The organism is Sulfobacillus thermosulfidooxidans DSM 9293, assembly GCF_900176145.1.
Lineage (GTDB): Bacteria > Bacillota > Sulfobacillia > Sulfobacillales > Sulfobacillaceae > Sulfobacillus > Sulfobacillus thermosulfidooxidans.
This window is the reverse complement of the sequence record NZ_FWWY01000001.1, coordinates 1949448-2006564: the sequence shown is the minus strand read 5'-3', so window position 1 is coordinate 2006564 and position 57117 is coordinate 1949448. Positions and strand designations below refer to the sequence as shown.

The following is a 57117-nucleotide window of genomic DNA, read 5'->3' as shown; positions in this document are numbered from 1 at the left end:
TACAAGATGTATTTATTGCAACAGGGGCAAACATTGTAAAAGGTAACGGGTAAAAAGATATCTTCCCTTTGATTTCAGGGGACACGAAATGTCTTATTTCTATGATATTTCTCCCCTATTCCCTTGATACGGTTTCGATTATGATAGATACAGATTGACTGTCATTATTTTCTATAATCAGGCGTAATACCATCAAACGCTCAAATGCACAAGACAGGATGACGATCATGATTGTCAATCGCTTGCTCTTTATTATTGTCCAATCCCCAGACGCTCAAGCTGTAGCGAAAGCCTTAACCCAGAACCATATTCGCTTTACACAAATCACAAGCCGGGGCGCTTTTCTTAACCTGGGAAATACGACCTTCATGATTGGAACGGATCACACCACGATCCCTTCCATTTTGTCGATCGTTGAACAACATAGCCAAGAACGTGAGATCCTCGCACAAAGAGGTTACACAACCCTTCATCCCGATATTTATGCGTATCCCACAACTGTCTTGGTGGGTGGCGCCATTGTCTTCTCTCTGCCTGTGGAACGCTACATCCATCTCATTTAATCGTCTGATCATTCGAGCCATATGGATATCGCAGATGGATACCATAAATGGGTCGCGCGACATACCATCAAAATACCTCTGACGTCTCGTACTATAATCAAGACCGCAGTGTGTCGCATTTGGGGGAACGAACGATGAAGAAAAAATGGATTCTAGCAGTTTTTTTTACAATCGGTGTCCTAAGCAGTATCGTGGTGTGGGATCAACATCAACGCACCCCGCCGCAGGTTGAAGTTCATGCACATAAACAGGTTCTAGGCATCAGTGATCCCTATACCCCATGGACCCACCAGTGGATTCAACACGGAATTCCTAAGGTATTAGCTTCTTCGAAACCAGCCTGGCTCCCGTGGATTGTTGCTAACCCACAAGATCCCCAGCAAACATGGTGGATCTGGCCTGTCTTGATCCATGGGACGATGTATTTTGGTCAAAGCCAGGGAAAGCAGATCGTATGGCAACCCATTACCGCGTCATCACATTCTATGAGTTCACTACCCTTGCCATGGCGTATGATGCTGAGTTGGACAAGTAATTTCATACAACGTAAAGCCCCACCCGCCCATGTTAGTCTTTCGCCATCTGTCTCCTCATGGTATCAAAATCAAACCCCAAACGCTTTGGTGGCAGGGTTTATGATGGCCATGCAGACCCGTCCTCACACCATCGTTCTGGGGATTCTCGTGAAATCTCGCACATTAGGGTGGATACAGCTCGTAAGTCTTTGGCAGTGGCAGGGCAAATGGATTCCCACGTATCTCATCATTAATCCCGAGCCGTCTTTTTTAACACAAGGCAATCTCTTAATGCCTCCCAATAAAGGGCTTCCGCTTCCCCTGCCGTCATGGGCCCAGTCATAAGACAGACGTTCTTAGGAAACATCTCGTTCTTCGGAAGGTAGTGGTTTTTTGGAAGGGCGGACAAACCACGCCGCTTTACGGCGCCATCCCCCTGGTAATACAATCACCTGGTTTGAGGGATGAATTAAAGCCGTCCATACAAGATGTTTAACGAAGGACCATAGGCCAGGACCAAAAAGAGCAATGAAAATAGGTGTAAAAGCTACGGTGAGGACGACAACGAGAATGGCCATCATAACCCCCCCCAAGTCTGATAATAAAAAATGTTCGGGCATTGGATAATGATCATTCTATAATATCGCCATCACTTTTCATAGTGCTTATTAACTAGGTGAATAAAATTTTTATTTTATGCACCGATATTTATATCATCCCTTCTTCCTAAACACAAGGAATGCTAAGAAAGCTTTGAATAATGACTGTTCATGGTATCAGCCATTTTTCGAGTTCTATTTCATCGTGAATGGGAATTCCTTCATCGCCCCACAGGGGAATAGAAGGTTTTTGACGACGTGCGACATCAATCGCCCCCGGATATAGGCAACAAAGCCGGAATCCACGTTTTTGATAAAAGCGCAGCGCGTTTAAGTTATCGTTCGAGGTGATGAGCCACAACCGTTTAATATGATGTTGCCGGGCCCAATTTTCCCATGCCAAGACTAACGCGGTGCCAATCCCCTGATAACTGTATAAAGCATTTAGTGTTACACATTCCGATTCTCCGTCAGCGACCCGATAGGTCAATGCTCCAGCATATTCATCCTCTCGCTTTGCAACAAATGCAGACAAATCAGAGACATGATACTCTTTACCGCGCGAAACCATCACGTCACCACCCCAGTTTGTCCGCGAATTTCTCGCGAAGGAATTCGAGATCTTCAATGGTCGAAGCCGCAGCAACAAGCAAAGAATTTGGCATTAAAAATTTCACATCCCTTCTTGACAATAATCTCCAAGCGATTATTATAAAGATGAAAGGTCAACTAAAGTCAAAGACAGATATTGGAGGTGGTTGTTATGAGTCTGTTTCCGATTCGGAGAACTCAACAAACTATCGACGTTCGTGATCCGTTTATTCGCCTGCAAAATGATATGAACCAACTATTCGATAGTTTAACACGCACTTTCAATTGGGGGTTTCATGATGGCATGACCTATGATACGTTGCTCACCCCAGCAGCCGACTTGGTAGAAGATGACGCAAACTATTATGTGCGCTTTGATGTACCCGGTGTTGACGCTAAAGATATGAGCGTAAGCCTTGAGGATCACACCTTAATTTTAAGTGGAGAAAAACAGGAAGAACACCGTGTCAACCGCGCACGTATGTATGGAACCGAACGGATTTATGGAAAATTTTATCGCGAGATTCCCTTGCCTCAAGATGCCGATACAGAGCACATGCGCGCTTCCTTGAAACATGGAGTGTTAACGGTAACCGTTCCTAAGACAGCGATACGCACCAGCAAATCGATACCCATCGAAAACGAATAGGAGAATGTCATATTCAGCTCCCCGATTTAATTCGGAGAGCTGGACTATTATATTATCGCCTTTCGCCAATACCCGTGGTCCAAGCTAAACCTAATCCCGTGCCAAATGATCCCGCCATTCCGAGCAAAATCGCAGGCTGAAATCCCGACAATAACACATTAATCAGCAAGAGAAATAACGCCCATTGTACCGCAGCGCCATAGTTGTAACGGGACATGGCATAGACATAGGCGCCAGCCAAGCCAAACGCTGCCAACGCTCCTCCCAGCCCTCCCATAATGGTCATCACGGTGGAACCCACGATTCCCGAGCCGAAAAAGACCAAGAGATATTGCCATGGCCGTGCTACAATTTCTAATTGCGATCCAACAATCCAAATAAAGAACGCCGCAAAAATCAAACCTAAGAGACTTCCGGGCATGATGGTCGCCAGCACGATGAGGGCGATACGGCCCAAAGACTCAGATAGATGTAAAACCAAGCCGGGAAAAAACGACTCAAGTATCCATCCCACGGTTTCGATCGCAATCAACGCGATGGTCACGCGATGAGAGCTATTCCATCCGCTCGGGCCCAGTCGAGAACGGTTGCCCGCTAACATTTGGCGTTTTCGTTCTTGCCAAAACTTTTTGGTATCTCGATCCACCCGAAACGATCCCCCTTTTTGCGTCATCCATGAAGATCTCCATATTGTTACCCTAACAGATTTTTTAGAAATACGCATTATGAGCGCCACACTCATGTTCATGCTGTATTCCACAAATCTCAGGAATATCAGATCATCGTCCAATAATTCTTTATTATCTTGAACATTATCGGAATTCTATGGTATGATGGCGACCACGATTCTTGATAAAAGGATGATGACCACGAAGCGTTGTATGTTTGAATCTTGGCTATGGGGTAGCGTCACGGCCGCATTTACCATCGCGACTGTACTGGTGTTGGCCGACACGTTTTGGCTGTGGATTGTCAATGCCCATCATCTATTAACGGCTTTACATGCTAGCATCGACCCCTTAATGTTAGCCTTTCTCTTTGCTGAGCTCGCTCACACAGCTAGGGTCATGCAATCGACCCACCATATTCGCCCGGAATTGATCATCACGTTGGCTTCTTTAGCCTCGGTTCGTCACCTTTTGGTTCTCTTAACCGTGGAAGGCCACCCCAACTTTCAACAGATATGGGAAAGCGGTGTCTTAACAGCGGTTTTTGTTATCATTTGGATGATTGCCGCTTATGTTACAGCACGGTTGCCCCAATCCACATCCCATTCGTCCGGTACCCCAGAGCCATAGTGTTTCACGAAGTGTCAAGTGCCTTGGGAAACCTTGGGCAGGAATGAGCAATTCTTATTCTGCCCTTGTCGAGAAAGATCTGCTTGTGATTAACTAAATCCAATATCCATTATTGGATGAACCCACTTCGCTGACTTGAGGAGGATTTTCGTGCTGTCCTTTCATTTATCCAAATCACAAGCTCATCTTGTCTGGAATAATCATTTGGAACCCGTTCTTCATGTCCCCAATCATGCCACCATTGAGGTTGAGATCACAAATGCCTCGGGCGGTCAACTTAGCCCTACCTCACAAACTGAGGACGTCCGTCAACTCGATTTCTCCCGGGTTAATCCCGTGACAGGACCGATTTATATCGATGATGCCGAACCGGGGGATACCCTTGTCGTAGACATTTTAGCTGTCGATGTCGACAATTGGGGATGGACCGCCAATATTCCCGGCTTTGGATTATTACAGGACATGTTTCCTCATCCTCATTTACGCATTTCGCAAATCACGGACCAGTATGCGGAACTTTTACCGGGATTACGCATTCCTGTGCAGCCATTTATTGGCACTATCGGTGTGGCTCTTCCACAAGACGGTGACCATTCTTTAGTTCCCCCTCGCGCACAGGGCGGCAATATGGATATTCGGCACTTGGTCGCTGGATCGCGCCTGTATTTACCCGTGGCGGTGAAAGGTGCGCTCTTATCCCTAGGCGATACCCATGCGGCCCAGGGGGATGGGGAAGTGGCTGGTACAGCCATCGAAACTAACGCGATGGTTACAATTCGTGTTCATTTAGAAAAGAATTTTTCCGTCACGTTACCGCAACTCGAAACTCCTCCCCACTCTCAAAGACATGGCCACGCGTGGGTCACGACCGGTATAGGACCGGATTTATTTGAAGCCGCTCGCCAAGCCACACGCCATATGGTTTCTTTAATTTGTCACCGTACGGGATTACCAGCTATAGATGCCTATCTTCTCACCAGTGTAGCTGCTGATTTAAAGATTGCGGAAATCGTCGATGTGCCCAATTGGGTTGTAACAATGCATCTAGAAAAACAAATCATTGATGGTGGCATTTAAGCCATTGCAAGCATTTTGAACACGGGGATATCAGGTTGTTATAGGACTTCCTCACGTTTTTGGGGCACTTCGGTGCGCAATAGGGTCCAAATTTGACTAAAGAGCGCAGCAAATTTCGGGTGAGAACGCAACTCGGCAATCTGGCGAGGGCGGGGGAAATCTACAGAAAAAATTTGCTTTATTCGTCCGGGCCTGGCCGTTAATACCATGACTCGGTCTGCGAGAACGATGGCTTCGTCTATTGAATGGGTAATGAAAACCACGGTCTTTCGATTTGCTTCCCATAATTCAATCAGTTCTTGTTGCATGATTAATTTGGTTTGTTCATCCAGATTAGCAAACGGCTCATCCATCAGCAAAATTTCGGGATCGTTAGCAAAAGCGCGGGCAATGGCCACACGCTGTTTCATTCCTCCTGATAACTGGGAGGGATAATGATGCTCAAACCCTTCTAAGCCCACTTTCTTAATCCAGTGACGGGTTGTAGCTTGGCGTTCACTCTTGGGCACTTTACGAAGCTTCAGTCCATATTCCACATTTTGTTGAACGGTCATCCACGGAAATGCCGATGGTTCTTGGAAAACCATGGTGGTAAGAGGTCTTCCCCCCTCTTGCCAATGCAAGACAATTTCTCCAGCTGTTTGTGTTTCCAATCCCGCCAAAATCCTTAACAAGGTCGTTTTCCCACACCCGCTAGGACCTACCACACAAAAAAATTCACCCGCCATAACATTCACCGAAATATCCGTGATCGCCTCCATTTCCTGCTGTCGGCTTTTAAATCGTTTACTCACATGCTTGACTTCGATGCTTACGCGAGGCTCAGACATGATCATCCCTCCGGCTTTATCGTGACTTACCGCCATTTAACGACGAGATGCTCAATTTCGTTGATAATCAATGTTAAGAGATACCCCATTAACGATAAGAGGACAAACGCCACATACATTTGACGGATATTGTAGATATCATAGGCTCGCCAAATCAAAAAGCCCACGCCATGGTTGGCTCCATCACTTTCAGCCGCGACAATCAAAAGGACAGCCATTCCCATCGACAACCGTAGACCGGTAAAAATAAGTGGCAACGCTCCAGGCAAAGCCACCGTTTTAAATCGGTCCCACCCACTCGCTTTGAGATCTCTGGCAACATCCCAATATATCGAGGGAATTTCTAACACCCCAGAAACCGTATTGATTAACACCAGATAAATGGCTCCGGTTGCGATAACCAAAATCATTTCAAGATTACCAATACCGAAAATCAGCATAAATAACGGCAGCAGAGCTAATTTAGGAATAGGATAGGTAGCCGAAACCACCGGCTCTAAAACCGCCCGGACGAAAGGAAATAATCCCATTAATAAACCAAGAATCAAGCCGGGAATAGCGCCCAGAAAAAAACCTGCCAATATCCGGTACAAGCTAGCCTTTAAATCAAGGTATAATAATCCAGTGGTCGCCAGATGCCAAAATGATCCGACGATTTGGGTTGGTGTAGGAAAGAATTTCGCGTTCACCATGCCCAAGAGGACAATCATTTCCCAGACAATCAAAAGAATTAAGGGTGAAACCAGTTGGATCAGGCGATTGTTCATGGAATGCCTTAAACCCCATGTCCATGACTTATGACCTGAAGAAGGCTTACGCATTACGAGTTGGAAATTATCTGAAGGATTTTGCGTTTTAATACTTTGGGCCATAAACATACCTCCTCGCGACATTTTCCATGGTTCCAAGATTATGATTGATGGGAATGCTTCGGATAATGGTATGGCCCAAGAATTTTGTCCGCCCATTTGACAAAACTTAAATTAACTAATTTGGTGGCAGGAACATTATGGGTCACCGTCCCATATTGTTGGTACCAATTTTCATCTTGCTGAACTTGAGCTACAGAAAAAGTGCCGTAGGGAGAAAGTCCTGCGGGATTGATGTGAGTGAGTAATGATACCGGATCCCCGGAATCCTGGCTAATGATTTTCAGTACGGTATTTTCTCCCTGATGAGAATAGACAAAGTGCGTGTCAAAATACCGGACCCCTTCCAGATACGCTAAAATGAACCGCCGTGCCACGGGGGTATCCTTGACAAAGTTTGAAGAAAACATCAATGTGGAGGCTTCTTCCCGCGGAGCATATTGTGTTGGGTCTTTAAACACAAAGCCAATGCCTTCTGATGTCGCACGGTAAATATCAGGTTCTACCAACATGGCACCATCTACCGCCCCATTGCCCATGGCTGTGACTAAATCGGAAAACGAGTCGACAACAACCAGATGTACATCGTGGTTGGTCAGATGACCCTTAGCCAAAGCCCGATCTAAATACAGTTGGTTGACATTGCCAAAGGATACCAGACCAATTTTTAGTCCTTTTAACTGTGAATAGGTTTTAATGCGACCTTGTAAGCTCTTACGCAAAACCAGGGCAAAATACGGTCTTCCCGGCAAATTATGCCCGCCATCAGCCACTAAATAGACCGGTAAACCTTGGGAATACGAGTTGAAAAACGCCGCCGAGATGAGACCCCGGGCAACATCGATTTGATTGGCGGCCAAGGAGTTAAACTCGTCAGCTCCAGAATTAAATGTTTCTAATTTGATGCGAATCCCCAGTTGCTTAAAATACCCTAATGCATTCGCTAACATAATGCCGGCTCCTGCGGGATCCTTGTCATCCGCGACATAGACCGTGATGGGATGAGCCAAAGGTTTAACGCTTCCCCCCGGGAAATGGATAGCCGTTTTGGCTAAAGTTGTGGAGGGAGTCGGCGCACTATTTTTGGCAGCGTTTTGGCCACATCCAGTTAATAATGAGGCGATGAGACTGCTCAGCACAGCAAAGACACCGAAGTCCCGTGCGTTCATCCGCATGGTTTTTCCTCACCTTTCTCAATACGGTTGTTGCTATACTCTATACCGTCATAAGAAAGAGAGTTCACCTATGCAAAACTTACCAAAACTGACCAGAACTCATTAGAATAAAGAATCGCGGACGGCTTAAAGTATGCCAAAAAACAGGGGAAACACTCTTTCCCTGTTTTTTGGCCATCGTTACAGCTAGGCTAAATAGGCATGTTCAATCATCGTCCGCGCGTCATTGACGTGTTCTGCCAGACGTTCATGAGGTTTACGTAAGCGACCTGTTTCCACTTCATAGACGTAACTGTGAATACTGACATGAGCCGGAATAAAGGGATGGTTTCGCAGAAATTTTACTTGCGCCTCCGAAATCGCATCCACGTCATCGAACATTTTAATCCACCGTCCAAAGGCATTCGGATCAGTCAATGTCAATTCGGGAAGCGAGGGATCAAGAGCCACTTGCTCAAGATTCCCCACTTTGTCCTTCATGGCTTGCACTAATGTCTCAGTTTTCGCTGACATCATCCCACATTCCGTGTGATTGACAATAATAATTTCTTCGGTACCAAAAAAATTAGTCGTCAACATGGCGGAACGAATGACGTCATCGGTGACTAGTCCGCCCGCATTGCGAAAAATGTGGGCATCACCCTTGTCAATTCCTAGAGCTTCTTCAACTGGCAATCTTTCGTCCATACACGCCACAACAAATAACCGCCGGTTATTGGGAATGCCCCGCTGACGCCGTAATACCCAATCGGCATAATTCTTGATTTGTTGATCCAAGGTTTCGTATAGCATTTCCATCCTCCTTTTACTTTTCGGTCATGCATGTATAATGTTAATAGCCATTTCATACTACGTCATTGATTAAGTAGTGCATATTCACATGCGAATTTTGTCCATATGGTCAAAGGGATCGTTAAGACGCATCCCGGCTTCGCAAAGAAAGAGGGTGGCCTATGACATTGCGTGAAGAATTTGTAGAGCGTGTTCTCGCTAAATCATCACCTGAATTATCTGGGCAAATGCGGGCGGTCGAAAAATCCTACCGTATTGCGAAATGGGTGCAACAGTGGATTGCCGACAACCATTTACCCGTGCATACATTGTCTCAGGCCGTGCAAGCGGTAGCGAAATTCAAGCAAGCCATAGGTGCCGAAGTTCATATTACCCAAGATGATGACCAAATTACCCTAAACATCGACGCTTGTCCTATTGCCGCCTTAAGCCGGGCCAATCCCCGTTTATGTTTATTAACCTGCCATGTCTTGGGTTCAACAGCGGCTTTGACGGGTCAACCTATTTGGGTCAGTATGGAACAAACTTGGGCCCTTGATGATCAACCCTGTCGTCTGGTGGTCACGACCCATCCTCCCACAGGTCCTGTAACCATTCCCTATGTCGCCTCCACCGATTACCCACCGGTCTCAGCCGCGTTTTGGGAACGCACCGAAGAACTCCCCACACTCCCTCTTTCCACCGAGTTGTCTTCCCTTTTAACGGATGGCCCCAAGTCCCTACCGGATTTGTTAGCAGCATTAGAATCGTATTTAAATGCTCCGATTTGGCTAGAAGAACACAACAATGGCCCCATATGGGGAAAGGCGCCTCATGAAACCCATATTGCGTTAAGCCATCCTGTTTACTGGCGTAATCAACTCGTCGGCAGGCTATTTATTCAACCTGAAACGGCTCACTCGCAAGATATCGTACGCTGGCTTCCTGTTTTAGCACGATTGACAGCGATGAGTTGGGCTGAAACGCAAATTCTTCCCGTAAGTTGGGACGAAGGTCAGCAACTGTTGAAGATCTTATTGAGTCCGGCTTATGACAAGAAAGATGAGCTATTAGAACGCTGGAATCAATTCTGTCATCTTTCCTCACTGTGTCCTGCTCAAGTTGTTGTCTGCTACCATCCCGATGTAAAGGCTCGGGATCGTGACATGACAATGTTGAGATTACAGCAACATACTCGGATGCATGCTTCCCATTCACTCATTTTGGTGGGTTGGTTTCAAGATGTCTTAGTAGGATTGATGCCTAAGGCCTTGTCCGAGTCCGTGTTGCATCCGTGGACAGAGATTATTCGACAAAGTCTACCTATGCCACTAGGAATCGGCGTCAGCCAAAATGTCGCCCATCTCGAAGATTTCCCTTATGCTTTTCATGAGGCGCTTCAATCCGCACGATTTGCATTTGAACATGAAATCAACAAACCGCTGTCGATTTCCTCCATGCCCGGCATCCGATTATTGCCGTATTACCACAAGATCCCAGAATTTAAGGCATATTGCGTAAAATTGTTACAGCCTTTGGAACAGGAAGACCACTTGCATCATACCGACCTTCTTACCACATTAAAAACTTACATCACCTCACAAATGTCCATTAAAAAAGCCAGCGCTCGCTTATATATTCATCCGGGGACGTTAAAATACCGACTGAAACAAATTGAAGAGTTGACCGGATGGAATATCCATGATCCATTGTCCCTATGGGAAATTTTGACTGGCCTTATGGTTACCGGACAAATTTCGTGGGAAACACTCCCGTCTTTAGATTTGGTACCGGTTGAGGACGAGCCGAGAATTTAGTTCGTCTCAGAGAATTGAGTCCTTCAAGGAAAAACCAAATTTGACGTGTGAGTATCCCTGCGCTGGTTAATAGCCTTGTGAAGAGAGTCATGAACTATTTGGGGTTCTTCTGACATCATTCGCCATAAATATCCTCCCCTAATGGGCGAGATTCCCTGATATTGCCGTGGCATTTCTGATGTCTTGTCGCTCCTAGATTCGTGACCAAATTGGTAAGGAGCACGGCGCACATCGTGCGAATAATCGAGTGGTAACATACCTGGTGATGATGCAATGTGCTCCGAATCCATAACCAACAAAGAACCCCAAGCCGTGAATTGTTCCCAGTTCCCATCGTGATGAAGCGTTTGCTCAAAGGGTTTGAAACATACTTTTTCGTGATAGACAGGATCGGGAGAATGTCCTTGCATCACCGTCAATCGACTGTGAAAATGGCGAAATTGAAATCGTTCTCCATGGGCGATTCGGCCCGCAACCAATTCTTCTGCCCAAATCAAGGTCGCATAATGCCCCAACTCACAGGTGACTATTTGGGTATAATCGCTTTGCGCATACGGAATGATCGCATGCGGAATCGAAACCAATTGCGCATGATCTTTTAAAATAATATGCCAGTCATGACGCGCCGATCCACTAGGCATCGCTAACAGTTTGGTGGCTTCTTGTGTACTCAACCATAAGCTCGCGTGAGGCTCTACAATAATTTCCGTTTCGAAAAAATCCTCTTCCAAAATTCCTCCGAGTTCCGCACTCACAACGTGAAAAGGAGACGTATGATTTAGTATAAACAGATGCAACGGGGATTCGAAATAGGTATCAATCCGGTGCGGATAAACATGAATACGTTGCCGACTAATGGCCATCTTTTTCCCCATTTGAGATCGATTTTGTCATCTCTTCAAATAATGCTTCACTTCGCACAAGCTGCAGCAATTGTTCAAAGCCTTCGCCAGTTTTTAAGTTCGTTAAGACATAGGGCCCTTGTCGAATTTGTTCCGTATCGTGGATCATGACCTCAAGACGGGCTCCCACATAGGGAGCGAGATCAATTTTGTTGATAATCAAGACATCGGACTTAATAATTCCAGGCCCTCCTTTCCGCGGAAGTTTTTCCCCAGCCGCTACATCAATCACATAAATAACAAAATCGGCCAACTCAGGACTAAAAGTGGCCGCAAGATTGTCACCGCCACTTTCAATAAGCACGATATCCAGATCCGGAAATGTTACGCATAATTCATCTAATGCATCGAGATTCACCGAGGCATCTTCGCGAATCGCCGTATGCGGGCATCCCCCCGTTTCGACTCCCCGAATACGTTCTGCTGGCAACACTTGGCTACTCACGAGAATGCGTTCGTCTTCGCGTGTGTAAATGTCATTTGTAATAACCGCAATACTGTAGTCGTCCCGTAGTGCCCGGGCAAGCCATTCTACCACGGTGGTTTTACCCGAACCGACGGGCCCAGCCACGCCAATTCTTACTGGCTTCATCGTGATTCTCCCCTGTCTTTCAAAATTCAGATTTAAGATCGGAAAAGCCGGGAATACAAGTCTTTATGGCGCATTACGGCAATATCATAAACCGGCATACTCGAACCGAGATCTTCCACAGTTAAGAAATCAATCTGCTTAAGCACATTCTTGAGTACATTCATAGTCCATGGCTTCAGCTCAAATAATAACTTCTGTGCCTCACGCTGGCCGAGTGGTACTAACCGCAATAGTGCTTGCACAAAGCCCGATAAAGTAAAGTAGGTAATACCTTGTAAGGTCGCATCACATCCCCAATGCCGAAGCATTCCAATCAGTGCAATGATGACTGTCTGATTACCGAGCGAGGGACGCGATAAGGTGTATTGCTGGTATAAAGACAAATCCGGCTCATCTAACAATTCTACAGCGGTCGCCAATATTCGGCGTCCAATTGTCAACGAGGCTTTTTGACTTTCATATGCTGTCCGACTGGCCGTTAAATAACCATCAATGCGCGCAACCCGGTCGAGAAATGAACCCTGCTCTACGGCTTGAAAAACCAGTAACGCGGCCAATCCATCGGAAGTCGCCCAACTGTCCTGGATAATGGCTTTGAGCCAGTAACCTGAGGATTGCACATCGGTAATCCACTGTTCTTGAACAAGGGTTTCCAGCCCAAACGAGTGAGTAAATGCTCCGGAAGGAAACAACCCATCCAGAAATTGCAACATCTCCCCTACTTTGATGCTATCACTAGACATGATGCACGTGCTGAGAGCGGCTTTTCGTCGCAAACCCTTGGGGTAAAATCCGCTCTTCAAGAGAATATGAGACGGATAACGAATCCGCTAACGATTTGAGAAATTCCTCATTCGGCGTAAAAACTTCTTGTTCTTGAACCAAGCAGGGTTGGTGCAAATTTCCGATGTGATAACACAAAGATCCCATTTCATGAAATGTTTTGGGTTTCATAACCAAAACCCAGTGAGGTTTGACACGGGCAACGATCACCCGGCCATCATCCTCATAGACAACGTCTTCGTGTGATATGCGGACGTGGCGCGGCAAATCTATGATAACCACCCGTCCGAGATTGGTTATGGCTTTCCACCGGGTTTTTTCGCATTGATCCACGTCCATGTCAATCCATTCAGTGAGTTTGGTATCTGTGGTGGCATTATACCTCCTAAGAACCTGGTTGATAGTCAGAGTCTGCATTGATATTAAAGCGCAATGCTCGTCACTTAAGAGCTTTACGCCTTGCCTCCTTTCCCTTTGCCAAATGTTCCGTCCCTTTATTCTCCCGACAATACGCAAGTGACTCTGTTACTGTCCTTAATTTTTTCCTGATTCCATACTGCATCACGTGGATCCCTTTCTGTCATCAATCAAAAGAGGAAGTACCGCTGCGCTAAGGGAAGAACTGTTGCTGGCCGAGACGTAATCCGTTCACCATCGACATAAACCCGGTAGGTTTCCGGATCCACTTCGATGTGAGGAGTTTGGTCATTAAGCATCATCGACTTTTTAGTAATGCTCCGGCAATTTTCTACGGGATATACCCGCCGTTTAATCCGCTTCTGAATATGCTCAGAGACATAGGCTTGTTTAGAGAGAAAAGTCCATGACAGCTCATTCGGGGCAAATCCTTGAGCGCCAAACATTTCACGCATCATTTGCGGTTCCACGGTAGGAATCGATGCATTAGCATCACCCATTTGCGCTGCTACGATCATCCCGCCTTTAATGATAATCGAGGGTTTAACTCCAAAGAATGCTGGGTTCCATAACACTAAATCAGCCCACTTCCCGACTTCAACAGATCCGACTAATCGCGAAATTCCATGAGTAATTGCGGGATTGATGGTGTATTTGGCGACATACCGGCGAATCCGCCAATTGTCATTTCGGGGAGAATCTTCGGGCAGATGGCCTCGTTCCTTTTTCATTTTATCGGCCGTCTGCCATGTTCGAATAATCACTTCGCCAATACGTCCCATGGCCATGGAATCGGAAGACATCATCGACAAGACGCCTAAATCATGCAAGACATCTTCTGCCGCTATGGTTTCCCCGCGAATGCGTGAATCCGCAAACGCCACGTCTTCAGGAAGTTTTGGATCTAAGTGATGACAGACCATTAACATATCCAAATGTTCTGCTAGGGTATTGATCGTATAAGGCCGTGTGGGATTGGTTGAAGAAGGCAAAACGTTTTCGAAAGATGCCACACGAAGAATGTCTGGAGCATGACCGCCACCGGCACCTTCGGTGTGGTATGTGTGAATAGTCCGCCCGCCAATGGCTTCTAGGGTTTGTTCCACAAATCCTGCTTCGTTCAGGGTATCGGTATGGATTGTCACCTGGACGTCGGCCTCATCGGCAACCTTTAAACAGGTATCGATCGCTCTAGGGGTTGTGCCCCAGTCTTCATGTAGTTTGAGACCAATGGCCCCCGCAGCAATTTGTTCTTCTAGAGGCTCAGGAAATGAGGAATTGCCTTTTCCTGTTAAGCCGATGTTTACCGGCATCGAACTCATGGCTTCCAGCATCCGAGTGATATTCCACGGTCCTGGGGTGGCCGTGGTCGCATTGGTCCCCGTTGCCGGACCGGTTCCTCCCCCAATCAATGTAGTTAAACCCGCCATTAAGGCGTGTCGAGCTAAATCGGGCGTAATCCAGTGAACATGGGAATCAATACCGCCAGCGGTCAGAATAAGGCCTTCCGCAGAGATCACCTCAGTAGCGGGAGAGATAATTAACCGGGGATCGACCCCGTCCATAATATCGGGGTTTCCTGCCTTCCCAATCGCAACAATTCGTCCATCTTTAATGCCAACATCCGCTTTGACTATACCCCAGTAATCAATGATGACCACATTTGTAATGACTAAATCCGGTGCACCCGCTTTAGAACTATGCCAACTGGCCTGCCCCATGCCGTCGCGAACCACTTTGCCTCCACCGAATTTCGCTTCCTCACCCAAAAGCGTTCGGTCTTCTTCAACCATGGCCCACAAATCGGTGTCGGCCAACCGAATTTTGTCTCCCACAGTCGGCCCAAATAAATGCGCATAATGATGGCGATCGATTGAATGACTCATGACTCTGGCCTCCAAAACCCTCGTTGTTTGGCACGTTCAAGAGCTGCTTCTTTATTTCCCTCTTTATCTAGAGGACCTTCTGTCAATCCATTTAACCCATAAACCCGGCGTGCTCCTTTAATGGGTGTCAATATGATGGTCTGGCGGATTCCGGGTTCAAACCGCACCGCTGTTCCCGCCGGAATGTCAAGACGCATCCCGTAGGCTTTCTCCCGATTAAAGTCAAGCGCCTTGTTTACCTCAAAAAAATGAAAATGAGATCCCACTTGAACGGGTCTGTCCCCGGTGTTCTCCACCGTTAATGTCACAGTGGCACCCGAAGAATTGATAGTCACCATGTCGCCATCACACTGGATTTCCCCTGGTATCATGAATCTGTCACATCCTTCACGACGCTATGGACAACCGGATTCATATTTTGAGGCTCACGGATGGGGTGATGGACGGTCACTAATTTGGTTCCGTCAGGAAATGTCGCCTCGATTTGCACTGTCTCCACCATTTCTTCCACTCCCTCCATCACCTGATCCGTGGTGAGCAGCGTCGTCCCATAGTTCATTAACTCGGCAACACTCTGCCCATCTCTCGCTCCCTCCATGAGAGCTGCGGCAATATAGGCTACTGCTTCGGGATAATTTAACTTCAAACCGCGCTGCAATCGTTTGGCAGCCAGATCCCCAGCTACCACAATCAGTAATTTTTCTTGTTCCCTAGGAGATAAAAACACCTAAAATCCCTCCATCCTATGTTTCAGAATAGCCTGTACGGCAGCATAATTCTTGTTTGTTCGAACAAAAACATGGCAAAAATCTGTATCATTGCTCAATCCCAGATAATCGGAAGACGGCACAGCAAGAAACGGTTGACGTTGGGTTCAAAATCCTGCAAGGTGGGAATGAATTCATTCTAATACTGACAAGGCAGGTAAAACCATGTTAACCCTATTTGGAGCCGTTGTTGTCACATTCATGATGATCTTCTATGCCTTAGAACAGCGGTCTTTGTGGTACACCTTGGCATTTGCCATAGCATGCACGGGATCATCTCTCTACGGATGGCTAGCGGGAACCTGGCCTTTTGGGGTCGTCGAAGGGATTTGGGCTATTATCGCCTATCGCAAATGGTGGACACTGTATTCACAAAAACAGGCGGAATCTACGTCATAATGGCGTATTCCGCCTGCCCCTAATTTCTATACTATTGTTTTAATGTAGCAATCCATTGGTCTAATAATCCATCGGCCTTTCGGCTTTTCGCGACCAAGGCGGGCAACTGGTAATCGCTTAACAATTCTTCCATATGACGCCGTACCACAAACGATTTGTCAGGTTGTTGTTGGTAAAATCCTATGCGCAAGGGAATATCAACGACCACATCAGGAGTTTCCTCTAAAAATGCTGCACCAAGCACGGGATTCCCAAAGATTACGGTCCATGCATCCATATGCGGATCAACGCCCCGCGCTTTCATATCCTCTGTATGATGAACAACCGCATAAACAATAATCTGTTTTTCTTCCAACCAGTGGGTAAACTGGTTCACCAAATCCGCTGCAGAACGTGATACTTCAATTCGCTCAATAGCTGACACGTCCATCCCTCCACAAATCAAAATAACTACTAATCGTAGTTTATAATTTATTAGAATGCTTGTCGATTGAGTGGACCGAAACAAAAATTCTAGCGCTGTGATGATCAAAGAACCTCCACCGGGACCAGTGTCATGGACATCACATCGACCAATCCTTTATTGCTCAACCGCAGTTCTGGAATGACAGGCAACGCAATCAGGGAAAAGGTCATATAAGGAGCATGGAGTGTACATCCAAGACGACGCCATGCCTCTGTTAACCGCTCTAATTTTTCCGCCATGACCTGCGCGGATTCTTCTGCCATCAACCCGGCAATGGGTAAAGATACTAAAGCCAATATGGTTTGATCTAAAACAGCAACCATACCTCCACCACATTGAGCTAAGGCATTAGCCGCCATGGCCATGTCAGTGGGATTGACTCCCATAACCATCAAATTGTGGCTGTCATGACCCACCGTTGATGCGACGGCACCTCGTTTAATACCAAATCCATGCACAAATCCCCGCCCAATTTGTCCTGAGCCGTGATGGCGTTCTAAGACCGCCGCATACACTAAATCATTATCAAGCGATGGCAAAATGACGCCCTCTTCTACCCGTGCCGTGCTGGTATACAAATGGGTTAACGCGCTGTTATTGTTGACTCCTATGGCCCTCACAGTCACTTCGCCTTGAGAACAGGATTCACTCTTTACAAAGAAATCTTGAGCCGTTACTGCGCGGGGCAAATGCACAGATTTTTTAACATAATCTGGATAAGAAGGGGCTGTGATTTCGGCAACGAATTGACCATTTTCGGCAACAATCTCTCCCCCAGCAAATACCACACTAGGCCGCATATTCATAAGATCCGGTATTAAAAGCATATCAGCCACATGACCCGGGGCAATACTTCCGAGCCAGTCTTCAACATGAAAATACCGAGCCGTATTAATTGTCGCCATTTGAATAGCGCTTAAGGCATCAACGCCTTCCTCAATAGCTCGTCGGACCACGACGTTTAGGTGTCCATCTTGAACCAATGTCGCTGGCTCCACATCATCAGTGACTAAAAGACATTGATGAGGATCAATACCATCTTCGGTAACAATCTTTATGCATTCATGAACGTCTTTCCAGGCCGTTCCTTCCCGGATCATTACCGTGATCCCGCGCCTGGCCTTGGCTAACGCTTCTTCTCGGGACGTGGATTCATGGTCGGAAAATATCCCCGTTGCAGCGTAGGCTTGAATTACACGATCATCAGAGGTTGGAAGATGCCCTGTCACCACCTGGTGTTTTTCATAGGTTAATCGAATTTTTTCAAGAACTTCAGGATTTCCGTTAACGACGCCGGGGAAGTCCATGACCTCACTGAGGCCCGCCACGCGGGGAAAGTTCAAAGCACTGTGCACTTCATTGGGCCCTAAATATTGTCCACTATCTTCTAGCCCCGGTGCTGCCGGCACACAAGACGGAACGGTGGTAAACACGCGCAGAGGCAAATGTTCTGCCTCGTGCATCATTAATGCCACGCCTTCAAGCCCAAAGACATTCGCCATCTCATGGGGATCCATAAAAATAGTAGTCGTTCCGAACGGCAAAACAGCGCGCGCAAACTCGGCAACCGAGAGCATGCTACTCTCGACATGCATATGCCCATCAATGAGTCCCGGCACCAGATATTGCTGGTGCGCGTCGATCACTTTGGTCGTATCCTTTATGCCAGGAACAGACTTTCCGATATAAGCAATGAATCCCGACTTCACCGCAACAGATACGTCAGGCTCAATTTCTTTGGTATGCACATTGACCAATTGTGCATGGGTAATAACCAAATCGGGTTCTAGATTCCCTAAAGCCACTTGAGCCAGTTGCCGTCTGATTTCACTATTATAGGTCATAGCGTTTTTGTCCCTCCTATCAACTGATAGAGTCATTGTGGCCATCATTTATCCCAATCTACTCGGTTTGCTTCGAAGATGAATAGTATTTCGCCATTCTAGTTAAGAAATTTGGTCAACAACACAATGAAGATACCGAAAAAGGTTTGATACAATGCAACCTATCAAACCATGATGTCCTAACAAGAGGTGGATAAGTTGGCCATAAAATGGAGTCCTATCACCGAAGTTCCCTTAGACCGAGGATCTTTGAGTCTTTCCAACAAAATGATCCGGCTGAACGCCAATGAATCTCCCTATCCACCTCCCGAGATCGTCTTACAGGCGATAAGCGCTTCCATGCACGAGATTCACCGCTATCCCGATCCATCGGGACAGGAGCTAAAAAATCGGCTGGCCAAAAAATATCATGTAGATCCTGCACAGATTGTATTGGGTTCGGGATCGGGCGATTTGATTGAGCATATTATCCGCGGTCTTTTTCATCCTGGACGTGAAGTAATCATTCCCCATCCCTCATTTCCCTTGTATCAGGCGATTGCGCAATCTATATCATTTACCATAGTCAAAACACCGCTTCATTCAAATGGTACCGTGAATTTAAATAGCATTGCCGATAACCTTAGCGAACAGACCGCTTTGATCATTATTTGTAATCCCAATAATCCCACAGGAGGCTATCTTCCCCTCTCCGATATTGATGCCTTCTTATCCAAGGTACCTGAAGACGTGGCTGTTCTTCTTGATGAAGCATACTGGGAATTAACAGACGCCTACGATGATCCGGACCAAGATAGCATTCATTTACTGAAGAAATATCCCAACCTCATGATTAGTCGGACATTTTCTAAATTTTATGCGCTGGCGGGAATACGTTTGGGATATGTTTTAACCCCAGACACATCCGTCAGCCATGCCATTTCACAACGCCTCAGCCGTGTTATGCCTAATCGTCTGGCACTTGCCGCCGGCGCAGCAGCTTTGAGTGAAGAAGCCGAGTCGGTATATAAAATTTACCGGAGCATGATTCAACGTGAACGCACCCGTATCTTGACGCGGCTAACGCAACAAGGATTAGATGTCTTTCCCAGTCAAACCAATTTTGTAACGTTCCAGTGGGAAGATTCCGAAAAGATCTTGCCGTTAAACAATATTGCTATTCGGCCTGGTCTCGGTATGGGGTTAGCGGGATATACACGCATGACTATTGGCCAACCCGATGATAATGAACGCGTATTGAATTTAATCGAAGAATCGTTAAATCCTGCATCAACTATCAAACATTCCTAAATACCAGTTTACACATGACCCATCTATACGGAAAGGCGAATAGAAAATATGGACGGATTTGACTCGGAATCCCTTTATGAACAGGACAGGCTTCATGTTTGGCATCCTTTAACGCAACATCAGGATTATAGCCACAATCATCCCTTAATCATTACCCACGGTCTGGAATCGACAGTCTACGACATAAATGGACAATCTTATCTTGATGCTGCGGCGGGGTTATGGTGTGTTAATGTCGGCTATGGTCGTCAACAACTCATTGATGCCGCTCTTAGACAAATGCAGCAATTAGCTTATTATCCATTGACTCAGAGCCATCCTGCAGCCATCGAACTGGCCACACGTCTTGCGAGCTACATTCCTTCTACCCCCCACATCTACTTTTCCAACTCTGGGTCTGAAGCCAATGAGACCGCATTTAAAATGGTCCGCCAGTATTGGCAACAACAAGGTTTTCCCCATAAAACTAAAATCATATCGCGCTTTCGGGGTTATCATGGTTCAACCTTAGGGGCGTTATCGGCGACGGGACAACCTGAACGGAAACGAAATTATGGGCCCATGGCGCCAGATTTTATGCAGGTCAGTGCCCCCTATTGCTACCGTTGTCCTTTTCACATGCAATATCCTTCATGCCAAATCCAATGTGCCGAGGATTTTGAGCGCCGCATCCAAATTGAAGGTGCCGATACCGTGGCTGCTATCATCGTCGAGCCAATCATTGCAGGAGGAGGTGTTCTGATACCTCCTCCTGGCTATTTTTCTCGTCTCGCCCACATTGCGAAAGACTATAATGTCAAACTCATCGTTGATGAGGTGGTAACCGGATTTGGACGCACTGGTTCTCTTTTTGGACATGAGCTCTATAATATAAAACCGGATATTGTGACGATGGCCAAAGGTCTAGCGAGTGGGTATATGCCTATAGGAGCAACCGCGGTTAGTGACGAAATATTCCACACTTTCTTGGGTGCCACAGATTCAGGACGGCATCTGCGTCAAGTGAACACCTTTGGGGGACATCCTGTGGCTTGCGCTGCCGCCATAGCCAACCTAAACATCATCGAAGAAGACCAATTAGTGAAACAGGCGCAATCGAAAGGAGAATATCTCAAACAGCTTCTGGTTGATCAGTTGCAAAATGTGCCATGGGTGGGAGATATTCGTGTTCAAGGTCTTTTGGCTGGTATCGAAATCGTCACCGAACCCGAAACCAAAACACCCGCCAGTGATGCGTTTATGCGCCTATTAGGACGTCATTTAATTAAGCAAGGCATTTTAGCAGGAAAAGCTACTGATGTCGAAACTTGGCATAATAATATCTTAATTATTGCCCCTCCGCTCGTTATTCACGGCGACGAACTAGAACAGATCGTCACTGGCGTGGCTCACACCATTCGTCAAGTGGGACAAGCCCCTCCCATTCATGTATAGCCAAATAGCCTCTCCTTTGATTTGATGTTCTCTTATCTCTGAAACAGCGCGGTACCAAAACGTTCTTGCCAGTCATCTTCTGGTTACCACGGCTTAACAAGTATTTGCTGTTCTTACTCATGGACATGGCGTGGATTAAATCCCATCATGACATGAGATTTTTTATTGATTAAATTTCCTTCACCTGAGTTTAACGACTATTTGGAATTTGGTAAACGCGAGATCACGGCGACCACAAATGATGTTCGTCGTTTTCGATCTTCGTCTCAGGAAACTATGCCAAAGCATGTGAAAAATTGAACAAATTACTCAGGAGTTTCCGAGCATTGTATCGAAAATTAAATTTATGCCTACACCATTGCGCTACTCTGTTCGTCCTATTTAAACTTCTTATCTAGCAACGGCTCATCTGCCTAAACGCCTTATTTCACAACGTTTTCTGTCATTTGTATTTTGCCTTGACAAGTAACAAAACCCTATAAGCATAGTCAAGTTTGAGAGATATTATCGATAAATTTCAATATGAATGATGATTAATCAGGTACATCTCTGCAGTAATTCTCGTGGTAATTTCTCTAAACTTATTGATCTCATTATTTAACTGGAATATACTCAAAGCGTGATTTACTTCTCACAAGTTCATACCATTTGCATGATGGTTCGGTAGCGCAACACCGGCAACTTTTTCAGAATCACTGTGCCGGAGGACGTAAGTCGTTTTGGTTAGTTATTTTGGCGCCCTACGGCGAGGTGGTATCTTTTACGCCTTGTGTATGCAGCTATTTTATCCAGAATTGTATAACTTGCTTGACAATTCATTCTTAAGAGGTGATTCCTCATGGCCCCTAAACGCTCTAAACGAGCGTTCCGCTATTTAAGCCTGATGGCCCTCGCCGTAGGGCTTTTGGTATCCGGTTGTGGCCAGCAATATGTTCTTTTGCATCCTGCTGGTCCTGTGGCCGCCAGTGAATTAGGGCTCATTTATATTTCCGGCGCGGCCATGTTATTTATGGTGTTACTGGTTTGGGTGTTATTTGCGATTGTGATTGTTCGCTTTCGCGATAAACCCGGAAACAAAGCTCCTTACCGACCGCTTTGGGACCACAACCGCAAATTAGAATTATTCTGGCTGGCTCTCTCGTTTATCATTGTTATCATCATCAGCGTTCCCACCGTGCAAAAAACTTACGCGTTAGACAAGATTCCTTCAGGAACCGATCCGATTGTTATTGATGTCACATCCCTTGATTATAAGTGGCTGTTTGAATATCCCCAGCAACATATTGCGACGGTTAACTACATCGACATCCCATCGGGCGTTCCCGTACTCTTTGAACTGACGGCCGATTCACCCATGAACACTTTTTGGGTTCCGCAATTAGGTGGGATGGAATATACCATGCCCGGCGAAGTCTTGCCTTTATGGCTTGAGGCAAGCCATCCTGGTGTCTATTGGGGCCGCAGTGGTCAATTCTCTGGCACAGGCTTCGTACACATGACGTTTAACGTCAAAGCGGTTCCCATGGCACAATTCCAACAATGGGTACAAAATGTTCGCCAAACAGCCAGCCCCATGACCTTAGCAGATTATCATCAACTGCTCCAACACAATTGGATTAGCCCCAGAAGCTATTCCAGCTACCCGGCCTCGACCTTCCCTAACACCACACACGGGTTCACCCTTGAAGGTGGCATGTATATGCAAATGAAAAACATGTACATGAATATGCCTTCGAACTAGGAATTCGTGAAGTTTCTAGATGAAAGGTGGAAAAGATTATGTCATCACTGTTAGCGCAACTTTTTCCGCCCGCCACAACGCGGGGTATGGAATTAAGTGCTGACGTTCTGATTGTTCTCACCTCCGCCGCCATCATTTATGTCCTCACTCGCTACCACAAATGGGGGCACCTTTGGCGCGAATGGTTAACAACGGTCGACCACAAAAAAATCGGCATCATGTACCTCATTGCCGCGATTACCATGTTGTTTCGTGGCGGTGTCGATGCCTTATTGATGCGCGGACAATTAGCCGTTCCCAATAATCATTTTCTAGGGCCTTTGCACTACGATGAAATTTTTACCACGCATGGAACCATTATGATTTTCTTCATGTCCATGCCGTTCATCTTTGCCATGTTTAATTTGGCTATTCCCTTGATGATCGGCGCACGTGACGTCGCCTTTCCCCGCTTAAACGCTATCAGCTTTTGGCTTTTCGCCTTCGCGGCGTTCATGTTTAACATTTCCTTTGTCGTCGGCGGTTCGCCCAATGCTGGTTGGACTTCCTATCCACCGTTGACCGAACTCGCCTTTAACCCCGGTGTCGGGCAAAATTACTACCTGTTAGCAATTCAGATTTCTGGTATTGGCAGTATCGCAACGGGTGTGAACTTTCTCGTCACCATCTTAAAAATGCGAGCGCCAGGAATGACCTTAATGCGGATGCCTATGTTTGTCTGGACATCGCTAGTCACTTCCGCCTTAATCTTGTTTGCATTCCCACCGCTTACTGTCGCCTTGGCCATGACCATGTTAGACCGATTATTCGGAACGGATTTCTTCACAATTACCCATGGCGGCATGCCCATGATGTATGTGAACTTGTTCTGGTTATTCGGCCATCCCGAAGTCTATATTTTAATCCTTCCCTCCTTCGGCATTTTCTCCGAAGTGGTGGCAACCTTCTCCAGGAAGCGGCTTTTCGGCTATAGCACGATGGTCTGGTCAGTGATAACGATTACCTTACTCAGTTACGGCACCTGGGTTCATCACTTCTTTACGATGGGTGCCGGTCCCGGTGTTAACGTATTCTTCGGAATTTCCACCATGTTAATTGCCATTCCGACCGGTATCAAAATCTTCAACTGGATCTTTACCATGTGGGGTGGCCGAGTAAGAACTCCGGTCGCAATGCTATGGGCATTAGCCTTCATCCCGACATTCGTGGTGGGCGGAGCCACAGGGGTGATGCTAGGTGCCGTCGTAGGCGACTACCAATTTCACAACAGTTATTTCTTAATTGCCCACTTCCACAACGTCTTAATTGGCGGTACCGTCTTCGGCTTGTTGGCGGGAATGTATTATTGGTGGCCCAAGACATTCGGATTTAAACTCGACGAACGCCAAGGGCGCTGGTTCTTCTGGTTGTTCTTCATTGGATTTTGGATTACCTTTATGCCCCAATATGCCTTAGGCTTCATGGGTATGACGCGGAGAATGTACACCTACACCACCGGATATGGATGGAGCCTTCCCAACTTGGTATCGACCATCGGAGCCTTCATGATGGGATCTGGATTCGTCGTCTTCGTCTACAGCATAGTCTACAGTTACAAACACGGAGAACGCGATCTGACTGGGGATCCCTGGGATGGACGCACACTGGAATGGTCCTTACCCTCTCCCCCACCTTCCTACAATTTCGCTCGTATTCCCGTCGTGTCAGACCGCGACGCGTGGTGGGAAATGAAACAACACAACCAGACCAATGTGGTTCAGCTCAATCCCAATGATATTCAGCCCATTGAAATGCCGAAATCGTCATCAATTCCCTTTTTGATGGGATTGGCATTCTTTGTCGGAGGAATTGGCATGGTGTTCGAATGGTGGTGGGTTGCTATTCTCGGAGGATTAGGAGTGGTAGCCCTGTTGATTATCGGAAGCTTCGATTACAACGACCATGAAGAAATCCACGCTGAAACTATTCGCCACACCGAGGCGTCCTTAGGGAGGTTACAAGGATGAACGTACCAATAGAGCCCGAATTACAAAACACCCAAGTTCCTCTGGAGTTTACCGATCAACATGAAAGTCTAAAGATCCTCGGATTTTGGGCCTTTTTGGCCACAGACTTTCTTCTCTTCTCATCGTTGTTCGCAGTGTATGCGGTCTATCAGTCGCGGGTCGGTATGTCGGGTCCGACCCCGGCCCAATTATTCCATCTCGGTCCTGTCTTATTTGAAACGGTCGCCTTGTTAACCAGTAGTTTTACGTGTGGCTTAGCTGTCTATGAAATGCGCCATCACCGCCTTAAAGGCACTGTCATTTGGTTAGCCATCACCATTCTCTTGGGCGCAGCCTTCGTCGCTACCGAAATTAACGAATTTCTCGGCGACATCGCGATGCATGATACCTGGCATCACAGTGCTTTCCTCTCTGCATTCTTTACGTTGGTGGGCACCCACGGTTCACACGTAAGCTTCGGCATTATTTGGGCCATCACCCTGATTATCCAGCTCTTAGGACGGGGTTTGACGACCATTACGACACGGAAAGTCTATATGTTCGCCTTGTATTGGCACTTTCTCGACATTATCTGGGTCTTCATTTTCACCGTGGTCTACTTAAGTGGCAAGGTCATCTAATGAGTCCCATCTGGCCCTACCGATTACTGATGCATAATCGATGAAAGGAGACAATATCATGGCGATTTCACATAACCGAAAACGGCATAATGTTATTGCCATCTCCCCTAATGGCCCCACTGGGCATGGAGATGAAGTCGAATCGGTTTATCTTGTCCCTCGTTTTGAGGAAGAAACCTTTCCGTGGAAACAGATCTTTGGCTATATCGCCTCTTTAGTTTTAACGGCATTGGCCTTTGGTGCAGTAGTCGAACACATGCTGCCTCCCGCCTTCTTGATATCCTTTATCTTGTTCTTGGCGGTATTACAGGCGGCACTGCAATTAGGGATTTTCATGCACCTAAGAGAAAGCCGCGGTTCAACCTGGCAGATTGTGACTTTGGCTCTAGCGATTTTTATGGGAATAGGCATTGTGATTTTCTCGATTTGGATTATGACCTTCAAATCCGGTGTCTCCTAATCACTTTGCCTCAAGCCTGGAATCTCCGCCCGTTGAGATCCCAGGCTTCCCTTCAATCGTTAACCCGGTTTGACTTTGACCGGAAAGGACATCAAATCATGCCACACACTCATCGGCTCGAAAATTTTGACGAACACCTTACCTCGCACATGCTGGTCACGGCTGATCTGGAGGCTGGAATGCGATTACTACGCAATTTCTTAAAGAATAATGATGCCAGCAGTGCCTATGAAGTCGCAGAAGTTCTTCTGGATATTTGGACTGAACGGGAATTAGTGCATGCACAAGCTGAAGAAGCTTTTCTGTTTGAGGAAATCCCTAGTTTAAAGATTTTTCATCGAGATCACGAACTAATGGCAACCTGGGTCGATGAAGCCCGCTTCACCCTTGATCGAGACGGTGTCGTCTCTTCCCGAGTCTTAATGCGGTTAGAAGCTCTCTCGACACTTCTTCACACCCATCATGAACACGAATTAGAATGTCTCAAACGCCATTACCATCAGCTCGCGACAAACTCTTCAGCTCATCCGGTCCTCTCCAAGTGTGACGGTTCCCTCTGAAATCACGCAACCAGTTTCATGACAAAGTTCACAGAAAAATATCATCTGTGAACTTTTTTTCTTATTGAAGTAAGTTATGATGCCTTAGGTCCTTTGGTATCATGCCCTAAGATGGGCCATGCCACTACGTTATGAATTGCAACCTCTGATGTTCGCGTTTCGGGTTTCCATGCCCAATACATTCCTGTCGTGATTAAACTGGCGATCCAAATCATATAACCCAGGGTTAGCACAATTGCGGCCCCTTGACCTAGCGTAAAGTTCATGTGGGGAAAGACCATCATTACCATCCATACAAGTCCAATACTGGTTAACAAAGACGCGGCAATCCGGACCATCCACTTCATCGTGATCCCCTCCTTTATTACCTTAAGTGTACCGGGTTCAAAAATCATCTTCATGGGTCAAATGGCCCTTTCCCACTGGTTCTAATGTTCCCCCCTTCCCGTTCAAAAAGAGCCCCCAGCTGGGTAAGAAATCCCCAGCTGGGGGCTCTTTCGTGTCTCGACCGCTTTTTTATGCCAATAACGAACAACATTTTTCGTGATAGCGAATGTCATACCCCTGCTCTTCAGCATATCGAATGGTATCTGGCAAGGGATAGGCGATGCTTTGGACGCCCACATCCACCGCATAATATTCCATCTGTTTCTTGGTTGCCCCGGCCGGTTTAGCACATCCTAAAGAAATGGGCGTCTGAGGCATCATGATTCTGGCGCTGGCGAGCACCCGTCCCACATCCTCACCCGATGTGAGGGGAACTGTAGCCATATTGGTGCCGGGCAACGGCATTAACGCCACAATCACGAGTTGCTGACAGCCCTCATCCCGAATCATTTCAAGGGCATGAAACTCCCCGCGCAACTGCCCAAAATGAAGACCGACAATGACATGGGGAATCGCGCTTAGTCCTTCTTCGCGTAATATCGCAAGAGACTCGCGGTACGCTTCTGTCGTCTTATCCAGATGGTAGACCTGTGAAATGGTCTCATCATCTCCAATAATATCAAGCAGAATCTGATCCACCCCAGCCTCTTTTAATGCTCGGGCTACGGATCTTTTGACGAGGCCGGTGTGTACCAAAACCGTCAACCCTTGCGATTTCAACCGAGCGATGTCATCGACAAAACGCTCCAAGGGAACCGAGCCGTCATCTAAACAGCCCCCACTCACCAAGACACCTTCGGCTCCTTGAAGCAGCAGGTTGTCGGCCACTGCTTGAAATCGCGCCGGGCTATTGGCGACCGCCATGGTTTCCAGAACCTTTGTCCCGCAGTGTTCACACATCAACGCGCAATGTTGCCCTGTCACGCTGAGTGTCATAAATGTTTTGCGCTGATTTTGGTAGATGCCGGTATCATAATGCTTTTGACTGGGAGCGGATACAACCAGTGTTCTAAGAAAATTTTGCCGGGACAAACGGGCGGCTTCGTGAATTAATTCATCTAAAGGTTCATTTTCCCAGTTCAGCGAGGTTCCCTCCCTCCCATGCTTTTACGCTCAGACCTTCTTCTTCGCTAACTGTTTGAGCATCTAGGGCTAAATCTGCCCACAGTTGCTGGCGAATGTCTTCGATGTCTTGAGCAGTCGGTGAAAACGCAAAATTTCGGATTTTTTCACTGGGTCGGCCATTACCGTAAGGACGGTTACACGCCGTTTCCCCATGTTCATCGGGGCATCCCGAAGTCATAAAAGGACGGCCTGACTCGACAATTTTCTCTAATACCGACGGCTCGAGTCCAAAGTCGATAACCTGCCCTTGGGCATTAAATCGAAAGTGGTGAAGATGAATGCCCAATTCATTAATTAAATACCGGCCTAATTGGCAACGACGGTAATGGCCCATGGGGGGCTGAGGATGATCGCCAAGTAATGTGGAAGGTTCCGGATTAAAAGAAAATAAGTGCGTCACGACATTCATATCTTGAGCTTTTTGACAAGCCTCCAACAATTCTTGTTCGGTTTCTCCCAACCCTGCGACTAAATGAATGCCGACCGCTCCCGGTTCGAACACTTTAGTGGCCTCTTCTGTCACCCACCAAAAGTGATCCCAGCGGTGGGGTCCCTTAACGGGCCGCCCCCGGTGTTTTTCAAATAACTCTGGGGTCGCGGCATCAATCGCGATGTCGACCCGGTCGGCACCGGCATCACGAATTCTTTCAAGATCTTCCCGTTTTTTAATTAACGAAGCGGTGATTAATCCCGAAATTAATAACGGAGTACGTTCATGAAATTGGCGAATAATTTGTATGGAATGATCTAAAGATTGGCGGTTGGCTAACATGCCCACGCATAAACGGCGCATTTGATGAGGGACCTGAACACTGCGTTCGATTAATTCCTCTACGGGAATAATGGGCCATTTCACCCGGATAAATGTGGTCTCTTCCCTGGGCACACGCCGTTCCCGAGAAACTCCGCAATATGAACAATTGGCGACACAGTTTTCCTTGTAAGTCATCAAGATATTAAGACCTCGTAATACGGTTTCCTCCCGGGCAAATTTTCCTTTTTCAAAACCTAACGTAATGGCACCAGCCAAAGACGTCATAACATATTCTGGGCTTTCCCGGTCATCATCTTGCAACGGGCGTAATTCAATCGATTCCGAAAATTTCTCCTGATTCATAACGATCCCTCCTCAGTTTGATCGCATAATGGAGATAAAGCGGATAACCAGTCGGTGACGCTCACACCCATATAGTTGTATCCCTGTTGATAATGAGCCTGTAAAATAGCCGATAATGTGGTGAGTTGTAAGGGAGCATCCTTTAACGCCGCCTCTAAATCTAATACGGCCCGTTCAGGATAGACAAAAAAGTCTCCCGTGATAAACGCCTTTTTAATATGCTTAATTTGCTGGTCGGTCTGAATCAAACAACGAATCAGTCCCCCGGGCGCCTTGTGCGTGAGAGTATGAAGTGGATAGTTAGCAAATTGCGGAACCTTCCGTAAATCAATCCATTTCGATTGGCGATAGGAGGGGGCAAGATGTTCCCACTTGCGTCGTTCATCCTCGGTGAGATCAGAACGGGTCAAATTGACATCCAAGACCTGCATCAAAGCCTCTTCAACACTCCGCTTGACATCACTTATGGCAGGCACATAACCCAGAATTTCTCGCATGGTCACGAGGCGTTTTTGAAAAGAATCAATCACTTTATCGGTCAGCTTCTCAATGGGAAGCCGTAAGACCCGGATCATAGTCTCAACATCAAAATCCAACAATAAAGTTCCTTGATAAATGACGGCTCCGTGATAATCGGCGCCCCCTGTGCCTGAAATCTTGCGGCCGTCAATCTCTACATCATTAACTGGGCGAAACTTCGCGGTAATGCCCCATGAACGTAAGGATTCAATAACGACTTGCGCCAATTTGGGATATAGCGTTTCAGGACGAACCCGCTTGCCTTCGTCAAATTTCACACACAACTCCCAACCTAACTGCCGTTCATCCATATAGATTGCACCGCCACCGGTAATGCGCCGGTTAATGTCGACTCCCAGCAATTGCGCCTCGTCACGGTTAATTTCCAAATCGACGGCCTGATGATATCCCACTAACGCCGTATGCGGAGAAAATTCCATGAATCGCAAGGTATTCGGAACAACATCCTGTGCCCGAGCTTCGATCACCACTTTGTCGAGAGCCATTTGTTGCCACGCCGGTAAGGGACCTGGATCCAATAATCGCCACTGTTCCATTAGCGTTCGTCCAATTCGTCCAGTAACTGCATGTACTCGGTGTCGGTTAGCAATTGTGTTACTGCCTCATCATGGTTCTGAGCTCGCGCCTTGATCAGCCATCCCCGTCCATAGGGGTCTTGATTTAACAGTTGCGGATTATCCCGCACCAGATCATTAGCCGCAATTACGACTCCATCGAACGGCGCATACAGTTGTCCAACCCATTTACCCGACTCGAGACTGCCAAAAGGCTGTCCTTGTTCCAATACGGTTCCAGGTTCGGGCAACGAAACATATAAAATGTCACCCGCTGTGTCTTGGGTGTAATCGGTAATCCCCATGGTCCACAATACATCATCTTTTTGTACCCACTGGTGTCGGGCATCATATAACCGGTCTGCTAACACTTTCCAGCGATGAATCGGTTCCGTTGCCATCCTCATTTCCTCCCCTTAAGGTTTAATCATTGACAAAAACTATCGGCCATGACGATACAACAAATCATGAATCAGGCCATAAATCACGAGAAACTTTGAGGGTTCATCACTTCCCCAAAATTAAGACAACAAAGAATCTTTAACCTTTACGTCCATTAACTCAAAAAGAACATCACGAAACGGCCCTTGTGGGACCTCGGTGACAAGAGATTCCTGCGTTAACGGCAACGGGATGTCAAAAGGACTATTCCATAGTGCCGTTAACAATTTCTTCTCGGTGTCCACTTCCGCAATCACATCGGGCAGACTACCATCCCGCGGCTGTCTTAAATAGACCCCTTCGCGTACTTTAACTTGATGATAAGGGGGACGATAGCCAGGAGCGTGTAACCACTGTGGCTTTATCAGTTGAGCTCCAACTTCCTCAAGCATGGGTTGCCAACGTTCCCACGGAATATCCATGATGTGTGCATCCATTTGGGCAACAAAAAATTGGGCCAATAATGGCATCACCTCATCAGGCGTCCATGTTCTCCCTCTCGTCAATTCTTCTAATGTCACCAAATGCCGGCTCATCGCTTCAGCAAAGGCTTGCTTGAATTGCACCGAGCCTTTTCGAACACGGGCCATCATTTCAAGGGAAAAGCTCAACAACACATTGCCCACAATCACCACACTATCCTCGATTTGTCCCCCAGCATTTCCAGATATTTTGCGGTTCTGAACAAGGATGTCGGCTGGCGGTTTAAATTGTGCGCTAAAGCCAAGATGACTTAGACAGGCAATCACCGGAGTGAGTGCAAACTGATACCACTGATCGGGAGTTTTTAAGCGGGGATGTTTCGAGGGATCGAGGATAATTTGAAAGAATACTTGCTGATTATCAAGATAAACTAAAGAACCTCCCACCCGTCGTCGAACAACAGGGACTGGAGCATTTTCGTCGAAGTCATCCCAGTCTTGATGACAACCAAGCGAGACATAGGGTTCTTTGGGCCAACATAAGATAATGCCTTCCTCATGTAAAACGGGTAAACCATGATACAATGCTTGACTCATTAGCCAGTTCACATCGCCAGCCAGATACAGTGGCAGCATTAACTCACCCCGCTAATTGTCATTCAATTTATTGTATTCAAGTTTAAATTATATCACGAACATTTTATTAAATTACTTTGTTCGTAAATTATTTTTGCCATATCGTCCTAGTCCTCTCGACAATTCTTACTTTCTTTCATTCGTTTTCCGTTTTTCTTTGAAAGCCATCCTAATCAACACGAAGTTCAAGAATTATCATATCGTTGCAATCAACATCGGCATTTTGTTAATTCGTGAGCTCATCTGTTGTAAAAAAACCGGGGAACTCTTTCCTCTTATCCGTCTTATGCCTCTTATCTTTCCTATTGGCTGCGACAAAACAAGTCGCCATGAAGGCGACAAGTTTTGCGGCTGAATCTTTCTGGCCCATGATGTCATCAATAGTCCCTATTCGGCTCGTGGAGCATGGTTCCATAAAAATACTCGACCTAAGAATTCTTTAAACAGATTGGTCCTAATGATATGCCTTGGGGATCATCCCCAAAGAGACCAAAACTCTAAGAATCTTAAGTCGAGTATCTTCCGTTCCTCTTACGGGCTAGTACGAAAGGGAGTTTCTTCTCGGACCACTTCCGTGATGTGATTATTTTCATCGACAAAAACCACCGTCGGTTGATGAGACGATAATTCATCGGCATCATACAATCGAAATCCTAAGATAATCACCAAATCTCCCGGATGGAACAAGCGGGCGGGCGGACCATTAAGACAAATATCTCCCCCATGCGGCGGTCCGGGAATGATATAGGTTTGCCACAATTCTCCGTTCGACAAATTCGTAATTTGAACCATTTCATAAGGCAAAAGACCCGTAGCATCTAGTAACTCCTGATCAATGGTAATAGAACCCACATAATTCAAATTGGCTTCCGTCACTCGAGCACGGTGAATCTTTGCTGCTAACATCCGGTATTGCATCCCCATACTCCTTTCTCTTCATCTATCTTACCGTGAACCCGAGAAGGAAAAAAGTTGTCTCGTTTAGCCTAAAACCCCGATAAGACCTTGCGCGACGTAGCGTGCGATAGCTATTTGACTGTCCTCGGTTAATCCGGCAATATGTGGTGTACACCACACGTTGGCGAGACCCAGTAATTCATCGGATGCTTTAGGCGGTTCTACTTCGCGCACGTCAAGAATCGCGCCCCCTAGCTGTTTTTTGGTCAATGCCGCCAATAACTGGGACTCATCAATTAATTCCCCACGTGCCGTGTTGATGACTGTCGCGTGGTGGGGTAAGATTGCGAGCGTCTTTTCATTGAGCAGGTGAAAGGTCTTTGCTGTCAAAGGCACGTGCAAGCTCACCACATCCGCCCCGTCTAAAACCTCTTCTAATGTTGAGGTTGCCCATGTTTGTGGCACTTGGGCAAAAGGATCGTAGACTCTAAGACGCATATGAAACGCCTGCGCCCTTTGTGCCACCGCTTGCCCCGTAGCCCCATATCCGATCACAGCCAATGTTCTTCCATCTATTTCTAAGCCAGACATGTCGCGTATCCACCCACCTTGACGAACTTGCTGCGTCAAAGCCAATAAATGGCGTTGAAAGGCAATGAGCATGCCCAGTACATATTCTGCCACGGAAACGGCATTGGCACCCCTGGGAACGATTAACTGAATCCCTTGTGCTGATAACAAATCCGTCTGAATATTGTCGAGCCCGACCCCTAAACGTCCCACCACTTTCAAATGCGGGGCATGGGCCAAAAGTTCCGCATCGACTTGAGTTTTGTTGCGCACAATTAAACCGCGCGCCCTGGATAACACTCTTAACAATGCTCCGCGCTGGGAATACAGGTCAGGATCATAGTAAATCTCATAGGATGACAGCATTTCTAGCGCTATGGGATGTACCCTTTCCGATATCACGATCATTGGTGGCTTCTCCTTGTTTCTCTATCGACTTTGGACATCGTGTTCTTAATAAACATCTCGTCATCCTTTTGGGCGCCGATCCATATAACCAGGACGTACACTGGTGGCAAATCTTAAACCCTGATCAAAAAGATTTATCCGGCTTTGCACACGAGTCCTTTTTCAAAAACCCTGCCATGCTCCGCTCGCTTCATCTCATTTTATTCTCAAGGGATGATCATGGTTTCCCCATAACGCGTAAAGATAAGGCGGGTGAGAAAACCCTCTTAATCACGAGAGGAAGCGAGAGAAACTAAACACTAGGTTTAACGCACTCCCGCCCATATATTGTGGGTTAACCATATCACGGTCGTTTTTGTCCGGTCAAAATGTCTTTAAACCCTGAGCCCCATCATCATTTCTTGTGTGATGGTTCTGATTACCCGGCGTTAATCATGATAAATGTGCAAAACAGCCGCATTCGGTAGATCGATGCTGTGGATTTGGTCTAAGGACCAACCTTGTAAATGGCATAAGAGACTTTTTATGGCGAGACGATGGGAGACGATAATAAAGCGATCAAGACGTTCTTGATATTCATAAAAAGCTCCGACAATACGGTTTTGCAAATCTTTTAAACTCTCACCGTCAGGAAACCGAAAGGTCGAAGGGGACCGTTGGTATTGTTGCCATAAAGAGGTCTGTCCTAAACGGTCCTTAGACAGTCCTTGCCATACTCCGACATGAATTTCACGCAACCGGGCATCGGGCTGAATGCGTTGTCCAGGAGCCGCAAAGAGTTCTGCGGTATGTAATGCCCGTTTTAAATCACTGCTAAAAATGGGCCATGGTGGCAAGACGCCAGACAATTTCATAGCCTGGATTATCCCGTTATCTGATAAGGGGGCATCAGCCCATCCTTGCAGCACTTTTTTACGATTCAGTACAGTTTCCGCATGCCGAATTAAATAACATTCCATGGGCGGCCTCCTTTCAGATTTTTGAGTTTTTGCTACATTATCATGCCTCCCATGCGGGTTTCAATAGACAATTCGTCAATAGGGTCTCAATGAAGATGATCGCACCAAAAAGCCATTCCATAAATCTTTTCCACTTTGTGTCACATAAGGAAATTGTTGAATAGGATGCCTGTGAAGTCGATCTACGACAGGAGGTGTAGCATAGGTGAGCCACACGCATCACTGTAGGCGTCGCCGGCATTTTCCGATCGGCTTGCTTTTATTGCTGGTGTTATTGGAAGAACATCGTCATTCGTCATACACGTATTCTCGCTCACGTATGACGGTTTAGCTGGCATACCATAAGGAGGCGCCAATCATGAATCCATCTCAAAGTTGTTCATCGCATCATCATCACCATCATCGCCGTCATTTCCCGATTGACTTAGTCTTATTACTCTTATTGGTCGGAGAATTTCCTCGCAGCCGCAGTTCGCGTTCTTGCTCCTATTAAGACACCGACTCCATATCCTGCGAGAGAACCTGTCACATCATTTCCGGACCTTAGGACAGTACCCGGTAAAGTCCTAGGGTCCTGAGGTCCGGACCGAGTTGCGTTGGAGTCACATACCGACAATGTCGCATATACGAAATTGAGGAGGAATTGTAGGTGAATACATCCTGGGAAGAGTTATTGCCGCTTTTACTATTAGGTCAACGGCGTGATTTATTGCCTTTGTTATTTTTGTTGGGCGAACAAAATTCCTTTGGATCGAGTGAATCGGAAGAATCTAGCATTCCGTCGAGTTTTGACGCCTACTTATCCTCGCTGGTCGGGGACTATGTTCGCGTGAGTCTTTCTTCAGCCGTCGATAATGCTTCGACTTTGGTAGGCAATCTATACCAGGTAGCAAGTGACTTTATTGTCATGCGCGACGTGATTGCGGGCAGTGTAAGTCTTGGATTCCGCGATCAAGTGATCATACCGATTTCCAACCTGGTGGGCATTGACCGTCTGCCCTTCTTCGATCGCATCCTACCCTTGATTGGACGTTTCTCTTCGCAATCGTAATGCCGTTCTCTGGGGAGCTGGCTAGGAACCTAGGAATTCCTCCATAAGGGCTAGCTTTCCCCCCAGGGATCATTTCACACAGAATCCCTCTTCACTTAAATAGGTATTGGCGCAGAAGAGCTTGTAAATCAGGGCGATCTTTCACAAGCTGCGACAAATTGGAGGCTGAAGGCTCTTTAGGTGGTAAAGGATCAGAATGAGCGTGCAAAACATTTTCTAACTGTTCTAAGCTTTGAGCCAGCTGTACCAATGAGGCCGCCACGTCTCGTAACTGATGAATTAACTGAGACGGGTGCAAAGGCGTATTTTTGTCCGGATCTGGCGTCTTGGCACTTCTGTCCGCGGAATGACTAGCTGGCGGCGGGTTCACCGAGGCTGTGTCCTTGCTGGCGGAGGTTGAGGCGGTAAGGTCATTGGCATCCACCGGCCGCTCACTATGTTTGTCAACCTGACCCATGTCCAATGACGACGTCCACCGGGCTTGTAAGGGGCTGCGTTTTTCCATTTGGGCATGATCAGCACTATGAGCCCCGGAACCTTTTACCGATTCCTCACGACCTTTATCCATTATGCCATCAGTCCTTTCATACTTCCTTGATTATGTTAGCCCATGCCTTTATATGACTCTGAGCCAAAGGGGTATTGTCATGAGCGATTCTCGTTATCCACTGGAAATTGTCAAAGCCGCCGAATTTATTCGCCCCCAAGGTGCTGGCGGCTCTAAACCCTTATTATTGCGATTAGAAGATGGGCGTATTGTGCATGTTAAATTCCAACATAACCCGCAAACTACACGCAGCTTATCTAGCGACTTGATTGGCACCCTGTTAGGCCATGCCCTTGGTGTTCCCGTCCCTGAGGTGGTCTTAGTCGATGTATCCTGGGATCAATTGAGGGAAATGCCGTATCTGACCAAATATCGCTGGCAGCCAGGCTTACAGTTTGGCACACTCTATATTGCCGAAGCCCGTTCTCTCAAAAGAACCGATAGGATTGATGATTTATCAAATTGGTCCCAACTCCCGTTATGCGCGCTCTTTGAATCGTGGCTCTATAATCGCGACGTCAAATTTTCTCATATTTTACGGATTCCTCAAGGCCCATCGTCTCAATTCATCATCATTGACCATGGCTTCATCTTTCCTGGCGGTCCATTATGGTCAATTGAAAGTTTGCGACGCTACCGCCGCCAATTTCCTTTACCCTCTCCCCTAACCGCCATTGCTGAGGACATTCCCTGCCGCTTGACATTTGATTCCGCTTTAAACAAAATGCAATCTCTAACGTCATGGGATCTTAGGGAGATTGTCAATACCGTGCCTAAACAGTGGGGTCTGTCCGCTGAACGCAAAGAAGCTATTGTGGAGTTTCTGACTTACCGGCAAAAGAAATTGGAAAAAGTGGCCCAGCATTTAGAATGGCTGTACAATCACAACAAAAGTCTTAAAGAGGTTGTTCCCATTAAGGACGCGCCTTTGGAATCCCCTTCACTTTTAGCACAAGATGACTTTGATAGTCACCCACCCCAAGAAGACACGGATTCAGACTTAAACATCAATCCCAGTCAAAATGATGGATCTTATGCGCTGACTCAGCAAAACGAGAAGGCTTTGCCGCTTAGTGATATGAATACCTATAATCACGAAGACACAGACGAAGAAATCATCGCCAGCACACCCGTCAAGGGGGTATCCACTGACCATGGAGAGCAAGAATCCGATTAAAATCACCCGGCTTGATATGATCCACCATACCCTTAGCGTCGACTCGCTGCCTGTTGATTCGACCATCCCCGAATATCTCAGTCGGTTTCCCCCGTCCATGTGGCCTCACGTTATTTCATTAGCCCTGTCCGCCGGACTTCAACTGCTAGAAAAATTGGAACCGGATCACATCAACCAGCTTCAAAAATATCAACAGTTTGAACACATCCGCCAAATACTCGGCACACCTTCACCAGCTGCCATCAGTGAAGACGATATCCACCTCATGCAAACTCTATTGAGGCAAAAACTGAACGCCTTATGGGACAGCTGGCAACAAGATATGAATAGCCTTCTCGAAAATCATCTAAAATCCTGGGCCCACCACCCAAATCCTGAACATTCCCATAGACACCCATAGCCGCTCGGGCGCCCCCAGGTCATTGACACACCAGCTGAAAACCTCTATCTCTATGTATCAATATATGTTGATATATAGAGGAGGTTTGTGATGGATATTCGGGACGTGGCAAAAATTAAGGCGGATAAAACTTCCGACAAGGTTATCGTAGAATTGCCTGGTGTCAATAAAGAGGCGGTACAAGATCTCGTCAACGAATGCTCAGGCGGTTCCTGTTCATGTGGTGACGAAGAATTTCTCGCCAAAATTGATTCCTTTACCCTGCTCGAGGACGGGCAACACATCGAAATCCGTGGGCAAGTCACGGCCGACGAGGTCGCCAAGACCCTTAAAGACTGGAAAAAAGAAATTTAATCGAATGGATACGGGAGCCCAAAGGCTCCCTTTCATCATTGCGCTCCCTGATGGATTAACTGCACAGGGACAAAGCCGTGAAGACTATTAATAAACCAGATCTGATCACACTGCGCAAGCTGTTCTTTTAAAATATGCGCTTCTTGGATGATATGATGATCGAGCAACAAGGCGCGGTAGGTGCCCGCCAATAGTCCTGAGTCCTGGGCCGGAGTCAGGAGTTGACCCTGATATCGTACCACGATATTTCCCCGCGTAAATTCCGTCACTTCCCCCGCTTCGTTCCACAATACGTGATCGAAAAAGGGAGAATCGATGGGATGGACATGGTTATAAAAGTCTCTTTGCGTCGTCTTGTGGAAAAACAGGGGATTGCTCGACAAGATAGGCTCTGTTGCCCATGTCACTTTTTGCACCCCGGCAGGCACTGCGGTCCACGGTAGGACTTCATCAATGATATGTCCTTTGCCATCCATCATGAGGCGGACCCGCCATAGACCTTTTTGATAGGTGGTCCGAATCTTCTCTAAGACGCGCTGAAGTTCCTTGGGATCAAAAACCATGTGATAAAAGGCCGCGGCCGCCTTAAGCCGCTCTACATGATAGGACAACAGCCAAAATTGCCCATAATCAAGTCTTATCGTTTCCAACAGCGAAAATTGAGGCTGTCTTACCGTCAAAAACCGGGCCTTAGTCAGGAGTTCCTCATATTCGTCGTCGGGACGCGAGTCCCACGTAATACCGCCACCTGTCCCAAACATCGCGCGGTTTTTGTGCCTATCAATCCAAACGGTGCGAATCGCCACATTAAAGGTGGCTTCCCCCGACGGGCTCACGTAACCTAGAGACCCGCAGTAAATCTCACGAGGGGATGTTTCGAGTTGTTGGATGATTTGCATGCTACTCAACTTCGGTGCCCCTGTGATAGAACCCGACGGGAACAGCGCTTTTAGCACTTTAAGCCATGACACAGGTGAAGACATCTTTGCCCTAATTTCCGATGTCAGTTGCCAGACTGTGGGATAGGCTTCAGCCTGGCACAACGAGCGCACCTGGACACTTCCCAGCTCCGCAATACGCCCCAAATCATTTCGGAACAAATCCGTTATCATAATATTTTCCGCACGATTTTTCCTGGACTGCTCTAAGGCCATTTTCATCTGCTGATCTTCCGCGTAATAGCGGCCCCTCGGTGCGGTTCCCTTCATCGGTCGGGTGATGACATCATCATCTTTTAACGCGAAAAATAACTCGGGCGAAGCCGATAAAATGGCATGATCGTCCCATTCAATATATCCGCTATAAGGCGCTTTTTGCGCGTCCTTCAATGCCAGGTAGTAAGGCCAAGGATGACCCACAAAGGATGTATGAAGACGCACGGTGTAATTGATTTGATAAGTCAAACCTTGTTTAATAGCCTCTTTAACCTGGGCAATCTTCTGGCGATAAGAGGAGATATCTCCCGGGTGATCTATGACCCACTCGCCCACCTGATAATTCGCATGGTTGTCCTCGATATCCCAAAGTCCAGTGGGACCCTCAAAAATCCCAAAGCCCAATAACGGCAAAGCAACTTCAGGCGCCACGGAAGAAAAATAAGATGCATAGGTCCCGTCATCAATGAGCCCATAAGCCGCTTCGTAACTTAAAAATCCTGCAATCCAATATCCCTTGTGAGTCCATGACACAAGCTCTTCCAAGGCGGGCATCACGTCTTGATATTGATGGACAAAAATCACGTGAAGTGGATGGGTAAACATCAAGGGTTTATCCATATCACTGGGAAAATCGAGCCGTACCCGCATCAGCTTTCACCGCCATTTTATGTTGTCGACGCCCTTTTGTCCCGGCACGGTGAGGCTTTTTGGTCTCTCACGAGTTATTTTTTCCTTGTTCAGTGGCACAAGACGTGATCCACCCTAGGTCCGTGGAAAGGCATCACGCCCACTTTAAACGACAGCGACCATCCGCTCAAGAGGAATCAGAGCTTTTTCTCGCGTTGCGCTTGGCACTTTGACCTCATAACGGCCATAGCGCAGGGCATCGCGAATCTTTTCGAGCGAAATCATATTCATATACGGGCAGGCCGCTTCATCGTGGGCAGCAATAAATTCTTTGTCAGGATTTTCTTTGCGAAGGCGATGTAAGAGTCCCACTTCTGTCGCCACAATAAACGTACGGGCTTCGGAATTGCGAGCATAAGAAAGCATCCCATCCGTCGACAATACCAAGCCATGAGCCTCTTTTGGCGGTATCGCCAAGGCCCTGGTGGTACATCCACACTCGGGATGAATTAAAAGTTCAGCACCGGGATTTTGATGCACTTTTTTCAACATCGTCTCATTTTCAATGGCTGCATGAACATGACATTCCCCGTGCCACAAATGAATATTCTTCCGTCCTGTCATGCGAATAACGTGAGAACCAAGAAAGAAATCCGGTAAAAACAAAATGTCACGGTTTGGGTCAATCGCTTCCACAACTTTTACGGCATTGGCCGAGGTACAACAATAATCGGACAATGCTTTGATGCTGGCAGAGGTATTGACATAGGAGACGACCACAGCATCTGGATATTCTTGTTTCCATTTCAGCAGCTGTTCCTCAGTAATCGTGTCGGCTAGGGAACATCCCGCCTCCTTGTCCGGAATAAGCACCGTTTTATCCGGGCACAAAATCGATGCCGTTTCCGCCATGAAATAGACACCGGCCATAATCAGCACATCCGCAGAACTCTTTTGTGCCCAGCGAGCCAAAGCTAACGAATCTCCTAGAAAGTCGGCAATGTCTTGAATTGGACCGGGTTCATAATTATGGGCTAATATCACCGCGTTGTGCTGAGCTTTCAAATTCTGGATTTCTTCAATCAAAGTCTCTGTCCGTGTTTGTGCCATCATAACCTCCTATTTATCCCTAGACCTTGAGTCCCGTGTGACGCTTTTCACCACTGATCGGCAAGCCAATTAACCCACTGCCAACTGCCGAAAATGGGTACCTTGCTGTTTTTGATGAACCAGGTGCCCGACCCATTTGGGATCACTGCGCGGTACATCTGAACGGTAGTGGGCTCCACGACTTTCTTTGCGCGAGTAGGCGGACTTAGCAATCAGAAGAGACAATGCCAAGATCCAATGAGGGCGAGATTCATGCATTTCCTGCAACCGTTTAAGACCTAAAGCCATTTTTTCCGGGCAGCGGATAACCCCAAAATATTCATCCATGAGGTCCCCTAATTGTTCGAGGATTTCGGAATCGGAAATGCGTGATGCAGCAGGGGGCACAAGATGAGGGAGTCTTATCGACACCGAGGTGACGTTTTTCGTGTATTGGGCAATACGCCTTGCAAACACAAGGGCTTCTAATAGCGAGTTGGATGCTAGGCGATTAGCCCCATGCACGCCAGTACACGCCACTTCGCCGACCGCATAAAGGCCAGGAATACTGCTTTGGCCAACATGATCGGTCCGGATGCCCCCCATGGAAAAATGGGCACCCGCCGCCACCGGCAAATGATCATGCGCTAAATCAAATCCGCGTTGTGCGACAAGCTCCGCTAATTTTCCAAAATGATTATAGACCTCGGTAGCATTGAGATGTTGCAGTGTCAGAAATGCTTGCGTCTGTTTGTATACAGCCCGGGCGACCTCGTCACGACCCGCTAATTCTTGACCCGGATGATCCTTCATGAAACGCTCTCCGTGTTCATTGATTAAATGCGCGCCAAACCCGCGTAAGGCCTCGGTTAGCAACAACGCATCACCCCGGTCTATCCCAGGTTCCGATAAGACAGTGGGATGAAACTGCAAAAATTCTAAATCCACAAGTTCTGCCCCGGCTTCATAGGCTAACCACAATCCCTGGCCAATGGACTCCTTCGAATTCGTCGTGTACCGCCATAAGGCGCCGTAGCCACCGGTGGCTAAAACGGTTACCGGAGCGAGCACCGGAAGATAATCTGAGGCACTTGTCCGAATCCAACTCCCCAGGCAATATCCATTTGAATCCACGATGAGTTGTTCGGCCCGTCCCTCTAACCATTGAATGCGGGGATGGTGAGAGGCTTGTTCATACAGATATTGGCCAATGGCTCGGCCCGTTAGACTACCGGGCGCATGAAGAATGCGGGACTGGCGGTGCCCTGCTTCCCGGCCTAATTCAGGCTGAAGAGAACCGGGTGACATCTGAAAAATGCCGGCCTCAATTAAAGGGCGCACCACATCAGGCCCCTCTTGGACAAGAATGCGCACAGCCCCCGGATCGGCCAGACCCCTTGTCACCGTTAGCGTGTCTTCTAGATGATACCGCCAATGATCATCAGGACCCAGTGCTACGGCCACGCCTCCTTGCGCCCGGTATGTACTCCCGTGTTTCCAGCCCTGAGAGGGCGCACAGAGAAGCACATCGTGAAATTGCGCCATTTCTAGTGCCGTGGCCAAACCGCCAATGCCTGCCCCAATCACCAGGGCATCAACGTTCATCCTCTCACCTCCCAGTCTGCTCCAATATCCACGTAGGGCGCTGAATGCGTGATATAACCCAGCGAAATCGCATCAACCCCCGTCTCGGCCATTTCGCGTAAATTGGCTGGGTTAATGCCTCCCGATGCTTCCACAAACACTCGGTGATTAATGTATAAAACGGCTTGACGTACCTCTTCCACCGACATGTTGTCTAATAAAATGCCATCCACCTGCGCTGCTAAAACCTCGGGTATTTGATCAAGCCTGTCAACTTCCACTTCAATAAACATGCCGTGTGGGGCGTGCCGGCGAATGTCATGCAACGCATTGGCCATTCCACCTTTTGCCGCCACATGGTTGTCTTTGACCAAAATGGCATCATATAGACCAAACCGGTGATTGTGACCTCCGCCTACTTTGACAGCATATTTCTCATAAATCCTTTGCCCGGGACGGGTCTTGCGGGTGTCTAGAATTTTGACGGGTAAATCTGAGATTTTGTCCACCATATCCCGGGTGATGGTGGCTATGCCGCTTAGCCACGTCAACACATTGAGGACCACCCGCTCACCCATTAATAGGGATTGCACAGGTCCCTTAACGGATGCCACAACATCCTGTGGCTGACACTTCTCTCCCTCCTGGCGGTACAAGCAAATGCTGACAGCGGGATTTAACTGATCATAAACGGCTTGGATAATGGGTAATCCGCAAATCACCAGTTCTTGACGCGCGGTAAAGTTCATTGTCCCTTGCAAATCTTTTGGTATAGTGAGCTCGGTCGTGATGTCGCCATGCCCAACATCTTCTTCTAAGCCTTGTTGCGCCAATTTGTGCCAGGCCTGTATCAACATGTATTCCCTCCGCGCGTGAAATCATTTATCTATATATAACACCTGTCATGACACCTGTAGTTTAAACGAAGAAACGTCTTGGTGACAAGACATAATTTGACGAGCGGAGTCTTTGTCGATTTGTTCACCGCTTAGGTGTTGCCGTATTGATGGCAATCAAAAGACATGCAACAGCAAAAAAGTATGATATAGTGAAGGAGTGATTTTTTTATTGAACGGAAAATGTCTGCATTTTACGTCAACGTTAAATTAAGAAAAGAGGGATCCGGCTTGCCAATTACCGCTTCACGCAGCAAGGTTTGGATTGTCATCGCGATCTTATTAGCGATGTTTCTGTCGGCTCTGGACATGACGATTGTTGGCACCGCGATGCCTAGCATTATTAATGATCTCCATGGGGTCGCGATTTATGGATGGGTCTTTTCGGCATATCTTTTGACCTCTACCACACCGGTGCCCATTTACAGCAAACTGGCCGATATGTATGGACGCAAAACCGTCTTCTTAGCGGGGACGTTCATTTTCACCTTGGGTTCTGTGCTGTCCGGCTTGTCGCAAAGTATGCCCGAACTCATCCTTTTCCGTGCCCTACAAGGGCTCGGAGCCGCCGGCGTCCTTCCCGTGGCTTTAACGATTGTCGGAGATCTTTTTACATTAGAACAACGTGCCAAGGTCCAAGGGTTATTCTCCGCCGTCTGGGGTTTGTCGGCCATTATTGGTCCGTTAATTGGCGCTTGGATTGTCGAAAATGCCAGTTGGCGCTGGGTTTTTGAAATCAATCTACCTGTGGGCATTGTGGCCATGATTATCTTAATTACCACATTTCATGAAACCGTGGAAAAGAAAGTGCATAAACTCGACACTCTGGGAACAATTCTGCTCACCATCGGTGTCACCGGGTTCTTAATCGGATTAATGCAAACGTCGTGGCACTTGCCTCTTCGCTTGGTCTTTATGGGGCTTGGGGTCCTGATCACATGGAGTTTTTTGCGTGTGGAACGTTCCGCGCAAGAACCGATTTTACCCTTACCTTTGTTCCGCCAGCCATTTGTGTTTTTCAGCACCGGGGTCAATTTATTTGCCGGCATGTTGCTATTTGGATTGATTTCGTTTGTGCCGCTGTTTGTGCAAAGCGTCGAATTCGGAACAGCTTCGGCGGCGGGACGGGCCATTACACCCATGTTAGTGGGATGGCCCATCGCCGCTATGGCGTCTAGCAGACTGATTGTGCGTTCAGGATACCGCCCGGTGGCTGTCATTGGCGGGCTCTTATTGGTCGGTGGTTCGGTGTTCATGGCCATCACTGCCATTCCCCAAAATTTCGTGGTTCTCGCCAGTACATTGGTTATCGGAACCGGCCTCGGTCTATCGTTGACGAGCTTACTTATTGGTTTACAAAGTCAAGTTCCCTGGGATTTGCGCGGAGTGGTAACCGGGAGCACACAGTTTTTCCGTACGATTGGTGGATCTATTGGCGTAGCCTTAATGGGCACGTTAATCAATCTGCCAAAGAGTCAGCATTTGACCGCCAATCAAGCCACCCAACTCCTATTAAATCCGGCCAAGCGCCACACGTTATCCCCATCCGTAAAAGCTCTAGCCCGGCATTTAACCGCCTTAGGATTACATCACGCGTTTGAAATGGCGTTGGGATTTGCGCTCTTAACTTTTTTGAGCACCTGGCTTTTGCCAAGACAATCTAAAGATGCTAAACAATCTCAGATAAGTTCCTCATCCGCCTTACAGCAAGATGCCTAATGAAGATGCATTGGATTAGGATGTTGTTGGCATAAGAAGAGACTATAGTCATGTTGTCATTATTATCCTGTGATGACGAAAAATGCTTAGATCGGGTATGGTCGAACCTTAATGGTTAGACAATACAGCATGTTGGCCTAAAAAGCGGTTAAGCCACCGTGCTACCGGACTACCGTACAAAGGAGATTTATCATGATCGTCGTCTTTGATGCCTACGGCACATTATGGGATGTCACTCAAATTCAAAGGGAATGCGAACGATTCACAGACCCGGAGAACGCCCAAAGGCTTTTGAGCTTATGGCGCCAAAAGCAGTTGGAATACGCATTTTTACGGACCATAATGCACCAATATGTCCCCTTTGACCAAATTACTCACGATGCATTAGTGTATAGCTTGCAGTATTTTCACCTGTCCTTATCTCGGGCGGAACAAAATGATTTGGAACATGCCTGGTGGAATCCCGTTGCCTTTAATGATGCCCTTCCGACTTTGAACGCATTGAAGGCTTTATCACATCAGCCTATCATTTTGTCCAATGGAACACCCTTAATGTTGCAAGAAGGCGTAAAGGCCACGCAAATGCAAGCTGTCCTTGATGAGGTGTTAAGTGTGGACCTCACCCAACACTATAAGCCTCATCCTGAAGCTTATAACCTGGTTGTGACCCAATTTAACCAAGCGCCCTCGCAAGTGGTTTTTGTTTCATCTAATGGCTGGGACATCGCCGGAGCCAGCCATTTTGGATTTCATACGATTTGGATTAACCGCTTGTACTTACCGGCGGAAGAATTAGGCATACGGCCCAAGGCCATAACGTCATCATTAAGTGAATTGCCTGCAACACTGCCCACTTTATAGAGAAAATAGGAGTTCCGATTTCGGAGCTCTTATTTTCTCACTGAACACCATTCTTCACCCTACCCCGCAATTAACCGATATGGATACTTTGCGCGATCGTCGACAGCCACGCTTCATGTTTTTGGGGAACCTGCATGGACACTTCTACCCATCCCTGTCCCGGCCATTTGACATAAATGGTTTGAGAGACTCTCTTCCCCTCAGGAATAATGGGTGTACCAAAAGTGCTAGGGCCTAAAGCGTCAGAAATGCTCGACGGTTTGTGCGCCACCACATCCATACTGACCTGCCCTTTTTTATTTCCCCATTGCCAAGCCCCCGGACTGGATAACTCGACCGTATCGAGCACCGTAGGAAGGCTCAACCCTAATGTGGTGCCATGATAGACATTCTGAACGCTGACAAAGTTCTGAGCTTGCGACGATGGTTGTGCCGATGGACTCGGACTGGGGTTCTGGGATGGACTCGGACTGGGCGAGGGACTTGGACTCGGTGAGGGACTTGGACTCGGAGACGAAGAGGGAGAGGGTGACGGAGAAGATTGAGATACCGGTGGCGAAGAATGCTGATGTGACTGTGACAGAGAGGACTTCTTGAAAGAGCCTGTGGTTGCGACCTTTTGAGACTGGTTGCCGATAACGAACGCTGCCACCACCCCCAATGCCAGTCCTACCAATACAAATGGCCACCGGGGAAGACGTTTCGTGGGGCGCCCGCTCCGTAAAGAGGTGGCGGTCGGTTTTGTCAGTTTATAACCGCAGTACCGGCAAAAACGATCCTCACTACGTACCAACTGATGGCATTTTGGGCATAAGGGCTGATCCGAACCACTATGCTGACTCAACTCGTATTCCTCCTCACAAATTCCCCGAGACCCTTATCAAATATCCATGCCTTTCTTATCCATGCCTTTCATTGTAGCAAGTCGCCTCCGAATGAAAAGCTGTAATTTTAACCATGTCACCAGCCCGATTTTAAAGTGCAGTTGCGCCCCGTTGTCAAAAAACATGCCTCGTCGTGTGCTTTTATCTCCTTGGTTTTTTCTGCATGATTTTCCACAAAAAAATTTTTTGGACCGTGATTACCAAACTCCATTTTTTTCGTCTTTAGGATAAAACCGAAAAGGAGCCGTGTCTGGTGATTGCTGAAATGAAGAACAACCGTCCACATCCACTGTCGTGGCGCTTATGGGGTTTATTATTGTTAGTCGCGATGGTCTGGCTCATTGAAGCCTATGACATTGGGTTAACCGGAACAGTTTTGCCATCGTTGAAGGCCCAGTGGCACTTGAGTGCCTGGCAAAGCAGTGCGGTCGTTTCTGCTCCGACACTGGGCGTAGCCTTAGGCGTATTCCCCGCAGGGGTTTTAGCGGATAAATTGGGACGCAAGACCATTTTGCAAGTTGCATTGCTCTATTATACGACACTCACCGTCCTCACTGGTTTGTCGGACAATTGGACAATGTTTGTCATCCTGCGCTTTTTAGCGGGTCTGGGATTAGGAGCGACCTTTCCTATCCCCTATACGCTTTTTGCCGAATTGGCACCGTCACATGCGCGAGGGCGATCCGCCGGCATTCTGGATGCCTTTTTATCCATTGGCTATTTCACTAGTCCCTTTCTAGCATCGTGGATCATTCCCTATGGAGGGCCTGGAGGTTGGCGCCAAATGTTTTATCTGGGCGCATTTGGCTATCTGGTTTTAATTGCGATTATGCGGTTTGTCCCTGAATCGCCCATTTGGCTCTCACAAGCCAGGTCTACTGTGATCCCATCCTCCAAAAAACTCTGGTCTCCAAGTTTCAGACGGCAAACCGCCATGCTTTGGATTGCCTTCCCTGCTGTGCTGCTGCTGTTTTATGTGATTATGAACTTTATGCCGTCGCTGCTTCTAAAAGAAGGATTTAGCGCCCACCAAGCCCTCTTGTTCGCCAGCCTCATCATGGCCGCATCCATTCCTGGCAAACTCATCGAATCATGGCTCGTCGAACGGATTGGACGGAAACCGCTGTTGATTAGCTTTACTCTTTTCGCTGGATTGTTTGCCTTGCTCTTCAGCCATCTTCACCAGTTTTCCGAAATTATCATGGCGGGTATGGCTCTTTCATTCTTTGGCATTGCTGTCGATCCCGCGATGAAAATTTTCACCGCGGAACAATATCCGACAGCCATTCGAGCCAAAGGCGTGGGAGCCGCTGAGGCGGTTGCCAGACTCCTGGGCGGGGCCTTAGCTCCATTTATCTTAGAGCAGGCCTTAAGTTCTTCCGGTATTCAAGGCACCTTGATTTTTACTGCGGTCGTCACCTGGTTAGGCACATTGGCTTTAAGTCTGTGGGCTAAAGAAACCCGGTTCGTTGCTCTCGGGTAACGAACCCGGAATCCCACGTGCCAAAAATATGGAACCAAAAGACCTTAACCCATCAAAAAACTGAGAGGGAGCAAGCACATGACGCTAAATAACTGGGCGGTAAACAGGTGGAAGACGTTACCCGATTTAACCCAGCCGTTTTTAGTTTGTGATGACACCATAAGAACCTATGAACAGGTGGGGCTTGAAATCGAACGAATTCATCGTCTCTTGAAACAGCACCACATCAAATCGTACCAAGCCATCGGGCTCAGTAGTTCCTCGCCCTGCCATTTTGCTGTGGCGCTTTTAGCCTTGTTAGCCTGGGATCTTGTGGTAGTTCCGTTAAATCCCAAAGCTCCTCGGGAAGAATGGCAGCGTCAATTGAAAGAGGCTCACTGCGGAGTGTGGCTTCATGATGACAAAGACCAGGTCGTTAACTCCCGTTGGACATTAGAATCCGAGATCAAAGACGCTGAAGAACCCTGGCAAGACAATTTTAGTGGGATGATTCTTTTTACTTCTGGTTCAACGGGACACCCCAAAACCGTAGGGTTGGCACAAGACCAACTATGGGAACAAGCGCTCACCGTGAAAATAACCCATCACTTAACGGAAGATTCCCGCGGGTATTCACCTCTCCCTCTTTTTCATGTGAATGCACCCGTCATCGCGCTGTTTTCCACCTTGTTAGCTGGGGGTACCCTAATTTTAGATCCGTTTAACCGGCAGACCTTTTGGCATACAGTGCAAAAACAGGACGTGAACTGGATCAATGCCGTTCCCACAATTTTAACCATATTATCGCACCAAGCCCATCAGCTGCCCATCAACCATTCCTCTCACCACGCGTCCCTTCGCTTTATTCGCTCGGCTTCCGCGCCTTTAGGTCATGTTCTTTTAGAACGCATCGAAGAGCAATTTGGCGTTCCCGTCATCGAAAGTTATGGAATGACAGAAGCTTGCGGTCCTATCACCGTTAACTCAGGCCCGTGGCCACAAAGAGGGCCTGCTGGTTCCGTGGGTCGCCCCAAAAATATTATGGTGCGCTTGATTAATTCTGAAGTATGGATTAAGGGTGGTCCCGTCATCCGACCTCACCTTCCCATGAACGCCTGGGCTCTATCCGAAATGACAGGGGGATGGTATCACACGGGCGATCTCGGGCATTTTGATGAGGACGGGTATTTATATCTCGACGGGCGTGTCAAAGACGTTATTAAACGGGGAGGCGAGAGCATTTTTCCCCGTGAAGTGGAAGAAATTCTTTACAAGGACAAACACGTACAAGAATGTGTGGTGGTAGGCCGTCCCCATCCCGTTTTGGGGGAAGAACCCGTGGCCTATATTGTGTCATCGGATCCGGGAATTGAAGAGGCTCTTAGGGCGTTATCGGCCCAACATTTAAGCCCTTACAAGCGTCCTGTCGCCTATCACTTTGTGGAGACCTTACCCAAAAATGCAACAGGGAAAATTCAGCGCCGGATGCTGGTGAAAGAAGGGCAGCACGCATGAAATCTCAACGGTTAATGGCGGTTGATATGGTTCGGGGTTTAACGATATTAGGGGTCATTATGGTCCATGCAACCTGGTTTACCAGCGAAGGGCGCACACTTCCCAGTGCCTATGTGCTCACCCTTTTACATTTTACTCGAGAAGTCTTTATGGCTATTACGGGGCTGGTCTTAACGCAAGCCATGTTGAACCGGCCCACCTCCTGGCAAAAATTTTTCCGCAAGCGTTATCCCATTATCGGCATACCCTATATTTTATGGAGTCTTATTTATGTCGTCAGGACTTTAGGATGGCAACATCCTGGGCTTGTTATCACCACGACTCTTTCGGATTTGCCCACGGGTAATGCTGCATTTGATCTCTATTATTTGTTGATTACTATCCAATTTTATACGATCTTCCCGGTGTTTTTTTGGATGATTCGCCGCTACCGGGAGAGACCCTGGCGCCTTTGGACGACAGTGTTTATCTTCGAACTGCTTCTAATGGCTTATGATGCCTATGGTTTGGGACCTCACCCTCAAGGCATCAATCACTACACGGGTCTTGAAGTCTGGACTTATAGCCTCTATTTTGTCTCCGGCGGATTATTGGCCACATCATGGGAAAACGTGTCCCAATATTTACGGCAGCACCGTTTGATTATTGCGAGCGGGTGGGGATTAAGTTGGATGATGCTCACGGGCGTCTTTTTATGGACAGCCCAGCATAAAAATTTGATGACGGCACAAAGCGTGTTGCAGCCCGCCATGGTACCTTATTCGATTATGACCTTTATCCTTTTGCTTGTCGCTGGACAAATGATTACCGAAGCCGTCAAATGGGGCTGGGTGTCACGGCTATTAAGGCAGTTTTCTACGTTCTCCCTCGGCATTTACTTAATTCATCCCATGATTTTAGAGCCTTTAGCCTCATGGGCATCGACCCAAATGCCGTGGCCAATCGCCGACATTTTCAGCGTCATCGTGACAGCCAGCGTCTCTTTAGGCATTATTAGAATGATATCGCGAACAAGGCTGGGGTTATGGCTCACCGGTCGTTCTACGGCGCCATCTCCAAAACGGGCACCGGTTCCAGCCTTGCCATAAAGGCGAGGTGATTTTCGCGAAAGCTGTAAACAAGTTATCCGTTGCGCATCCCGCCAGCGAAGAAGAACTGGTGGAATTTGTTGAGCAGATTGCACCTAAACTTTTCCGTTTTGCCTGGGCGACGATTCGCGATTACTCCTTGGCCGAAGACATCGTTCAGGAGTGTTTAGCCCGTTATGTGGTATACCGGGACAAACACCATGGGAAATCGCCGCCTTTGCGTTGGTTCTTTACGGTGGTAGCCCATTTATGCATGGATGTATTTCGTCAAAAGCGGCAAGAGGTGCAATTATTTGACCAGCTCAGCCTCTCGAAATCCGGTCATGCCGAAATTTCCGACGATAATCAGGAATTATCGGTTTTGTGGGATGCCATCGCCCAATTGAAACCCAAAGACCGGATGGCCATTGTTTTAGTGTATTATCATGACTTACCGTTAAAAGAAGCCGCCGCCATTTTAGGAACGACTCCAACCTTTTTAAAAACAAAATTGGCACGGTTACGCAAACGGCTACGAAATGAGGTGGCAGAACATGACGAGAAAATCTGACGAGTGGGAAGAAAAAATTCGCATGGCCCTCCATCAACATCTGGATGCCATGCCAATTCCGGAATTTCATGCGGTCAAAGCCCCCAAATCCCGTCCGTTTTGGGCGTCATGGTCTTTGACCGTGGGCAGTGTGGCTGTGGCCGGGGCTTTTGTTCTTAGTGTATGGGCTCCGTGGTCACATCATGCATCCCCACCCTCGACGCAGTTACAAGGCGCCGCCAAAATTCTCAATTTTGCCATACCCTTTCTTAAGGGCCACCGTCAGCCGGTTATCCCCGTGCCCTCCTTCTTGCCTTTTAACGAGACGTTGAGTGCGACGGGCATGATTCCCGTCGTGCGAGCGGGAGTGAGCCACCTGCCCGTGTTAGATTCCATGCCCAAAGATACGCATACCCGAGTGAATTATTGGATCGGAGTGAGTGAAAAAGCCGCGCGGCCCGAGGTCGCTTCCAAGGTTACCTCCGCCAATTTCTCTTACTTTGCGAAACAAAGCCCGTGGCTTATGGTGACGGCCAGCCAATATCCGTTATGGCCGCATCCCCATATTGTGCACCAATTTGGACAAACCTTCTGGCTTTGGCCGGATTTAGGGCATGATAAAGCCGTCGCTTGGCCGCATAACCACAAAATTTATACGATTTTGGTCTCTCAAATGAGCGTGAGCAATCAAGAATTACTATGGATGGCACATTCCATGTCTCAAAATCGCTTAAGCCAAGCCGAACCGTTTACCCTTCAGGAAAACATTGTCATGAAAACCGCTCATTCCTTAAGCGTGAAAGATATTAAAGTGGTTGAAGTGCCTGTTAAAGATCACCAGCAGCTCACTTATGCCACCAAGGTCCAGTCCCATATTTCCCCATTACCACGCAAATTGCCCTCGAACGAGCAATTAATTATTAGTCAATGCCATATTCCCATCTACCTGCCACCGGTTCACCCACGCACCGGAACTTATTATATGAGCGTGGATAGTTGGGTCAATCCAGGCGGCTATGAAATTTCGTGGTATAAAACCCTCAAACCCCTGCCTGAGAACGTGGCTGTCCCCGCCACACTCTCTCCTCAAATTATTTTCAAAGCCGGAGATGTGGCTCCAGTGACTTCATCGCCCGGGATTTCTGTCTCCGCGATTACCCTTGCGGGTGCTCCCCACATCCATGCTGTTGCCGAGCGAATGATTGGCAAAGAAGCTTATGCCGTGTATGCTCCCAGTGTCACCCGTGCTCTTTATCTCATCACCCATCTTGTACCACAGTCCCATTAATCGCGGGTCACCCTCTTAAACTGAATCGCAACGGATCCAGTTTTGTCCGTTGCCGACTTCATCTCTTTGAGCCATAATCGACATAGTGTAATGTGTTCGGAGCCCACAAAAAAGTTTTTGCGATAGAACCTTTGAGCTCTCGGATGGTATTTTGCGGGACACAAATTTTTCGGAAAACATTTGCCGTGTCAAGGAGGGTTTATGATTCTTGTCGATTCCTGAGTTATTAGCGTATTCAGCGGGTTTAGTCACCGCCTTTAATCCCTGTGGGGTCGCATTGTTGCCATCCTATTTATTGTATCTGCTTTCAGGACGTGTAAATCCTGGTCACTGGAAATGGACAGGGGGAATCAAAGCCGGGCTGTTAACGTCATTCGGTGTCGTGGTGATTTTTGGAGTGGCCAGTCTTGTGCTCTCATTGATTGGTCATATCTTGTTTCAAATCGTCCCGATTTTTTCATTGTTGATGGCCTTATTTCTAATCATTCTCGCCATTTTTACCTGGCGGGGATCCCTAACGTTTGGCACCATTCCCGGTACAAAAGCGTTAAGTGGATTACAACGCACTTTTGAACGGGGTAGTGCTCCCGCCTTTATCGCTTACGGACTGAGTTATGGCATGGTTTCCCTAACCTGTAGCCTTCCTGTTTTTATGGTAGTGGTGAGTGAAAGCCTCAACCATCCTGGCACATCGGCAGTGACCGTGTATGGAGCATTTGCCCTGGGCGTAGCCACTGTCATTACCGGATTATCGACCGTGACCGCCATCACCCGCAGCGTGGTCGAACGGGTGATCAATCAAATTACACCGATGGTGCAAAAGCTCAGTGCGGTGATTATGGTTGCTGCCGCCTTCTATCTGGGTTGGTACTGGCTTCTTGGTCCCGGCCTGTCAACGGTCTTTTCTTAAAGCAAGTAAAGTGGAGGTTTTCCGTTATGCGTAAAACAACTTTATGGTCAATTTCTTTGGGAATTCTCGCTGTCTTAATGGCGGTCGGCTTTGCCGTGTACAAAGCCGTGTCGTCCGTTCATATTGCTGCAGCCAACCCAAATTCGGTATCGACACCACCCAGTCAACCAGCGTCCGTCGATCCAGGTGCTCCCATCAAGGATATTCCTGCCCCCAATTTTCTGTTGACTAATCAATTTGGCCAGCCGTTCTCCATGCAATCATTTCGTGGAAAAGTTGTAGTTATGGGCTTTGTCAATAGTGCGGGCAACACCGTCAGTCCCTTGATGGCCGTCATTATGCGTAACGTCCAATATGACCTGGGTTCCCATAAAAATCAAGTGGCCTTTGTCGCTATTAATGCCAATCCGGTAACGACCTCAACACAAGATGTTTACCAATTTTCAAAGGCCAATCATATGCTTCATAACTGGCAATTTCTCACGGGTACGCCAAGCGAACTGACGTCGGTATGGCATCACTATTTTATGCAGACCCAAATTATTCACGGTTCCTTAATCAGTCATACCCCAGGGGTTTTTGTCATTGGCCCTCATGGACATGAACATTGGGTCTATTTGAATTCGCCGAGCACCTCCACCAAAGCCATTGGAGCGCAGGTCCATAATATTCTTGAGCACGTGGTCCCTTTACTTCCGGGCCATCCGGCTTTGACGATTCCCCCAGCCCGTGAACTCGCTTATTATCCCACCACCATTGGTCCCTCCGAGAGCGTCAACCGTTCATTTACCCTTCCCGCCATCATGCCAGGGGGAAAGAGTGGCTCAGTGAGTGTAGGTTCTGGTAGCCCTATTCGCCTTCTCGATTTCTTTGCTACCTGGTGTCCTGATTGCCAAGAAGAAATGCCCACCCTCGCTCATCTTGAACGCTGGGATAAAAGCCATCCCCAGTATCCGCAGGTTGTGGCAATTGATTTACGTTTATCGGAATCCTCGACAGCCCATGTGGTGGCCTATGCGAACCGCCTTCATCTGCCCTTTCCCGTCGCCCTCGACAATCATGGCAAAATCTCCGACTTGTACGGCGTCTCTGGGATCCCAACGCAAGTGTTAGTTTCTTCATCGGGTCGAATTCTGTGGTATCATGAGGGCCTGATTTCTTGGAATGCATTGATTCAAGATATTCGTGCCCATTTGCCAGCGACAAAGTCCGCATCATAACGGAGGAAAAGGGGCAGTTTCCAAAAAAGATCTTGTTCTGAATGGTATGCTTCTCCCCGCCTGGTGATATAAGTTTAAATCCCCGTCCACCAAAAAACCTCAAGGGACGGGGATTTGCTTACAAATCATATCTTCTATACGTGCTAGACATCTGTGCAACATCTGTCCCAGGAAGACATCTATACATAGTCGACATCATAACGATGCCCCAACATAGGCTCCATCTTTCAACACAGGAATCACGGTGCTCACATTGCATTCACTAGCGATCAAGACGTCAGCGGTAAAACCTTTGACCGTGAGTTCTCGACCGGATGACGACTGCATGATGATGTTTGACAAATTCGCTTGGGCGTTTTGAAAAGCCCAGGCCGCAACCTGAGCTTCCACAGACAGTGCCCAGGGATCTAATTGACTCAAAATGGCCCCCGCTCCCAGAAAATCTTCAAGCGCCGGCCGTAAACGGCCGTTAGGCCATTGTTCCCCGCATGCGATCACACTAATCGTCTCATGGGCATAATGACGCTTGATGAAAGCCGCGACCTGGCTAGCGTTGCGTAGACAGCCGGCTATGACTAAAGCCCCGTTTTCTTGTGCGAGCACTGTACACGTTGAGCCATTTGGCGATGGCAAAACAATCCGCGATTGGGAAGGCAGCGACAATAATGAACTCGGAGACAACGAGAATCCCTGGCCACGCTTGTCGGCTAACAAGGCATGAATAGATTGAGCAAATGCCGAAGCTGATTGGTCGTGGTACCGATACGGAAAAACCATGGCATCTTTTGACACGGCGATATCCACGGAGGTGCAAAAAGATAACACATCCACAATAACCACCACGCCTGAGAGAGGTGCTAAACGGTCAACACCTTCTGGTCCCCACTCAAAGCGAATCGGATAGGCGCTTTGAGAAAACATATCGTCGTTTATCGAAATCCCCTCCCCCGAGGTTCTCGGATAAGACATGAATCAACCTGGGTGATTTAGTGTACGTTAAAAGGGAGCTTCCTCGGGCCACTGCTGTTGAATCATCTGCTGTTGCGCCTTTTTCCAGCGCTCCACTTGTTCGGCTACGGGAATTCCCGCCCAGCCATTTTGCTGCCAATAATCCGTGCCGGGTAGACCCGTCGTCTTACTGACGACCATGGCCGTCAAATCCCCATAACCATGTTCCAGACACCATTTTTCAATGATGTCTAGCACCTGAGGCACTTGGCGGTAGGGATGAAGTCCTCCCAAAAGTTCTCCTAGTTCTCCATAGGTGAGGGTTTGTTGGGCAAACAGACGTTTCACCAAAATCGGCCACGCCCTTCTTGCATATTCTCGAAAGTCCATACTTCCTAACGACGAGGGCAATTCTACGAACATATAATCGATCTGATGCGGTGCCAACCATAGCCAGGCGTCATCTTTTGTGGGCATGTTCTGAGGCAAGACAATTTGCGCTTCACTCATTGCCCTCACCATGTCTGACTTCTCGGAGATTGCCACGAGCCATCCTCCACTGGCTGGATGAACCCGGGCACGAAATGCCAAAGATGCGCCACGAAGCTTAATGGTGGCATAGACAGGCCGGAAGCCTTCGAGATATTGCTGTAACGCTTCTGTTAAAATCGCCGAAACACTTTCCCCCGTCGCAAGGGACTCAGCCTGTTCCCATAAGGGCATATCGGTGTCACGAATGTAAATCGTTTTCTTTGGCACACTATGTCCTCCTCGTGCAATATGTCTTGTATTATACCTCTGATACCGAGATTTTCTGCTTCATCCATTGTCAGC

62 protein-coding genes (1 of these 62 cut by a window edge) are annotated in these 57117 nt (G+C 47.5%); 29 read left to right on the top strand and 33 right to left on the bottom strand.

The window, feature by feature from the left end:
- The 3 genes from B8987_RS10085 to B8987_RS10075 all read left to right on the top strand — a co-directional run.
- Positions 1-39, top strand: partial view of an ABC transporter ATP-binding protein gene (locus B8987_RS10085; protein WP_084661427.1) — the 3' portion only. Its footprint begins 1740 nt before the window's first position; only the last 39 of its 1779 coding nucleotides appear in the window; its start codon lies off the left edge, out of view; it ends in the stop codon at positions 37-39.
- 188 nt (positions 40-227) lie between these two features.
- Positions 228-563 carry a cyclic-di-AMP receptor gene (locus tag B8987_RS10080; protein WP_020376013.1) on the top strand — a complete coding sequence of 112 codons (336 nt, stop codon included), beginning with the start codon at positions 228-230 and terminating at the stop codon, positions 561-563.
- Between the two features lie 47 nt (positions 564-610).
- Complete coding sequence (locus tag B8987_RS10075) at positions 611-1423, top strand: hypothetical protein (RefSeq protein WP_020376012.1); 813 nt, start codon at positions 611-613, stop codon at positions 1421-1423.
- Between the two features lie 11 nt (positions 1424-1434).
- Here the strand turns inward: B8987_RS10075 and B8987_RS10070 are convergent, their stop codons facing one another.
- A complete protein-coding gene (locus B8987_RS10070) occupies positions 1435-1659 on the bottom strand; it encodes a hypothetical protein (protein WP_139793521.1) in 225 nt (74 codons plus the stop codon).
- A 187-nt stretch (positions 1660-1846) separates the two neighbouring features.
- A complete protein-coding gene (locus B8987_RS10065) occupies positions 1847-2248 on the bottom strand; it encodes a GNAT family N-acetyltransferase (protein WP_084661425.1) in 402 nt (133 codons plus the stop codon).
- 192 nt (positions 2249-2440) lie between these two features.
- On the opposite strand from B8987_RS10065, the gene B8987_RS10060 reads away from it, so the two are divergent.
- Positions 2441-2917 (top strand): Hsp20/alpha crystallin family protein, encoded by a 477-nt coding sequence (locus B8987_RS10060; RefSeq protein WP_084661424.1) that lies wholly within the window; start codon positions 2441-2443, stop codon positions 2915-2917.
- 52 nt (positions 2918-2969) lie between these two features.
- Here B8987_RS10060 and B8987_RS10055 read toward each other — a convergent pair whose 3' ends face one another.
- A complete protein-coding gene (locus tag B8987_RS10055) occupies positions 2970-3590 on the bottom strand; it encodes a hypothetical protein (RefSeq protein ID WP_020376008.1) in 621 nt (206 codons plus the stop codon).
- A gap of 208 nt (positions 3591-3798) precedes the next feature.
- Here B8987_RS10055 and B8987_RS10050 point away from each other — a divergent pair, with 208 nt between their 5' ends.
- On the top strand, positions 3799-4215 hold the full coding sequence (locus B8987_RS10050) for a phosphate-starvation-inducible PsiE family protein (protein WP_084661423.1): 417 nt from the start codon (positions 3799-3801) through the stop codon (positions 4213-4215).
- 150 nt (positions 4216-4365) lie between these two features.
- Positions 4366-5292: an acetamidase/formamidase family protein gene (locus tag B8987_RS10045; RefSeq protein ID WP_020376006.1), complete on the top strand. Its 927-nt coding sequence runs from the start codon at positions 4366-4368 to the stop codon at positions 5290-5292.
- Positions 5293-5330: 38 nt separating this feature from the next.
- On the opposite strand, the gene B8987_RS10040 is transcribed toward B8987_RS10045, so the two are convergent.
- The 4 genes from B8987_RS10040 to B8987_RS10025 all read right to left on the bottom strand — a co-directional run bounded on the left by B8987_RS10040 (position 5331) and on the right by B8987_RS10025 (position 8958).
- Positions 5331-6122: an ABC transporter ATP-binding protein gene (locus B8987_RS10040; protein ID WP_084661422.1), complete on the bottom strand. Its 792-nt coding sequence runs from the start codon at positions 6120-6122 to the stop codon at positions 5331-5333.
- Positions 6123-6148: 26 nt separating this feature from the next.
- Positions 6149-6994, bottom strand: coding sequence for an ABC transporter permease (locus B8987_RS10035; RefSeq protein WP_084661421.1), 846 nt, complete (start codon positions 6992-6994; stop codon positions 6149-6151).
- A 38-nt stretch (positions 6995-7032) separates the two neighbouring features.
- Positions 7033-8166, bottom strand: a complete 1134-nt coding sequence (locus B8987_RS10030; protein ID WP_084661420.1) for an ABC transporter substrate-binding protein — start codon at positions 8164-8166, stop codon at positions 7033-7035.
- Between the two features lie 186 nt (positions 8167-8352).
- Positions 8353-8958, bottom strand: a complete 606-nt coding sequence (locus tag B8987_RS10025; protein WP_020376002.1) for a beta-class carbonic anhydrase — start codon at positions 8956-8958, stop codon at positions 8353-8355.
- 161 nt (positions 8959-9119) lie between these two features.
- On the opposite strand from B8987_RS10025, the gene B8987_RS10020 reads away from it, so the two are divergent.
- Positions 9120-10754, top strand: a complete 1635-nt coding sequence (locus tag B8987_RS10020) for a helix-turn-helix domain-containing protein (RefSeq protein WP_028963243.1) — start codon at positions 9120-9122, stop codon at positions 10752-10754.
- Between the two features lie 23 nt (positions 10755-10777).
- On the opposite strand, the gene B8987_RS10015 is transcribed toward B8987_RS10020, so the two are convergent.
- From B8987_RS10015 to ureA, 7 genes are all read right to left on the bottom strand, one after another.
- The gene (locus B8987_RS10015) at positions 10778-11617 is read right to left on the bottom strand and encodes an urease accessory protein UreD (protein ID WP_176213216.1); all 840 of its coding nucleotides are present in this window, start codon (positions 11615-11617) and stop codon (positions 10778-10780) included.
- On the bottom strand, positions 11607-12248 hold the full coding sequence (ureG, locus tag B8987_RS10010) for an urease accessory protein UreG (RefSeq protein WP_020375999.1): 642 nt from the start codon (positions 12246-12248) through the stop codon (positions 11607-11609). Before ureG ends, B8987_RS10015 begins: the two co-directional genes overlap by 11 nt.
- A 32-nt stretch (positions 12249-12280) precedes the next feature.
- Positions 12281-12991, bottom strand: a complete 711-nt coding sequence (locus tag B8987_RS10005; RefSeq protein WP_081503387.1) for an urease accessory protein UreF — start codon at positions 12989-12991, stop codon at positions 12281-12283.
- Positions 12984-13448: an urease accessory protein UreE gene (locus tag B8987_RS10000; protein WP_081503386.1), complete on the bottom strand. Its 465-nt coding sequence runs from the start codon at positions 13446-13448 to the stop codon at positions 12984-12986. Before B8987_RS10000 ends, B8987_RS10005 begins: the two co-directional genes overlap by 8 nt.
- Positions 13449-13618: 170 nt before the next feature.
- The gene (gene ureC, locus B8987_RS09995; protein ID WP_020375996.1) at positions 13619-15334 is read right to left on the bottom strand and encodes an urease subunit alpha; all 1716 of its coding nucleotides are present in this window, start codon (positions 15332-15334) and stop codon (positions 13619-13621) included.
- Positions 15331-15705: an urease subunit beta gene (locus tag B8987_RS09990; protein WP_020375995.1), complete on the bottom strand. Its 375-nt coding sequence runs from the start codon at positions 15703-15705 to the stop codon at positions 15331-15333. The genes ureC and B8987_RS09990 overlap by 4 nt, the downstream gene beginning before the upstream one ends.
- Positions 15702-16061, bottom strand: coding sequence for an urease subunit gamma (gene ureA, locus B8987_RS09985; RefSeq protein ID WP_020375994.1), 360 nt, complete (start codon positions 16059-16061; stop codon positions 15702-15704). The genes B8987_RS09990 and ureA overlap by 4 nt, the downstream gene beginning before the upstream one ends.
- Positions 16062-16266: 205 nt before the next feature.
- Between ureA and B8987_RS09980 the strand changes: the two genes are divergently transcribed.
- The gene (locus B8987_RS09980; RefSeq protein ID WP_020375993.1) at positions 16267-16500 is read left to right on the top strand and encodes a hypothetical protein; all 234 of its coding nucleotides are present in this window, start codon (positions 16267-16269) and stop codon (positions 16498-16500) included.
- Positions 16501-16531: 31 nt separating this feature from the next.
- Here the strand turns inward: B8987_RS09980 and B8987_RS09975 are convergent, their stop codons facing one another.
- The gene (locus B8987_RS09975) at positions 16532-16924 is read right to left on the bottom strand and encodes a DUF302 domain-containing protein (RefSeq protein WP_037913718.1); all 393 of its coding nucleotides are present in this window, start codon (positions 16922-16924) and stop codon (positions 16532-16534) included.
- Between the two features lie 104 nt (positions 16925-17028).
- Positions 17029-18810, bottom strand: coding sequence for an adenine deaminase (gene ade, locus B8987_RS09970; RefSeq protein ID WP_020375991.1), 1782 nt, complete (start codon positions 18808-18810; stop codon positions 17029-17031).
- A gap of 198 nt (positions 18811-19008) precedes the next feature.
- Here ade and hisC point away from each other — a divergent pair, with 198 nt between their 5' ends.
- From hisC to B8987_RS09935, 7 genes are all read left to right on the top strand, one after another.
- Complete coding sequence (gene hisC / locus B8987_RS09965) at positions 19009-20100, top strand: histidinol-phosphate transaminase (RefSeq protein WP_020375990.1); 1092 nt, start codon at positions 19009-19011, stop codon at positions 20098-20100.
- Between the two features lie 48 nt (positions 20101-20148).
- On the top strand, positions 20149-21534 hold the full coding sequence (locus tag B8987_RS09960) for an aminotransferase family protein (RefSeq protein ID WP_084661418.1): 1386 nt from the start codon (positions 20149-20151) through the stop codon (positions 21532-21534).
- Between the two features lie 838 nt (positions 21535-22372).
- Positions 22373-23275, top strand: a complete 903-nt coding sequence (locus tag B8987_RS09955) for a cytochrome c oxidase subunit II (RefSeq protein ID WP_020375988.1) — start codon at positions 22373-22375, stop codon at positions 23273-23275.
- A gap of 38 nt (positions 23276-23313) precedes the next feature.
- Entirely contained in the window at positions 23314-25281 is a 1968-nt protein-coding gene (locus B8987_RS09950) for a cbb3-type cytochrome c oxidase subunit I (protein WP_084661417.1), read from the top strand.
- Positions 25278-25901: a cytochrome c oxidase subunit 3 gene (locus B8987_RS09945; protein ID WP_020375986.1), complete on the top strand. Its 624-nt coding sequence runs from the start codon at positions 25278-25280 to the stop codon at positions 25899-25901. The genes B8987_RS09950 and B8987_RS09945 overlap by 4 nt, the downstream gene beginning before the upstream one ends.
- 58 nt (positions 25902-25959) lie before the next feature.
- A complete protein-coding gene (locus B8987_RS09940) occupies positions 25960-26361 on the top strand; it encodes a cytochrome o ubiquinol oxidase subunit IV (RefSeq protein WP_020375985.1) in 402 nt (133 codons plus the stop codon).
- A 98-nt stretch (positions 26362-26459) separates the two neighbouring features.
- Positions 26460-26921, top strand: a complete 462-nt coding sequence (locus tag B8987_RS09935) for a hypothetical protein (protein WP_028963250.1) — start codon at positions 26460-26462, stop codon at positions 26919-26921.
- Positions 26922-26995: 74 nt separating this feature from the next.
- Here the strand turns inward: B8987_RS09935 and B8987_RS09930 are convergent, their stop codons facing one another.
- The 9 genes from B8987_RS09930 to B8987_RS09880 form a co-directional block, all read right to left on the bottom strand.
- Positions 26996-27268, bottom strand: coding sequence for a hypothetical protein (locus B8987_RS09930; protein WP_020375983.1), 273 nt, complete (start codon positions 27266-27268; stop codon positions 26996-26998).
- A 169-nt stretch (positions 27269-27437) separates the two neighbouring features.
- Complete coding sequence (gene lipS1, locus B8987_RS09925) at positions 27438-28340, bottom strand: LipS1 family lipoyl synthase (protein ID WP_176213215.1); 903 nt, start codon at positions 28338-28340, stop codon at positions 27438-27440.
- A 34-nt stretch (positions 28341-28374) separates the two neighbouring features.
- The gene (locus tag B8987_RS09920) at positions 28375-29550 is read right to left on the bottom strand and encodes a radical SAM protein (protein ID WP_020375981.1); all 1176 of its coding nucleotides are present in this window, start codon (positions 29548-29550) and stop codon (positions 28375-28377) included.
- The gene (locus B8987_RS09915) at positions 29547-30626 is read right to left on the bottom strand and encodes a lipoyl protein ligase domain-containing protein (protein ID WP_028963254.1); all 1080 of its coding nucleotides are present in this window, start codon (positions 30624-30626) and stop codon (positions 29547-29549) included. Before B8987_RS09915 ends, B8987_RS09920 begins: the two co-directional genes overlap by 4 nt.
- On the bottom strand, positions 30626-31045 hold the full coding sequence (gene gcvH / locus B8987_RS09910) for a glycine cleavage system protein GcvH (protein WP_084661415.1): 420 nt from the start codon (positions 31043-31045) through the stop codon (positions 30626-30628). Before gcvH ends, B8987_RS09915 begins: the two co-directional genes overlap by 1 nt.
- 120 nt (positions 31046-31165) lie before the next feature.
- On the bottom strand, positions 31166-32143 hold the full coding sequence (locus tag B8987_RS09905; RefSeq protein ID WP_084661414.1) for a lipoate--protein ligase family protein: 978 nt from the start codon (positions 32141-32143) through the stop codon (positions 31166-31168).
- 531 nt (positions 32144-32674) lie between these two features.
- A complete protein-coding gene (gene panD / locus B8987_RS09895) occupies positions 32675-33061 on the bottom strand; it encodes an aspartate 1-decarboxylase (protein ID WP_020375976.1) in 387 nt (128 codons plus the stop codon).
- Between the two features lie 63 nt (positions 33062-33124).
- Positions 33125-34018, bottom strand: coding sequence for a hydroxyacid dehydrogenase (locus B8987_RS09890; protein WP_084661412.1), 894 nt, complete (start codon positions 34016-34018; stop codon positions 33125-33127).
- A 428-nt stretch (positions 34019-34446) separates the two neighbouring features.
- A complete protein-coding gene (locus B8987_RS09880; protein ID WP_084661410.1) occupies positions 34447-34977 on the bottom strand; it encodes a histidine phosphatase family protein in 531 nt (176 codons plus the stop codon).
- 358 nt (positions 34978-35335) lie between these two features.
- Here B8987_RS09880 and B8987_RS20140 point away from each other — a divergent pair, with 358 nt between their 5' ends.
- A complete protein-coding gene (locus B8987_RS20140; protein WP_020375972.1) occupies positions 35336-35470 on the top strand; it encodes a hypothetical protein in 135 nt (44 codons plus the stop codon).
- Positions 35471-35626: 156 nt separating this feature from the next.
- Positions 35627-36028 (top strand): hypothetical protein, encoded by a 402-nt coding sequence (locus B8987_RS09875; RefSeq protein ID WP_084661409.1) that lies wholly within the window; start codon positions 35627-35629, stop codon positions 36026-36028.
- A gap of 91 nt (positions 36029-36119) precedes the next feature.
- Here B8987_RS09875 and B8987_RS09870 read toward each other — a convergent pair whose 3' ends face one another.
- Complete coding sequence (locus B8987_RS09870) at positions 36120-36596, bottom strand: hypothetical protein (RefSeq protein ID WP_084661408.1); 477 nt, start codon at positions 36594-36596, stop codon at positions 36120-36122.
- Positions 36597-36675: 79 nt separating this feature from the next.
- On the opposite strand from B8987_RS09870, the gene B8987_RS09865 reads away from it, so the two are divergent.
- From B8987_RS09865 to B8987_RS09855, 3 genes are all read left to right on the top strand, one after another.
- Positions 36676-37752: a HipA family kinase gene (locus tag B8987_RS09865; RefSeq protein ID WP_084661407.1), complete on the top strand. Its 1077-nt coding sequence runs from the start codon at positions 36676-36678 to the stop codon at positions 37750-37752.
- Positions 37730-38152 carry a hypothetical protein gene (locus tag B8987_RS09860; RefSeq protein ID WP_084661406.1) on the top strand — a complete coding sequence of 141 codons (423 nt, stop codon included), beginning with the start codon at positions 37730-37732 and terminating at the stop codon, positions 38150-38152. The genes B8987_RS09865 and B8987_RS09860 overlap by 23 nt, the downstream gene beginning before the upstream one ends.
- Before the next feature lie 90 nt (positions 38153-38242).
- Entirely contained in the window at positions 38243-38506 is a 264-nt protein-coding gene (locus tag B8987_RS09855) for a hypothetical protein (protein ID WP_076006516.1), read from the top strand.
- A 35-nt stretch (positions 38507-38541) separates the two neighbouring features.
- On the opposite strand, the gene pabB is transcribed toward B8987_RS09855, so the two are convergent.
- The 4 genes from pabB to nadC form a co-directional block, all read right to left on the bottom strand.
- Entirely contained in the window at positions 38542-40311 is a 1770-nt protein-coding gene (gene pabB, locus B8987_RS09850; protein ID WP_084661405.1) for an aminodeoxychorismate synthase component I, read from the bottom strand.
- 144 nt (positions 40312-40455) lie between these two features.
- Positions 40456-41403, bottom strand: a complete 948-nt coding sequence (gene nadA, locus B8987_RS09845) for a quinolinate synthase NadA (RefSeq protein WP_242823861.1) — start codon at positions 41401-41403, stop codon at positions 40456-40458.
- A gap of 66 nt (positions 41404-41469) precedes the next feature.
- A complete protein-coding gene (locus B8987_RS09840) occupies positions 41470-42984 on the bottom strand; it encodes an L-aspartate oxidase (RefSeq protein ID WP_084661404.1) in 1515 nt (504 codons plus the stop codon).
- Positions 42981-43820 carry a carboxylating nicotinate-nucleotide diphosphorylase gene (gene nadC, locus B8987_RS09835; protein WP_084661403.1) on the bottom strand — a complete coding sequence of 280 codons (840 nt, stop codon included), beginning with the start codon at positions 43818-43820 and terminating at the stop codon, positions 42981-42983. Before nadC ends, B8987_RS09840 begins: the two co-directional genes overlap by 4 nt.
- Before the next feature lie 270 nt (positions 43821-44090).
- On the opposite strand from nadC, the gene B8987_RS09830 reads away from it, so the two are divergent.
- Both B8987_RS09830 and B8987_RS09825 read left to right on the top strand, forming a co-directional pair.
- Positions 44091-45578, top strand: coding sequence for an MDR family MFS transporter (locus tag B8987_RS09830; protein ID WP_242940656.1), 1488 nt, complete (start codon positions 44091-44093; stop codon positions 45576-45578).
- Positions 45579-45770: 192 nt separating this feature from the next.
- Complete coding sequence (locus tag B8987_RS09825) at positions 45771-46439, top strand: haloacid dehalogenase type II (protein ID WP_084661401.1); 669 nt, start codon at positions 45771-45773, stop codon at positions 46437-46439.
- A 70-nt stretch (positions 46440-46509) separates the two neighbouring features.
- On the opposite strand, the gene B8987_RS19640 is transcribed toward B8987_RS09825, so the two are convergent.
- Positions 46510-47283: a zinc ribbon domain-containing protein gene (locus B8987_RS19640; protein WP_084661400.1), complete on the bottom strand. Its 774-nt coding sequence runs from the start codon at positions 47281-47283 to the stop codon at positions 46510-46512.
- 293 nt (positions 47284-47576) lie between these two features.
- Between B8987_RS19640 and B8987_RS09815 the strand changes: the two genes are divergently transcribed.
- From B8987_RS09815 to B8987_RS09785, 7 genes are all read left to right on the top strand, one after another.
- Complete coding sequence (locus B8987_RS09815; protein ID WP_139793520.1) at positions 47577-48806, top strand: MFS transporter; 1230 nt, start codon at positions 47577-47579, stop codon at positions 48804-48806.
- A 78-nt stretch (positions 48807-48884) separates the two neighbouring features.
- Complete coding sequence (locus B8987_RS09810; protein ID WP_084661399.1) at positions 48885-50300, top strand: AMP-binding protein; 1416 nt, start codon at positions 48885-48887, stop codon at positions 50298-50300.
- Entirely contained in the window at positions 50297-51388 is a 1092-nt protein-coding gene (locus B8987_RS09805; RefSeq protein ID WP_084661398.1) for an acyltransferase, read from the top strand. Before B8987_RS09810 ends, B8987_RS09805 begins: the two co-directional genes overlap by 4 nt.
- Positions 51389-51395: 7 nt before the next feature.
- A complete protein-coding gene (locus tag B8987_RS09800; protein ID WP_084661397.1) occupies positions 51396-51938 on the top strand; it encodes an RNA polymerase sigma factor in 543 nt (180 codons plus the stop codon).
- On the top strand, positions 51922-53205 hold the full coding sequence (locus tag B8987_RS09795; RefSeq protein WP_084661396.1) for a hypothetical protein: 1284 nt from the start codon (positions 51922-51924) through the stop codon (positions 53203-53205). Before B8987_RS09800 ends, B8987_RS09795 begins: the two co-directional genes overlap by 17 nt.
- Before the next feature lie 208 nt (positions 53206-53413).
- On the top strand, positions 53414-54115 hold the full coding sequence (locus B8987_RS09790) for a cytochrome c biogenesis protein CcdA (RefSeq protein ID WP_084661395.1): 702 nt from the start codon (positions 53414-53416) through the stop codon (positions 54113-54115).
- Between the two features lie 26 nt (positions 54116-54141).
- Positions 54142-55335: a TlpA family protein disulfide reductase gene (locus B8987_RS09785; protein ID WP_084661394.1), complete on the top strand. Its 1194-nt coding sequence runs from the start codon at positions 54142-54144 to the stop codon at positions 55333-55335.
- 195 nt (positions 55336-55530) lie between these two features.
- Here the strand turns inward: B8987_RS09785 and B8987_RS09780 are convergent, their stop codons facing one another.
- Positions 55531-56304, bottom strand: coding sequence for a 2-phosphosulfolactate phosphatase (locus B8987_RS09780; protein ID WP_084661393.1), 774 nt, complete (start codon positions 56302-56304; stop codon positions 55531-55533).
- Between the two features lie 27 nt (positions 56305-56331).
- Positions 56332-57042 (bottom strand): hypothetical protein, encoded by a 711-nt coding sequence (locus B8987_RS09775; RefSeq protein ID WP_084661392.1) that lies wholly within the window; start codon positions 57040-57042, stop codon positions 56332-56334.
- Positions 57043-57117: the final 75 nt, after the last annotated feature.

What these genes read in the sequence shown, in the direction of transcription:
- B8987_RS09780 (WP_084661393.1), bottom strand. Translation starts at nt 56,304, where the DNA reads ATGTCTTATCCGAGAACCTCGGGGGAGGGGATTTCGATAAACGACGAT.
- panD (WP_020375976.1), bottom strand. Translation starts at nt 33,061, where the DNA reads ATGCAATACCGGATGTTAGCAGCAAAGATTCACCGTGCTCGAGTGACG.
- gcvH (WP_084661415.1), bottom strand. Translation starts at nt 31,045, where the DNA reads ATGGCAACGGAACCGATTCATCGCTGGAAAGTGTTAGCAGACCGGTTA.
- B8987_RS10055 (WP_020376008.1), bottom strand. Translation starts at nt 3,590, where the DNA reads ATGACGCAAAAAGGGGGATCGTTTCGGGTGGATCGAGATACCAAAAAG.
- B8987_RS10030 (WP_084661420.1), bottom strand. Translation starts at nt 8,166, where the DNA reads ATGCGGATGAACGCACGGGACTTCGGTGTCTTTGCTGTGCTGAGCAGT.
- B8987_RS09805 (WP_084661398.1), top strand. Translation starts at nt 50,297, where the DNA reads ATGAAATCTCAACGGTTAATGGCGGTTGATATGGTTCGGGGTTTAACG.
- B8987_RS10075 (WP_020376012.1), top strand. Translation starts at nt 611, where the DNA reads ATGGGTCGCGCGACATACCATCAAAATACCTCTGACGTCTCGTACTAT.
- B8987_RS10015 (WP_176213216.1), bottom strand. Translation starts at nt 11,617, where the DNA reads ATGGCCATTAGTCGGCAACGTATTCATGTTTATCCGCACCGGATTGAT.
- ureG (WP_020375999.1), bottom strand. Translation starts at nt 12,248, where the DNA reads ATGAAGCCAGTAAGAATTGGCGTGGCTGGGCCCGTCGGTTCGGGTAAA.
- B8987_RS10070 (WP_139793521.1), bottom strand. Translation starts at nt 1,659, where the DNA reads ATGATGGCCATTCTCGTTGTCGTCCTCACCGTAGCTTTTACACCTATT.
- B8987_RS09950 (WP_084661417.1), top strand. Translation starts at nt 23,314, where the DNA reads ATGTCATCACTGTTAGCGCAACTTTTTCCGCCCGCCACAACGCGGGGT.
- B8987_RS09980 (WP_020375993.1), top strand. Translation starts at nt 16,267, where the DNA reads ATGTTAACCCTATTTGGAGCCGTTGTTGTCACATTCATGATGATCTTC.
- B8987_RS20140 (WP_020375972.1), top strand. Translation starts at nt 35,336, where the DNA reads ATGAATCCATCTCAAAGTTGTTCATCGCATCATCATCACCATCATCGC.
- ade (WP_020375991.1), bottom strand. Translation starts at nt 18,810, where the DNA reads ATGACCTATAATAGTGAAATCAGACGGCAACTGGCTCAAGTGGCTTTA.
- B8987_RS09935 (WP_028963250.1), top strand. Translation starts at nt 26,460, where the DNA reads ATGCCACACACTCATCGGCTCGAAAATTTTGACGAACACCTTACCTCG.
- B8987_RS09905 (WP_084661414.1), bottom strand. Translation starts at nt 32,143, where the DNA reads ATGCTGCCACTGTATCTGGCTGGCGATGTGAACTGGCTAATGAGTCAA.
- B8987_RS09960 (WP_084661418.1), top strand. Translation starts at nt 20,149, where the DNA reads ATGGACGGATTTGACTCGGAATCCCTTTATGAACAGGACAGGCTTCAT.
- B8987_RS10005 (WP_081503387.1), bottom strand. Translation starts at nt 12,991, where the DNA reads ATGTCTAGTGATAGCATCAAAGTAGGGGAGATGTTGCAATTTCTGGAT.
- ureC (WP_020375996.1), bottom strand. Translation starts at nt 15,334, where the DNA reads ATGAGTCATTCAATCGATCGCCATCATTATGCGCATTTATTTGGGCCG.
- nadA (WP_242823861.1), bottom strand. Translation starts at nt 41,403, where the DNA reads ATGATGGCACAAACACGGACAGAGACTTTGATTGAAGAAATCCAGAAT.
- B8987_RS10050 (WP_084661423.1), top strand. Translation starts at nt 3,799, where the DNA reads ATGTTTGAATCTTGGCTATGGGGTAGCGTCACGGCCGCATTTACCATC.
- B8987_RS09865 (WP_084661407.1), top strand. Translation starts at nt 36,676, where the DNA reads ATGAGCGATTCTCGTTATCCACTGGAAATTGTCAAAGCCGCCGAATTT.
- B8987_RS09840 (WP_084661404.1), bottom strand. Translation starts at nt 42,984, where the DNA reads ATGAACGTTGATGCCCTGGTGATTGGGGCAGGCATTGGCGGTTTGGCC.
- B8987_RS09785 (WP_084661394.1), top strand. Translation starts at nt 54,142, where the DNA reads ATGCGTAAAACAACTTTATGGTCAATTTCTTTGGGAATTCTCGCTGTC.
- B8987_RS09795 (WP_084661396.1), top strand. Translation starts at nt 51,922, where the DNA reads ATGACGAGAAAATCTGACGAGTGGGAAGAAAAAATTCGCATGGCCCTC.
- B8987_RS09945 (WP_020375986.1), top strand. Translation starts at nt 25,278, where the DNA reads ATGAACGTACCAATAGAGCCCGAATTACAAAACACCCAAGTTCCTCTG.
- B8987_RS10025 (WP_020376002.1), bottom strand. Translation starts at nt 8,958, where the DNA reads ATGCTATACGAAACCTTGGATCAACAAATCAAGAATTATGCCGATTGG.
- B8987_RS09990 (WP_020375995.1), bottom strand. Translation starts at nt 15,705, where the DNA reads ATGATACCAGGGGAAATCCAGTGTGATGGCGACATGGTGACTATCAAT.
- B8987_RS09860 (WP_084661406.1), top strand. Translation starts at nt 37,730, where the DNA reads ATGGAGAGCAAGAATCCGATTAAAATCACCCGGCTTGATATGATCCAC.
- B8987_RS09920 (WP_020375981.1), bottom strand. Translation starts at nt 29,550, where the DNA reads ATGAATCAGGAGAAATTTTCGGAATCGATTGAATTACGCCCGTTGCAA.
- B8987_RS09880 (WP_084661410.1), bottom strand. Translation starts at nt 34,977, where the DNA reads ATGGAATGTTATTTAATTCGGCATGCGGAAACTGTACTGAATCGTAAA.
- B8987_RS09870 (WP_084661408.1), bottom strand. Translation starts at nt 36,596, where the DNA reads ATGGATAAAGGTCGTGAGGAATCGGTAAAAGGTTCCGGGGCTCATAGT.
- B8987_RS10035 (WP_084661421.1), bottom strand. Translation starts at nt 6,994, where the DNA reads ATGGCCCAAAGTATTAAAACGCAAAATCCTTCAGATAATTTCCAACTC.
- nadC (WP_084661403.1), bottom strand. Translation starts at nt 43,820, where the DNA reads ATGTTGATACAGGCCTGGCACAAATTGGCGCAACAAGGCTTAGAAGAA.
- B8987_RS09825 (WP_084661401.1), top strand. Translation starts at nt 45,771, where the DNA reads ATGATCGTCGTCTTTGATGCCTACGGCACATTATGGGATGTCACTCAA.
- B8987_RS09940 (WP_020375985.1), top strand. Translation starts at nt 25,960, where the DNA reads ATGGCGATTTCACATAACCGAAAACGGCATAATGTTATTGCCATCTCC.
- B8987_RS10000 (WP_081503386.1), bottom strand. Translation starts at nt 13,448, where the DNA reads ATGCAGACTCTGACTATCAACCAGGTTCTTAGGAGGTATAATGCCACC.
- B8987_RS10065 (WP_084661425.1), bottom strand. Translation starts at nt 2,248, where the DNA reads ATGGTTTCGCGCGGTAAAGAGTATCATGTCTCTGATTTGTCTGCATTT.
- pabB (WP_084661405.1), bottom strand. Translation starts at nt 40,311, where the DNA reads ATGCGGGTACGGCTCGATTTTCCCAGTGATATGGATAAACCCTTGATG.
- B8987_RS10080 (WP_020376013.1), top strand. Translation starts at nt 228, where the DNA reads ATGATTGTCAATCGCTTGCTCTTTATTATTGTCCAATCCCCAGACGCT.
- B8987_RS09890 (WP_084661412.1), bottom strand. Translation starts at nt 34,018, where the DNA reads ATGATCGTGATATCGGAAAGGGTACATCCCATAGCGCTAGAAATGCTG.
- B8987_RS10060 (WP_084661424.1), top strand. Translation starts at nt 2,441, where the DNA reads ATGAGTCTGTTTCCGATTCGGAGAACTCAACAAACTATCGACGTTCGT.
- B8987_RS09930 (WP_020375983.1), bottom strand. Translation starts at nt 27,268, where the DNA reads ATGAAGTGGATGGTCCGGATTGCCGCGTCTTTGTTAACCAGTATTGGA.
- B8987_RS10020 (WP_028963243.1), top strand. Translation starts at nt 9,120, where the DNA reads ATGACATTGCGTGAAGAATTTGTAGAGCGTGTTCTCGCTAAATCATCA.
- B8987_RS09955 (WP_020375988.1), top strand. Translation starts at nt 22,373, where the DNA reads ATGGCCCCTAAACGCTCTAAACGAGCGTTCCGCTATTTAAGCCTGATG.
- B8987_RS09915 (WP_028963254.1), bottom strand. Translation starts at nt 30,626, where the DNA reads ATGGAACAGTGGCGATTATTGGATCCAGGTCCCTTACCGGCGTGGCAA.
- B8987_RS09855 (WP_076006516.1), top strand. Translation starts at nt 38,243, where the DNA reads ATGGATATTCGGGACGTGGCAAAAATTAAGGCGGATAAAACTTCCGAC.
- B8987_RS10040 (WP_084661422.1), bottom strand. Translation starts at nt 6,122, where the DNA reads ATGTCTGAGCCTCGCGTAAGCATCGAAGTCAAGCATGTGAGTAAACGA.
- B8987_RS09810 (WP_084661399.1), top strand. Translation starts at nt 48,885, where the DNA reads ATGACGCTAAATAACTGGGCGGTAAACAGGTGGAAGACGTTACCCGAT.